The sequence below is a fragment of the Vibrio clamense genome (genome assembly GCF_050337905.1).
GTDB classification, from domain to species: Bacteria; Pseudomonadota; Gammaproteobacteria; order Enterobacterales; family Vibrionaceae; genus Vibrio; species Vibrio cortegadensis.
On the sequence record NZ_JAKJTJ010000022.1, the window covers coordinates 1 to 57,671 of the forward strand.

A 57,671-nucleotide genomic window follows, 5' to 3' on the forward strand; every position below is an offset into this window, starting at 1 on the left:
TCTCTTCACTGATCACCTCTGAAGAAACCTCATCAGAAATGATGAGGTTTTTTTTCGTCTAGCGATCAGTGGAATTAATGATTTTTAGTTATCGGCTATAGAAGAGAAACAGAAGGGGTTCGCCTGATGTTCAAAGAATGTCTCTTCACTGATCACCTCTGAAGAAACCTCATCAGAAAGCTGAGTTTTTTTTCGKCTAGCGATCAGTGGAAYTAATGATTTTTAGTTGTCGGCTATAGAAGAGAAACAGAAGGGGTTCGCCTGATGTTCAAAGAATGTCTCTTCACTGATCACCTCTGAAGAAACCTCATCAGAAATGATGAGGTTTTTTTTCGTCTAGCGATCAGTGGAATTAATGATTTTTAGTTRTCGGCTATAGAAGAGAAACAGAAGRGGTTCGCCTGATGTTCAAAGAATGTCTCTTCACTGATCACTTTTGAAGAAACCTCATCAGAAATGATGAGGTTTTTTTTCGTCTAGCGAGCAGTGGAATTAATGATTTTTAGTTGTCGGTTATAGAAGAGAAACAGAAGGGGTTCGCCTGATGTTCATGAATATTTTCTCGGCTCTACATTCGTGTAGAAGCTGGTTTCATTGAGAACAATCCCGTTATGTATTTTCTCGATTGAAACTATTTGTATTAAATCGCCATGTGAATATGGTTTTTATGACTATATTTATACTTATGGGTAGTCCTATTGGTTGTATTTAGTTTTTTATATGGTTTATGTATTTGAAATGTTAAAACTTAATGGTGAATAAAACTGTTTGGTTTTTTCTCTGAGAATAGGCGCTTGTTCTTAGGAAATAGGGCTATTAAGTACGAAAATAGATAAATGTAAAGTATGAAAGCCCAGCATTTAATAATAAAGAGTGATAATTTATTCACAAATTCGGCATAACTATATTTATTAAGTGCTTTAAAACTGCGCAATCTCGATTTTTTATCCTATGTTTGTTGCTTTTCTGTGAAATATTTGCCAAATTGATGGACTTGTAAATTGGCAGAACATTGTTCTGGCAGTGAATGGATTCCAATTTTGCAGACAGGGCAGAGAGCTGCCATAGCAGTAGAGGTCTGGTAATGTCACTTTTAGAAGTTAAAAATCTTCGTATTGAATACCCTTCTCGTCACGGTGTTCATGCGGCAGTTAAATCGCTGTCGTTTAATATTGAACGTGGTGAAATCGTCGGTGTTGTGGGGGAATCTGGCGCTGGTAAGTCCACCGTCGGTAACGCGGTTATTGATCTATTAAGTCCTCCAGGGGTTATTGCTGATGGCGAGGTTTTCTTAGATGGTGAAAAAGTTTCGGGGTTAACTCCGGAGCAGATGCGTAAAGTTCGTGGCTCTAAGATTGGTTTTATTTTTCAAGACCCGATGACCTCGTTAAACCCATTATTCACCGTTGAACATCAGTTAAAAGAGACGATTCACGCGAACTTGGATATGACAGATGAAGAAGCATCTGAGCGTGCATTGTCACTAATGAACCAAGTGGGTATTCCTCAACCAGAAAACCGATTAAAGCAGTATCCGCACCAATTTTCAGGCGGTATGCGACAGCGTGTTGTTATTGCCATTGCTCTTGCTGGTGAACCCGATCTTATTATTGCTGATGAGCCAACGACCGCATTAGATGTTTCAATTCAAGATCAGATTTTAAGCCTTATCCGTGAGTTATGCGTGACTAATAACGTTGGCTGTATGTTAGTGACCCATGATATGGGTGTTGTTTCGAACGTGACGGATCGTGTGGCGGTCATGTACCGTGGTGATTTGGTTGAGTTTGGCCCAACCGCGAAAGTTTTAGGAACACCAGAACATCCTTACACGCACAGCCTTATTTCCGCAGTCCCTCGTTCAGATGTAAAACTCGACCGATTCCCGCTTGTTAGCTATATCGAAGAAGCGCATGAAATGGAGCAACTGGACGTCAAAAATCATTGGTTAGGTCAAAGTCAAGATCACCGTGAGTACACTGGCCCACTGCTAAATGTTGAGAATGTTAGCTTACGCTTCATCACTAAAGATTCGATGTTTGAGAGTCGCCGTCAGTACGTTCAAGCTTCGAATAACGTTAGCTTTGAGGTGTTTGAAGGTGAAACGTTTGGTTTAGTTGGTGAATCAGGGTCGGGTAAATCAACCATTGCACGGGTTATTGCTGGATTGTACAAGCCTAACGAAGGGCACGTTACCTTTGAAGGTATCGACCTCACTGGCCTCAAATCAGAAAAAGAACGTCGCCCAATGCGTCGTCAAATGCAGATGGTATTCCAAAACCCATATACATCAATGAACCCTCGAATGAAGATCTTTGACATTATTGCCGAGCCGATTCGTTTTCATAAATTGACTCGCAATGAAAATGAAACACGTCAAATTGTGCATGATTTATTGGATCATGTTGGGTTAGGAAAAATGGCGGGGCTTAAATATCCTCATGAATTTTCTGGTGGTCAACGTCAGCGTATTTCTATCGCCCGAGCTCTGGCAACACGTCCACGCCTATTAATTTGTGATGAACCGACTTCGGCACTGGATGTGTCGGTACAGGCTCAAATCCTCAACCTGTTAAAAGACCTTCAAGCTGAACTTAACCTCACAATGCTCTTCATCAGTCATGATTTACCTGTTATTCGTCAAATGTGTGATCGTGTAGGTGTGATGCAAATGGGTAAATTACTAGAAGTAGCACCAACAGAGCAGCTATTTACTGACCCTCAACATGAGTACAGCCAACACCTAATTTCCTTGATGCCTGAGTTTTTGGGATTGAGAGAAGATGTAAAATCGGCATAAAAGTCGAAATAAAAAAGTAAGAAAAGGCAGTGGTTCCAAGTTCGCTTGGATATAAAACAAAGCAAATACATAAAATAGGGATTTAAGTCCCCGCATGAAGGAGTTATGCAATGAAAACCATGAAAAGCAAGTTAGCAGTCGCTTTGATGGCAGCTGGCCTAAGTTTTGGCGCAGCGGCAGCAGATATTACCGTTGGCTATGCAGCTGACCCTGTATCACTTGATCCGCATGAGCAGCTATCTGGCGGCACACTGCAAATGTCTCACATGGTATTTGACCCTCTAGTTCGCTTCTCTCAGTCAATGGACTTTGAAGCACGCCTAGCTGAAAGCTGGGAGCGTGTGAACGATACAACTTTCCGTTTCAACTTACGTAAAGGTGTAAAATTCCATTCTGGTAACGAGCTAACCGCAGACGACGTAGTATGGACATTCGAGCGTCTTCAAAATTCACCTGATTTTAAATCAATTTTCACGCCGTATGAAAAATTGGTAAAAGTTGACGATTACACTGTAGAACTCATTTCAAAAGCGCCATACCCATTGGTTCTTCAAACAGCAACGTACATCTTCCCTATGGATAGCAAGTTCTATTCAGGTAAGACGTCAGATGGCAAAGAAAAATCTGAAGTGGTTAAGCATGGTAACTCTTTTGCATCGACTAACGTTTCAGGTACGGGCCCGTTCATCGTAACGTCTCGTGAGCAGGGCGTTAAAGTGGTATTTGAACGCTTTAATGATTACTGGGATTCAAAGTCTGACGGTAACGTAGATAAGCTAACGTTAGTGCCAATTAAAGAAGATGCGACGCGTGTTGCAGCACTTCTTTCTGGTGACGTGGACATGATTCACCCTGTTGCGCCAAATGATCACAAGCGTGTTAAGAATGCGAAAGGGGTCGATTTGGTTACCCTTCCTGGTACACGTATCATCACTTTCCAAATGAACCAAAACAGCAACGAAGCGCTAAAAGATGTGCGCGTTCGTCAAGCTATCGTTCATGCGATCAATAACGAAGGTATCGTTAAGAAGATCATGAAAGGATTTGCAACATCAGCTGGCCAGCAAAGCCCGACAGGTTACGCAGGACACGATGAATCTCTTGTTCCTCGCTACGACCTGAAAAAAGCTAAGCAGCTAATGAAAGAGGCGGGCTACGAGAAAGGCTTTACTCTAACAATGATGGCTCCAAATAACCGTTATGTGAATGATGCGAAAGTGGCACAAGCATCAGCGGCAATGCTATCTAAGATTGGTATTAAAGTTGATCTTAAAACCATGCCTAAAGCGCAATACTGGCCTGAATTCGATGTCTGTGCTGCAGATATGATGATGATTGGTTGGCACTCAGATACAGAAGATTCGGCGAACTTTAATGAGTTCCTAACGATGACTCGTAACGAAGAGACTGGCCGTGGTCAATATAACTGTGGTCACTACTCAAACCCTGAGATGGATGCGATTGTTGAAGCGTCTAACTCTGAAACTGATGCAGCGAAACGTGCAATGATGCTGAAAGGTGTCGAAGCAACACTTTATAAAGACGCAGCATTTGTACCACTACATTGGCAGAGTGAAGCTTGGGGTGCGAAATCTAACGTAGGTGCAGCTGCGGTAGTTAACCCAATGGTTATGCCTTACTTTGGCGACCTTGTAGTTAAGTAATCTTTATTACTTGCTAAATAAGAGCCGTCGACTTGGCGGCTCTTTGTTTACTCTTTGTATACCCTCTTATTTCAGTCGGGCGGTGTATCATTTTAAAGGCTGAATTATATTTTCTAGCAATAGAAATACATGGATAGTTAAGGGGCAAGGAATGTTTACGTTTCTGGTCAAGCGCCTGTTTCAGGCACTGATAGTGATGTTTGTGATCAGTTTGGTGGCGTTTTCCATTCAGGATAATCTGGGTGATCCGTTACGTGAGTTAGTTGGGCAATCTGTTTCTGAGTCGGAGCGTCAAGCTTTGCGCGATGAGTTAGGTCTCAACGATCCCTTCATTACTAAATATACTCGTTTCATTGGCGCCGCTGTTCAGGGCGATCTTGGCACATCTTATTTCTTCAAGCGTCCAGCCGTTGACGTGATTTTAGATAAATTAGTCGCGACGCTAGAGTTGGTATTCGGCGCAGCGTTGATTATTGTTTTTTTATCGATACCTCTTGGTGTATATACCGCCATCCACCCAAAGAGTTTTTTTACCAAAGTCGTTATGGCGGGCAGTAGTATCGGGATCTCCGTGCCGGTATTTTTGACCGCGATTATGCTGATGTATGTCTTCTCTATTGAGTTAGGCTGGCTTCCCTCTTTTGGACGCGGAGAAACGTACAATTTATTGGGTTGGGAGTCTGGCTTCTTTAGTCTCGACGGTCTTGCACACTTAGTGTTGCCGTGCATTGCGTTGGCATCGATTATGCTGCCGCTGTTTATTCGTTTAGTTCGTTCTGAAATGTTAGAAGTGTTGAGCTCTGAGTATATAAAATTTGCTAAAGCGAAAGGCTTGGCTCTGAATAAAATTTACTATCAACATGCTCTGAAAAATACTCTGCTTCCAGTGTTAACGGTTGGTGGTGTGCAAATTGGTACCATGGTGGCTTATACCATTCTGACCGAAACCGTGTTTCAGTGGCCGGGTACTGGCTTCCTATTTTTAGAAGCGATCAATCGAGTGGACACCCCTCTGATCACTGCTTACGTTATTTTTGTTGGGCTTATTTTTGTGGTGACAAATACGATTGTCGATTTGTTGTACGGAATTATTAACCCGACCGTTAATCTTACAGGTAAAGGAGCATAGTCATGAGCAATACTCAAACTGCCGTTGCCCCGTCTACTTGGGAACGTTTTAAACAGTCAGATTTTTTATATTATTTTTTACGCGATAAAGTGGCGATGTTCAGTTTTGCCATTTTCTCTATCTTTTTGATTATGGCTCTCGCGGCACCACTCGTGGCACCGATGGACCCATATGATGTGACTTCTATTGATATCATGGACTCCGAACTTCCTCCTTCGTGGATGGAAGAGGGGGATGAGCGTTTCTTGCTCGGAACCGATGAACAAGGCCGTGATATTCTTTCAACTATGCTCTACGGCTCTCGCTTGTCGTTAACGATTGGCTTCTTAGCAGTTGGTTTACAGCTGTTCTTGGGCATTATTATTGGACTATCATCAGGTTACTTTGGTGGTCGAATTGATAGTTTCCTAATGCGGTTTGCCGATGTTCAGCTGTCATTTTCGACAATGATGGTCGCGATAATTGTCTCTGCGATTTTCAAGGCAAGTTTTGGTAGTGACTTTTATAGTCAATACGCAGTGCTAATGCTGGTGGTGATCATCGGTATTGCCGAGTGGCCTCAGTATGCTCGTACGATTCGTGCGTCGGTATTGGCTGAAAAAGAGAAAGAGTATGTAGAAGCGGCACGAGTGATGGGCTTTAAAGCGCCACGCATCATGTTCCGTCATATCTTGCCGAACTGTTTATCGCCAATTTTGGTTATTTCTACCGTACAAATAGCGAATGCCATCATGTCTGAGGCGGCATTGTCGTTCCTTGGTTTAGGCCTACCGGTTGATCAGCCTTCGCTTGGTGCCTTGATTAGCACAGGGTTTAACTACATCTTCTCAGGCGCGTGGTGGATCACCGCATTCCCAGGTGTACTTTTAGTTACCCTTGTGTTGGTAATAAACTTACTCGGTGACTGGTTGCGAGATGTATTCAACCCTAAGATCTATAAAGGGTAACTGAATAATTGGATTGTTAGCTAATTAATAATGAAAAGTAAGAGCCGTAAGATATTACGGCTCTTTTTTTGCATGTAATCTAGGGTATCGCATTATCGTCAAATCCTTGAATGTGATTGGTATGGAAAAAACAACGGTTTCTCTATCAATCAGCTAGAGTATGTATGGAGTTTAGAATGGCAAAAAAGCCACGTATTAAAAATAAAACCTACAGCCTAGGCTTAATAGTGGCCGCTTCTTTGAGTTTCACCACTATTTCTCACGCAGAGTCATTCTTATGTGATGGTACACAAGCTGCCGCAAATCAGTTGCCACAGTTGAGCCAAAGTTGCCCTATTGGTAAAGGCTTATGGGGCAAGGCGTTGCCGAATGAAAACATTGAGGATCCAACGTTTTGGATTCAATGTGGGATGTTAGCCAAGACGTTATCTCTCGCTACTGCGAAACCGCTTTACCAGAAAATATCTACGGACGTGTGGATGAAGCCCGAAGGGAATGGATATCGATGCCTGATTGGGCCTTACGATAACTTCCCGGATGCGAAGAAAGAGCTTTCGCAAGTCAGAAGCCTTAAAGCCTATAAAGAAGCCTTTATTCGAGTGGTTGATAAGTCAGCACCTCAAGCTAAACCGTCAGTAAAACCCGATCCAGCCGCGAAAAATAAAGCGCTTAAAGCTAAAGGTGCTAAAACAAAAGAGCCTAAAGCAAAAGCGTCACCGTCTGTGCGGAACACAATGAAACCTAAATCAACGCAGGTATTAGCGACATCTGAGCTAACCACAAATACCGATATTTCCGTCCGAGTTCAAACGCAAGTAGACGGGCGAACTTATGTTGTGCCATATGTTTTGGATGATAATAACCAGTTCTATATGGAGCACAGCAAAGCATGGAACCGTTTAAGTTATGACAACGCAGGGGAAGTTTGTAGCGAACTTAAAATGCGTTTAGTAACAGAAGATGAGTGGAAAAAATTACTGGCGACAAATGTGATGGAAAAAGACAGTTGGCCAATGCATCTGCCATATTGGGGCCATCAGAAGAAAGGATTATTCACCAACGGAAGAGTCACCCAGCTAAAGGGGTCATCATTGCTGAACGTATTGTGTGTGAAGTAGTGTAGAGACAAGACAAAGTGATAAAAAAGCCCCGCAATGCGGGGCTTCGTTTATCTGCAATTATTAGCTTTTGCTTACTCGTACGAGCTATCACCAATGTATTTAATATTCATATTGAATGATGGTAGCTGATCTGTCAGTCCCATTAAATGGATGCGGTGGGAGCTTGGGTTTGCAAAGTTAGTTTTGTAGTCAAAATCTAAGGTTACGTATTTATATTTTTCTGTATTAGTCCAACAATTATCACCCTCAGTGAAGCTTGCCCATTGCTCACCAAAGAACCCCGTATCAAATGAGTTTTGTAGATCAGCACACGTGATATCTCCATTTGGATTATCAATAAACAAATCAGCGTCTGCTATACCATCATTACCGCCATCACCTTTGTTTTGCATCTGTGGAGTGATGTATAGCTCAACATACTCACCATTGATAAACAATGTTGTTAATTGAGCTACGTTATCCCAACTTCCGGTCGATACTGAATTGAGGCGACTTTCAGTTTCTGCTTTAGAAGTCATTGCTTCAAATGTTCCGAAGTCATCATCCTCATCTTCTTTCTCCACACTCGTTACGGTAAATCGTGAAGAAGTACCAAGTTTAGATGTGTGTTTAACCTCTAGAGTCATTGGGGCATAGTCATCTTCTAGGATGGTGATAACGTCGCCTTCAATACTGTAAGTTGCGCTTGCTGTATCTGATACAGGTGCGCAGCTTGTATTGACATCACCACTGTAAGACTCGCTACCAAAATATACTTTACCGTCATTTAAGTAGAATGTTTCACAGCGGTTCAACTTAACTTTATCATCAGACTCTGGGGTTTCGACGAAATATAATGGTTTACCTACTAGAGGGTGAAGATCGGGATCGACAGGTGGTGTCACCTCATCACTTGGTGCAACTGTTGGTAGCGAGAAGCTAACTGGTTCTGAAATAATTTCACCATCGTTATCTACATTTACACCTGCCATCATAATAAAGTGGCCATTTGTGACAGCTTTGGTTGGTGTACCTGAGAGTTTAAGGTATACATCATTTTCGATCGCTACTTTAACGCCGGGAATGCTTGTCGCGCCTTCTTGATCGTTTTCTAGGCCAACATAGTATTCTACTGAACCTGAGACATAGTCATCTTCAAATAACTCGTCAATCGCAATGCTATGAACATCGATCTCTTCACCAACTTTCATATTAGAGAGAAGTTGAGTGATGTACTTTTGTAATTCTGCAACTTCTTCTGGATCGGCTTTAATATTTTGCTCTTGGATTTCAGGAAGTGTGAATGTAACGTAAGTTGTATTCACGCCATCGTAAGCCGTAATGGTTACACTCTCACCAGCGGGATAAGCGTAAGTTGGAGCCTTTAATAGTTGAAGAGTTGCGTCTGCACCAACTTGGCTTTGATCGTCGATAAATATTTCTAGTCCATTCACAGATGTGTAAGCATCATATGCTAGTACGTCTTTATCATTAAATAGATCACTGATAATCACATAATCAAGTGAAGGAGCGACACCTTGAGCGAGTTCAAGTTCATCAAACCAAGATTGGATTTCTATTTTTTTATCAGCAATAACGCTTGGAGCTTCATTTTCTAGATCAACTTCTAACTCAAGTGTTGTTGTTGCAGAGCCAACAACTTTGTTTGTAGAATTTTTATCTTCCGCCGCTAGTGTAACGATGTAAGTATCACGGATAAGTGATGGCGTACCTGTAACGACTAGGTCACCGCCATTCACGGCAGTCAAAGTTACGCCCGTAATGATTTCTTGCATCTTAGTTGTGATTGATGCGTTGATTACGATGTCGTTGTTATCTGCGTCGCTAAATAGCGCTGTTTCTTCAAAAGAAAGCGGTAAAGAAATATCCAGATCTTCGTGAGTCGTTAGCTCTAATTTATCAGCTTGCGCGTTTAGATGATCTTTAGCATCTTTGCTTACGACAAGCTTAGTGTTAATTACTGGCTCTGTTGTTGGGTTACCATCAACAATCGGTTTGAAGTTTTCGTCGTCGATCTTATCTAAGTTATCTTCTACAACTTCAGTCGCTTCTTCTGCAACACCTGTTGGGTTAGCCTCATAACCAGCAGGGTCGTTAGCTTTAGATTCTGTTAGGATTTGAGCGGTTTTATGAAGCTCTGCACTATCATTGGCAATGACGTCTCCGAAGGCATCTTCGCTGTTTTCGGGTAAACCTAATGATACGTTGACGGTTTTCTTAGCTTCGGTAATGTCAGCGTCAGTTGGGTTAGCTCCTGCTTCAAGTACCACTAGATCCGTTAAAGGAGATATGACATCTTCACCAGGCAAAGTTCTGAATACGACTTCATGTTCCATTGCTTGAGTTGGGTGATCCATGTCTATGGTGTATTTACCAGCAAACAGTTGTGGGTTACTTGCGATAAGCGCTGCTTGTTTTGCGCCACCAGGCGTTAATGTTTGCAAAGCTAAGCTAGTCACAGAGCGGAATTCGTCGTCAGATAGGCTTAGCTTACCTTCAGAGTCTGTTAGCCCTAAGATGATGTCTGAATTGATGTCCAAAACGCCATTTTTGTTTTTATCATCAAACACAACCGCTTGGTTAAAGTAACCATCAAAACCTGTAATCGTTACACCATTAGGCGCTGCGCCATCTGAACCGCTCGAACCGCCACCACAACCTGTTAGTGCCACTGCTACTGACGCTGCTAGCAAAGTAATCTTCTTCATTATTTATCCTTTGTTATTTAAGGTGTGGATGACCCACAGTTCCTTGTTTACCACTGATTATTTTTTTAAGCCGATATTAGAATCTTTAAGGCATGTTTTTTACGAGTTTTCATAAGCAATAACAAGACACGGAAAGCATGAAAAAAACCGTAAACTTTTTTACGTTTTTCTTTTATTTAAGACAATCGATCTATTTATTTCTGGTTGGAGAGTGGTAGACAAAATTCATTTTTAGTTCCTCATACAAATGTGCGTACTCAGGTTTTGGTCTAAAAATATAGCTGTATACGTTGCCATCAATGAACTCATCATAGGGACTGTATGTGAGATCAGTGAAAAGTGAAAAACGCTGATTTGAAGGGAACTCACCACAATGAAAAGAGTACGTATTCTCGGGATGAGTGCTTGAGGATACGATATCAATGTCGTAATTACCTTTTCCTGCCATCACTGAAGATTGGAAAAATGGGCCGACATATTGGCAATTGAGGCTGATATCGTAACCGTGAATATTAAGGTCGGAATCCATAAACTCACCATTGCTACCAATATTCTCTCGCTGGTAAATGTAGTTACCTGCATAAACAAGGAGATACTCTTGTTTTGGTGTCAGAATAAGATAATCAAAAGTGGCTGATTGGTATTCATATTGGCCTGTATGAATGTTTATTTTTGCTTCCATTGCCGCTTTACTTTTCTGTAAGGTGTAGCTTTCGTATTTTTCACTATCATAAATTGTGGTGAAATAGTTCGTCACACCTTTTTGTTGTACCGATGAGTACTCTTTCTTTAAATCCCATATCTGCTGAGCATGAAAGCTAGACTCATTACTGCTTATAATGAGTTGGTTGCCGTTTATTTGATAATGCCCAATGTCACGCAGTTGATTTTCATTGGGGCAGGAAGTTTTGGCCGTTGATTTGGCGTAATAAACAACATCATTAATGAATTTGAATGCCTCACAGAAGACCACCTCATAGTTGTAACTGACTCCTGCGTGCTGTTTGGCTGACTCTAAGCGATAAACAATGTCACCAATGAGCGGATGTTCTTGTTCTTCAGTTGATGCTTCTACTTCTGGTAGTGAGAAATGTGCCGAAACCCACGCTTGCTGATCATCACCATGGTAACTGTCTCTTACTGATACCGTTAATCTAGAAGGTTCGGCTTGTAATTCGGGTGTGCCCTGAATGAGTAAAGTACCGTTATTGGATATAGAGAGCCCTGACGCACTGAGGTCGATGCGAGTCGTTAAAAAATCATCATCAGGATCTGAAAACAGCTGATTTAGGTTCAACTCATAGCTGATAGGACTACCTTGAGTGAGTTGCCATGAATAAATGACCGTTTGTAGCTGTTGATGAATTTGTTGGTTGAGTTCCGGCTTTCGGTTTTGTCCTGTTCCGTCATTGTTATCATCGGTACTGACTATCACCGTCGTACTGTTTGGTTCAAAGGCGTCTAACAACGCTTGTTCAGAGTTTTTTTGTTCTTGGTTTAACGGTGAAGCATGAACATTCGCATCATCGGACTTTTCGGTAAGTGGAATGTTTTTTGGATTCTTTTTCACCATATTCAAGGTAGCGTTTGAAACCTCGGGGTGAGGTTGTTCAAGGCTTGAATCCGCACTCTGAGGCTGTTTTGATCGTTCACTCAGAGTTGCTGTTAACTCTTCACTATAGGTCGATGAGATCCATAACCAAGCGGCACTCCCGAATAAAGTGACACATAATAGAAGCCGACGTTTGTTCATTGTTATTAACGCTCTAAATTGAATAATGATTAAGCCATGCGTGACTGTAGCCAACAGCGCGAAAATTTTAGATCTTTTTCGATTAAGCTATCGCTGCATTCGAGTAGTTGGCTGATCTCTTGATTTCTCATACCCATCAAATATTTCAGCTTTAACGCATTGGACTGTCTAGGGTACTGAACACTAAACCGATCCAGCGCTTTATCGACAATAATCAGTTGTTCGAATTTATCGTCATGCAAATTCGGAATGGACGTCAGTTGTTGGCGTTTTTTCGCTTGGAGCGAACGTGCGTTATCTATCAATATTTGGCGCATAACTTTCGCGGCCATCAGAAAAAATTCACGCTTGTTTGATACATCGCTGAGATCTGAGTGGCTCATTTTTAAATACGCATCATGTATGAGGGCGGTTGTGCTATTCACGCTGTCGGCAAGCACTTCGTTATCAATGCCATGTTTTACTGCGCTTCTGTCACGCTCTTGTTGGGCGATGTTTCTGAGTTGCAAATAGGCAAATTGATAGAGTTCACTTTCAGCTTGTTTGTTGCCAGATTGCCACTGTTGGATAATTTGGGTCAGTGAGTTTGCCATTATGCTGCTCCTGCAATTTTTTTGAACTCGGAGATTTTGAACGTCTCTAATTGCTCTGAGCCGTCTTGTTGTATTCTTTTTTCTTGTCTATAGCGATAAAGCACACCTTGATCCCAACTTTCCCCAGCAGGTAAATATTCCCAAGTGGTGTATTGAGGTTGGGAGTCTTTGTTGTACCAACGAACTAATATATTCATTTGAGCGAGAGTCGCTGAACCCTGTGAGCTTTCTAGCCACCACATATCTGGATATTGGTCAGTGACGTCGATGCTGTACTGGCTAATATCTGTTGGGCAATCTGTATTTTCTTTTTCGGTTAGGAATATTTTACGCTGTTTTATAAGTAAACATTGCTGAGTCGTGTTATCGCTAAGGTATTGCGTTTTTTGCCAAATACCTTGGTAAGAGATGTTGTTACCTTTGATTTCTGGGTAGGTAAACCAAAGCATTTCAGTTTGATTATTATGCTGTATCTTTTCAGTCGGACCTAGCCCTTGGACTTTCTCCATTAATAGTTGGGTGCTTGGGTCAAAACTTAAGGCAACTGTCCGATATTTCCACTTTCCTTCATCGCTATAGTTTTCGATCGAAAAGCCGTTGAGATCATTACGAGTACAACCATCTTGAGCGCATCCGACTAAGCCCTGTTGTTGAGCGAAGTTGCCGATAGGCTCGATTACGATCTCTTTGTATTGTTTATTGAGATCTAAATAACAGCCATTAAAGTAGTCACCCACGCTAGGGTATTGGATCATACTGTCATTCGTAATTTGATAAGACATGCTGCCGAAAGGCGGGGTGTATTTTGGATGTTTTCGATAACGTAAATCATAAGCACATAACTTACCTGACCAATCTTTTTTCTTGATGATGATATTACTTAGGCGAGTATTGAGTGGCTGATAGATAACATCATCAGAAGTGAAGTTCTTCTGAATGTACTCTTGGCTTTGATTAAGGTGCTCAACGGCGGTTTTTACGCTAACCAGTGGAATACCGAGATCTTGGCTTGAACTGTTTAAGAAGCTTAAATCAATATTTTTAAGCTTCTGCTGAAAGTTTGGATCGGATAATAAGCGACTAGCAAGCACAATCTCTTCTTGATTCAATGGCGTGCTATCCAGTGAGAGAAGCAAGCGTGTGATATTGATACTACGGCTTGGTTGAGTCGTCGCAAGACTAGGGGTGATGATTTTCTGGCTAGATAACGTAGTCAGCAAATAACTTGATTCATCACTCCCTAAAAAGAAGCTCACCACATCACTTGGGTTATATTGGTATTTCCCTTTGTTGGTGACTCCAGATAGCCCTGAGCTGGTTTGGTAGTACAAACCACTAACCGGAGCATCGATAAAATACCCCGTACTAGGGATTGATTGAGCGTGGGTAATACCACTAAAAAGTGTGATACACGCGCCGAGCAAAGCCATACTCTTCATGTTTATTCTCTTCTACGTTGTTTTATTTTTTTGTGCAATTTGGCGCGCAATTGAGGCTGCTCTTTTTAGGGACCGGCGTCATCATGGCTAATAGCATCTTTTGTTTTATGTGTTGAGGTAAGTTGGGGTTTGCAAGGATCCTTCGTCTCGTGAGTTCAAGCATTGTCTGTACGGACATCTGTGCATTCACATCCCCTTTGCTATGAAACATTAAACTGGCCACTTCAAACATCATCTCTTCAGCGACCTGTTTTTCTTGCTCTAACTGGTGGTTTTTTTGAATGAGAGTGATCGAAAAAGCCGCGGCAGATATTATTAATAACCCCCCAAGCATCATTTGAATTGGCTTACGCTGAAATAGTCTTAGAGTGCTATAAAACGGCATATTTTGTTTTATGGAAATAGGCTGATGCGTGAGAATGTTTTTTATATCATAACGCAGCTTTTCAACAGATTTATACCTCTGCTCTGGCTGCTCTTGAGTCGCTTTTTGAATGATACAGAAAACATCAGATCGCGGATGTTCATCTGGAAACATTAGCGACAGTATTTTCCCCAGCGAATAGACATCGCTTTGGTTCGTCAAATAATCGCCAGCCATCTGCTCTGGACTGGCATAGTGCTCACTGTACGCAAGTAGAAGATCACTGTGACTGTCATTGGTGGCCACTTTTTGGGTAATGTTGAAATCTAAAAGCTTTGGGTTTCCATCGCTATCAACAAGGATGTTCTCTGGCTTTAAATCAGCATGGAGTATATGTTGCTGGTGGGCGTGCTCAATGGCTTGGCAAATTTGAGTAAAAAGTAGCAACTTTCTTTTTTTAGACAGTTTATTTCTTTCCAAGTGCGCATTCAGTGTGTCACCAATAACCCGTTCCATGATGATATAGAGATAGCCTTGGTGTTCACCGCCATCAAATACTTTTGCCACGTAAGGATGATTGAGCCTTGCGAGTAGTTGTGCTTCATCAAACAGTGCTCTTCTGCCTAAGATGTCAGTCAACCCTGCTTGAATAAACTTAATGGCTAACTGCTGCTCAAAAGTATGATCTGCTCTCTCTGCTGCATAGACAATCCCCATCCCCCCTCGACCTATCTCTTGACGAAGTTGGTATTTACCGATGATTTGATCGGAGAAATTTAACTCTTGTTTGATTGCTTGTTGCGCGTGGAAGCCGAGCAACTGAGTGAGTGGCTCTGAAGGGACCGTTTTAAGTAAAGGTTGTAACTGCCTATATAGATTGGGTTGATGAATCTTAAGAGTAAATAACTGCTTTTCTCTTTCGACTTCATCAAGATCTAACAGATTGTAGAAAACTTGAGTTGAACTGGAACCTAGCTGCACGACGACTATTATTTTTTTATTTTGTTTGGCTAAGTTTATAATATATTTTAGAAAAATATATTAATTTCGAATGGCAAAGCGGCTCTCAATAAGCGTTAGGTAACAAAATAAAAAAAAAGGTCAGTAATTACTGACCTTTTTCTCAATATTAGCGCCTAACGCATGGTAACGAATTCCTCACTACCCGTAGGGTGAATTGCGACAACTGAATCGAAATCAGCTTTAGTTGCGCCCATTTTCATTGCGACAGCAAAGCCTTGAATCATCTCATCAACTGTAAAACCGATACCATGTAGGCCGACAACTTTCTCGTCGTCACCTGCACAAATTAGCTTCATCTTACAAGGTTGACGATGCTTAGTTACCGCTGTGTACATAGCCGTGAAGCCAGAGGTGTATACCTTGATGTTGTCTTTGCCGTACTTCTCTTCTGCTTCTTGAGTCGTTAGGCCGATCGTACCGATTGGTGGGTGGCTGAATACCACCGTAGGCACCAATTTGTAGTCCATCTTAGCGTTTGTTTGTCCGTTAAATAGGCGCTCAGAAAGTTGGCGACCTGCTTTCACTGCCACTGGTGTTAGCTCTATACCACCTTCCATGATGTCACCGACACAGTAGATGCCTTTCACGTTAGTTTCTTGGTATTCGTCTACTTTGATGTAACCACGATCGTTCGTTTCAACACCTGTTACGCCTAGGTTGATTGCATCTGTTGTAGGGTGGCGACCGATCGCCCAAATGAGCGTATCCACGTTTTGGCTTTCACCGTTTTCTAGGTGAAGCGTTAGGCTACCATCTTCTTCTTTAACCACTTCTTTTGGTACTGAGTGAGTATGAAGCGTTGGACCTTCAGTATTCATCACTTCAACCAGCGTTTCGACGATCATAGGGTCGAAGCTACGTAGTGGTGACTCTTTACGGCAGAACAGGTGAGTCTCTGTACCTAATGCGTGTAATACACCTGCGATTTCAACGGCAATATAACCCGCACCAATAACCGCAACACGTTTAGGCTGTTCCATCAGATCGAAGAAGCCGTTTGAGTCGATGCCGTGTTCCGCTCCTGGAATATTTGGAATCGTTGGGCGACCACCAACAGCAATCGTGATGTGATCAGCAGTATAAAGCTCACCGTTGACTTCAATCGTTTTTACATTTGCGCCTTCGGTGTCAACAAAGCGAGCAAACCCTTTGATTACGGTGACGTTGTTGTTGCCCAGAACGCGGTCGTAAGATTGGTGGATACGGCCAATGTACGCTTGGCGGTTTTCAATCATCTTGTTCCATTTGAACTCTTTAAGCTCAACGTCGAAACCGTAGTCCTCTGCGTATAAGTTGATTGCTTCAGCGACTTGAGCGCCGTGCCACATCACTTTTTTCGGAACACAACCTACGTTTACACAAGTACCACCAAGATCTTGAGCTTCGATGATTGCGACTTTTGCACCGTACATAGAGGCGCGATTTGCCGATGCAATACCACCAGAACCGCCACCGATACAGATATAATCAAAATGTGTTGCCATTACTTTCTCCGTTTTATAGTTTTTATTTCAATTCAGTATTAATGAATAGATTGGGACGTATTTCTTAGGAACAACCCAGAGTTATTCATTATTCAGGAGCTATTACTCAGGAACAATCCACTCAACCTTGAAATGCCCAGTTGCTGGTGCAATGGCCTCTTTCAAGTAAGGTAGAATTTCATTCATTTGGGCTTCTAACTTCCAAGGAGGATTAATCACAATCATACCTGATGCTGTCATTCCGCGTTCATTGGTATCTGGCGACACGCCTAACTCGATTTGTAAGATTTTGCGAATCCCTAAACCTTGCAAACCTTCGATCATATCTTCAATGTCGCAGCGATTAACCACAGGGTACCAAATGGCGTAAATGCCCGTTGCCCAGCGTTTATGGCTTTGTGCTATAGCCGTGACGACATCTCGATACTCTTTTGCTAATTCGTAAGGAGGGTCAATCAGAACCAAACCACGTCGCTCTTTCGGTGGCAAGCTACCCTTTAAACGTTGAAAACCATCCTCTTTGTAGATACTGACTTGGCGATCTCGATGAAATTCTTGCTCAAGCAGTGGGTGGTCACTCGGGTGAAGTTCAGTCAGCACCATACGATCTCCCTGACGCAAATGTGCGCGGGCAACTCGCGGTGAACCTGGGTAATAACGCAGCTCATCGCCATCATTCAATGCTCGGATGGCATCTAGGTAGCTTTGAATATCTTCAGGAATGTCCACCTTTGGATCCTGCTCCATTGGGTGCAAGCGTGCGATACCTTGTTTGTATTCACCTGTTTTTTCTGACCATTCGTGAGTCAGATCGTAGCGACCAACGCCTGAGTGAGTATCGTGGTAGACAAAAGGCTTATCTTTTTGTTTAAGAGAATTAAGGATAAGGCTTTGTACAATGTGTTTTACTACATCTGCGTGGTTGCCAGCATGAAAGCTGTGACGATAACTGAGCAAAATAATTTCTCGCTTAACTGAATGAACCGTGAAGTCTCAAAATTTGATACTCCAAACAAACTAATGTGAATGATTATACGCCACTATTGAAAATTGCATAAGCTGCCTACATTTATTAGACGTATATAATGATAAAAAGACGAATTTAAAAGGATGCCTCATGTCTAATCCACTACTGACGTTTACCGATTTACCCCCGTTTTCTCAGATCCAACCTGAGCATATCAAGCCAGCTGTTGAAGCGGTCATAGCTGAATGCCGAGCAAAAATTGACGATGTATTAGAAAGTAACACCACGCCAACATGGGATAATGTAATCGCACCTATCGAAGATGTGGATGATAAATTAAGCCAAGTTTGGTCGCCGGTGAGTCATATGAACTCTGTCGTCAATAGTGATGAGTTGCGTGATGCTTATGAGAGTTGCTTACCATTGCTGTCTGAATATGGCACTTGGGTTGGGCAACATAAAGGGCTATTTGAAGCCTATAAAGCCATCAAGGCGAGTGATGCTTTTGATTCACTAGAGCAAGCGAAGAAAAAGACCATCACCGATTCACTGCGTGATTTTGAGCTTTCGGGCATTGGCTTACCTGCCGATGAGCAGCATCGCTATGGTGAGATCAGCAAACGCATGTCGGAGCTAGGATCGCAGTTTTCCAATAATGTGCTTGATGCCACTATGGGCTGGAACAAACACATTACCGATGTGGCTGAACTGGCGGGTATGCCAGAATCAGCAATTGCAGCGGCGAAAGAAACCGCAGAGTCTAAAGAGCTTGATGGCTACCTGCTGACACTTGAAATGCCATCATACCTACCTGTGATGGTGTATTGTGATAACCAAGCACTACGTGCTGAGATGTATGAAGCGTATGTCACGCGCGCCTCTGATCGCGGTCCCAAAGCGGGCGAGTGGGATAATACTGAGCTGATTGCGGAACAATTGAAACTGCGCCATGAAATTTCCCGGATGCTAGGTTTTAACACTTATAGTGAAAAGTCGTTGGCGACCAAAATGGCAGAAAACACGTCTCAAGTGATTGGCTTCTTAAATGATCTTGCGGTAAAAGCGAAACCACAAGGTGAAAGAGAAGTTGAAGAGTTACGTCAATTTGCAGAAAAAGAGTTTGGCGTAACAGAGCTGAACTTGTGGGATATCCCTTACTACAGCGAAAAACAGAAGCAGCACTTATTCCAGATTTCAGATGAAGAGTTGCGTCCTTATTTCCCTGAAGAAAAAGTCGTTAGCGGATTGTTCGAAGTGTTGAATCGTGTATTTGGCATGCAAGTAAAAGAGCGAAAGGACGTGGATACTTGGCATCACTCTGTTCGCTTCTTTGATATCTTTGATTCGAACGACACACTACGCGGCAGTTTCTACTTAGACCTATATGCTCGCGAACACAAACGTGGTGGCGCATGGATGGATGAGTGTCGCGTACGTCGTTTGACTGAATCTGGTGATCTGCAAACTCCCGTCGCCTACCTGACGTGTAACTTCAATAAACCTGTCGGTGATAAACCAGCCTTATTCACGCACGATGAAGTGGTGACCCTATTCCACGAAACCGGTCATGGTATTCACCATATGCTAACAAAAGTGGATATCGGCTCTGTTTCTGGGATTAATGGCGTACCTTGGGACGCGGTTGAGCTACCAAGCCAGTTCTTAGAGAATTGGTGTTGGGAAGAAGAGGCATTGGCGTTTATTTCAGGACATTTTGAGACGGACGAACCACTGCCGAAAGCGATGCTAGAAAAGATGTTAGCGGCGAAAAACTTCCAGTCAGCGATGTTTATTTTGCGTCAACTAGAGCTTGGGTTATTCGATTTCACACTTCATACCGAGTTTGATCCTGAGTTGGGTGCTCGCGTGTTGGAAACGCTCCAAGAGGTAAAAGCGAAAGTTGCTGTATTGCCAAGTTTGGAATGGAACCGCTTCTCTCATAGCTTCAGCCATATTTTTGCTGGTGGTTATAGCGCAGGTTACTACAGCTATTTATGGGCAGAAGTACTTTCAGCGGATGCTTTTTCTCGATTTGAAGAGGAAGGGATTTTTAATCAAGAGACGGGTCAAAGCTTCCTTAATAACATCCTAGAAATGGGCGGAAGCGAAGAGCCGATGGAACTCTTTAAACGTTTCCGTGGCCGCGAGCCTCAAATTGATGCCATGTTGCGTCATGCTGGGATTAACGCGTAATTCAGGCGGTGTCGTTAGTTAAAAAAGAGTCACTTTGGTGGCTCTTTTTTGCATTTAAGTCTATGTTTATATTCTGGTTTGGTTGAATTATGGATTTACATTTCTATTTATAGGGTTTTGCAAAGAGATCAGTGTTTCAGTGGATTGCACTTCATCAATGGCTTGTAATTTATCAATCAAAACAAATTGCAGCTCTTCAATGGATTTACACATCAGTTTCACAAAAATATTGTAAGCACCAGTGGTGTAATAAGCCTCAACAACTTCATCAAGGGCATTGAGTTTCGCTATCGCAGAATGATAATCACGAGCGGCATTAAGGTTGATGCCGATAAAGCAGCATACGTCGTAACCGAGTTTTTTGGTATTAACGACAACTTCTGTGCCTTGAATGATCTCAGCGGTTTTCATCTTCTCGATACGAACATGAATGGTCGCGGGGCTAACATTAAATTGTTTCGCCATTTCAGCATAAGGGGTCCGAGCATCTTCCATCAGTGTTTTGAGTATCGCTCGATCTAAATCATCAAGGCGACTATTAGATGCATGCATATTAACTCCTTATTTTACGTAATTAGACTATGTTAACAGGTAAAAGTATATTTTATCATCAGGGGTGATAGTATTAACAAATATAACTTTATTGGGATAACATTAGTGCGTGCCATCTTTTTTATTTTCGTCGCATTCTGTAGTTTTTTTGCTTCTGCACAAAGTAAAGATGTACTAATCATCCACTCCTACCATCAAGGCTTTTTTTGGACTGATGCCTTTCAGTCTGGGCTTCAATCTCGACTCGACACAAGAAACATCCCTTACCGAGTGGTTTATTTAGACACGAAGCGTTTCCAAAGTGCTGAATATTTAGAACAACTTTATCAACTCTATAAAACCAAATTTCAAAATGAAGAATTTCAAGCGATTGTCGTGAGTGATAATAACGCGCTTAATTTAATGCAGCGTTTAAGTTCTGAATTAAAAAACACCCCCGTTATTTTTGGTGGAATCAATAATTATCGTCCAGAGATGCACGCTAGCCTGAACGCGACGGGTGTGACGGAAGATATTAATTTGATGGGCAATATCTTGATGATTCAAGACTTGATGCCTGATGCAGAGAAGATCACGGTTATATCTGATCATTCAGTCACCGGACATGAAATTCGATCGCAAGTTGATAAATTCATAGAACAAAACCCAATCTATAAGAAAAAAATTGAACATTATGTTCCAGATACCTATGAAGAGCTTCTCGCTAGAACAGCGTCGTTTGATCGAAAAAATAGCATTCTCTTTTGGGTTTACTATCGCGATATTAATGGTTGGGTAAGTGACAATCAGCAATGGAAAAAATTAAACCAAGTGGCTTCTGCCCCTTTGTTTGTTATTCATGATCTTGGGTTAGGTTATGGAGCGGTTGGGGGGATCATGCAAAGTGGCTTAATCCAAGGGAAAGCTACGGGTGATTTACTACTTAAGGTTCTTGGTAACCTAAACCAACCTTTGCCAGCTGTGACCTCTGCTTCCCCTGAAATTAAGTTGGATTATGAAGCACTCGTTCGTTGGGAATTAATGGCTGATGACGTGGAACATTCTGCACTGTTGAATAAGCCTGAAACTTTTTTTAGTCGAAATCAAGAAGCGCTACAGACGTTCGGTGTTGTGTTTATCGTGATGTCTATAGTGATCATATTTCTCGTCTATTACCTCCGACGAATCAAAAATAGTGAAGTCGCCGCGCGTAAGAGTCAACTCTTATTAGAGTCCGTATTTGATCAAAGCTTCCAGTATATCGGCATGCTTGATCGTCATGGGCGACTCATTTCAAGCAATAGCAAACTTCAAGGGCTGTTTTTCCATCAAGGCATTAAACTGGATAAACCATTCTGGCTATATAAACATTGGCAAAATATGACGGCTGAAAAACTCGAAGCGCTGTTTGTCCAAGGTCAGAAAAGTATCGTCTCTTTTGAAGCGGATGTGTGGTCGCAAAACAAAGGTCTGATTATTTTAGAGTTGTCGCTGAAACCTATGCTTTCTGATGACCAGACGGATGCGAATGTTTTGCTAGAGGCGAGGGATATTACGTCTCGCAAGTTGACAGAAGATAAACTTCATCAGCGTGAAATGAACTTGCGGACTTATTACGAGTTACAGCCCGTGATGATGGTGACGCTTGATAGCAACAACCGAATCCAACAAGTAAATCAATTTACGGAGAAGTTGCTTGGCTACCCGCAAGGGAAGTTACTCGGTCAACGCTTACGTGTTTTTTATAATGATGAGAATGCCATTATTCCAAGGCATGTATTACTTCAGCCTAAGCAAGCGATGGAAGGCGTGTGGCGACGTGAAATTCAATATCGTCATGCTGATGGGCATACTATATGGGTGCGTGAAAATATTAGACCACTGCATGATTCTGGTGAATTACTGATTGTCGGTGAGGATATTAGTGAAACTTATGCGCTGTCAGAAAAATTGGAGTATCAAGCTCAATACGATTTACTTACCAATACTTACAACCGAAACCATTTTGATATCGAGTTGAAGAAAGCGCTTCTTGAAGTTGAAAATCATATGAGAACGCATGCGATGCTGTTCCTCGACCTTGATCAACTCAAAGTGATTAATGACACGGCAGGGCATGATGCAGGTGATGCTGCGATTAAATTCTGTGCCAAAGTGTTGGAAGAAGTTCTGCCATATAACTCGATCTTGTCGCGTATGGGCGGGGATGAATTTGCCGTTCTTCTCAAAGACTGTACGGAATTTGATGCGATTAAAGTGGCGCGAAACATTATTTCAACCTTGGGTGATCAAGTGTTTACTTGGGAAGAGATTAAACTGAATTTAACCTGCTCAATTGGCGTTCGACTCATTGATCATACTGTTACCTCTTCGCAAATGGTTCATGCTCAAGCAGATACAGCTTGCCATGCTGCAAAAGAAGAAGGGCGTAACCGCTTTAGTTTGTACCACCAAGACGATGAAGATATTCGCCGTAGGCAGTTAGAGATGGAGTGCGTGAATTTAGTTCATAATGCACTGGCTCATGATCGCCTAGAACTTTTTGGTCAGCGAATTTTAGGTTTAAATCTTTACGATAATCAGAAGATGCACTTCGAGATCTTGGTAAGAATGAAAAATCATCAAGGAGACTATATTTCTCCTGGGATTTTTATACCAGCTTCGGAGCGTTACAACATTGCGCACTTGATTGATAAACAGGTTGTGACTAAAACCTTGAGTTGGTTAGAAGCGCACCCAGAAGCAGTGGCGGACTTAGGGATCTGTTCGATTAACCTATCGGGTCACTCGATGGGTAACCAAGAGTTCATTGATTTTCTTTTGCATACCTTATCGGCAAGTTCAGTACCGTGTGACAAGATTTGTTTAGAGATCACTGAAACCGCAGCCATGAGTAACATGAATCAAGCGATAGAGTTCTTTACTCGCTTGAAATCCTTGGGTTGCCTCATTGCTTTAGATGACTTTGGATCCGGTTTATCATCGTTTGGTTATTTAAAAAAATTACCAGTGGATATCGTGAAAATTGATGGTCTGTTCGTTCGGGATATGGACGTTAATGAAACCGATTATGTCATGGTAAGAGCGATCAATGATTTAGCCAAGCAGATGGGCAAACATACGGTGGCAGAGTTTGTCGAAAATACGAAAATTATCGATAAACTTCTGGAAATAGATGTCGATTTTGCCCAAGGGTATGTCATTGGTCGACCTAAACCGCTCGCTGAATTAGTCAGTGAGTTGAGCCTAGAAAAGGCCGTGTGATGGCGGTACACTTGCGAACTCTTTTTAATACTATAACTTCATGCGGAGCCTAACTTTGCAGCTACAACTGATTTGCGAAGATCCAACTCAATCCTCACGACTTCAAACCTTGGCACAACGCTGGCAATTAACTCATGATGAGCAGAGTATTTTTGCTTTAGTGCTGACGCAAGAGCGCCTTGAATTACGAAAATTGGATGAGCCCAAATTAGGTGCGATTTTTGTCGACCTGATTGGCGGTGCGGTGGGGCACAGACGTAAATTTGGTGGTGGCAAAGGACAGTCAATAGCCAAAGCGGCAGGCTTAAATAAAGGCGCTACCCCAACGGTTTTAGATGGAACCGCAGGGCTTGGAAGAGATGCTTTTGTTCTCGCTTCGCTTGGTTGTAAGGTTCAGATGGTTGAGCGCCATCCTGTGGTTGCGGCTTTGCTCGATGATGGTTTAGAGCGCGCTCAGCAAGATCCCGAAATAGGAACATGGGTTGGCGACCGAATGACCCTGATCCACGCTTCAAGTCATGATGCACTAGACAAACTCGCCGCATCGGATGATTTCGAACAACCGGATGTGGTCTATTTAGACCCTATGTACCCACATCCTGAAAATAAGAAAAAGTCAGCCCTAGTCAAAAAAGAGATGCGTGTTTTCCAATCATTAGTGGGTGCTGATCTTGATGCGGATAGCTTGTTAACGCCAGCCCTTGCATTGGCCAGTAAACGTGTTGTGGTGAAAAGACCTGATTATGCTGATTGGTTGGATGAAAAAAAGCCGACGATGGCTATTGAAACGAAGAAAAATCGGTTTGATGTTTATGTGAAAGCATCGATGGTTTAATGAAACTTACGCTCTCTATCTGTTCGTGATGAGGCGCAAATTGCCAAGAGCCTAATTTAAGACTTGTTAATTGGTATGATTGAAGGTATATCTAAGTAAGAATCATTATTATTCTTGCTAAGGTAAAGTATGACTAAGCGGATGTGCCAACTCACCCGTCAGGAAATTCGTGGCGAACTTGAGGGTATTTTAACATCAGCCTCTTCGCCTCAATATGTTTGCCGCTCTTGCGCTCGAACTTGTGCTTCTCAAGCGATGCTGTGTAATCCTGAATCGATTCAACTCAGTGTTGAGTCAATGAGTACGGAGCAGTTTGAACTCGCTACTGAGCTTCCTCGTGAATCCTCTGAAAGTTTAAAAGAGAAGGCATTACCAGAAAGTGAAGCACAATTAAAAGCATTGAAGAAAGAGCTTAAGAAACAAAAGGAGTACTACAAAGAGATGAAAAAAGTACTCAAAAAGCAGCAAAAGCTTTTAAAGAAACAGCAAGAATTAGAGCTAGAGTTCGCCAAGACGAATCAATTGTTTCAGGTGCCGAACATTCATGCTCCTGCGCCATCGCAATTGCATTGATGCTGAGTTCAGCCAATAAATAAAAATGCCCGAGACTGACATCTCGGGCATTTTGCGTTTTAAGTGGCTCAAGTTGGGTTTACTTTAATTTGGATTTCCAAACATACTTACTCAAACCAAAGTTACGGGGATGTAGGACTCGTTCATCCCACCAACAGCAAGAGCTCTACTCTTGCGAATGCAATTTTTTATATTGGCGCTCAACTTTAGGTTTTACCCATTTCTCATTAACCCATAGAGACAGCAATATAATGCCGCCACCAATCGATAATCGAACTAAATCGACATCTCTATTCCAAATCAGAATATTGACCACCAACCCAGCAGGAACCAATGCATTGTTCATGACCGCAAGAGCACCCGCATTCACCATGCATGCCCCTTTGTTCCACACAAAGTAACCTAACCCTGAAGCGATTAACCCTAAGTAGATTAATATTCCCCACTGTAATGATGTGGTTGGCAGTTTGTCTAGGTTGCCCATTAACGCAAAGGCTATTGTCGCCACGCACAGCGCTCCAAGATAGAAGTACCCAAACACGGTGTGCTGAGGAAGATCTATCTCTTCTTGTTCCATGACATATTTATAGCCCACTTGGCCAATCGCAAAGCAGAGGTTGGCGCCTTGAACCACTAAAAAGCCCATTAAGAAGTGGTCGTTCACTCCTGCAAATTTAATGGTTACGGCACCAGCGACAGCAACAAGCGCGGTGATGAGATACCAAGGTGAAAACCGCCCTTTAAGAAAATCATAAAAAAGGGTGACGTAAATAGGGGTGAAAACCGTAAATAGAAGCACTTCAGGCACTGATAACAACAAGAAAGATTGATAGTAAAAACAGTACATCAAACCTAATTGAATGCCGCCAATAGTCATTAGCTTGGCGATCAGAGCTTTCGGAATATTGCGAAATTTTAAGAAAGGTAGAAACACAAGGCTTGCCAATGCAACACGCATTAACACCGAAAACCAAGAGTCGACCTGACCGGCAAGATAAACGCCAATCAGGCTAAATGAGAATGCCCATAAAAGGGTCACTGCTGCTAGATAATTCATAATCAATTCGTTCCATCAATAGATGGCAGCAGTCTACCTAAGTTTACGAGTTCAGTCTTGCTCCTCTTTAAGAGGTACAACCAACATATCAACAGGAGAATCGTTGATTAACTGGCGAGTTGAAGAGAGTAATTTACTCCAAAAGTCCTGATGATGACCGCATACTACGAGATCAACATGATACTCATTGATCGAATCACACAGCTCATTACTCAGATCGCCGCTGCCCACTAATGTATGTTTAATTGGGTATTGAGCATAGTCCGCAAAGCTTTGAAGTTGTTTCTGTGATGCCTCCATTGCTTGGTGTTGAGTTTCAGCTAAGTTGATATCAATTAACCCGGTATAAAGTTCGGCATAATTCACATCAATATGAATGAATGAAACGGTGGCTTCTAAAGGTTTCGCAAGTGCTACTGCCTTATCAATCAAAAGTTTACTGTCTTCAGACAGATCAACCGCTACTAAAATATGTTGATAACTCATATTACAATCTCCTTATTGTTGACTCCTTAAAGATTAGCACCGCGTGTGGTTTTTTTTTGTTGCTGTGATCTCATATCTCTACAGACTGCGTCAGGTGTTAGTCGTTAAATCATGTTATATTTAAATTAATAAAAAGAAGCGTAATTAGGAGAGAGACATGCTATCTGCAAATATGGTTGAGAAATTGAATGAGCAAATTAATCTAGAATTTTTCTCATCCAATCTATACTTACAAATGAGTGCTTGGTGTGAAGACAAAGGTTTCGAAGGTGCAGCCGAATTTTTACGAGCTCACGCAGTCGAAGAAATGGAACACATGCAACGCCTTTTTACTTATGTAAGTGAAACAGGTTCAATGCCAATTTTAGGTGCAATTGAAGCTCCACAGCATGAATTTGAGAGCCTAGGTGACGTGTTCCGTGAAACGTATCAACATGAGCAGATGATTACGACACAAATCAATAAGCTTGCTCATGAAGCGTTTACTAACCAAGACTACTCAACGTTTAACTTCTTACAGTGGTATGTGTCTGAACAGCACGAAGAAGAGAAGTTATTTAAAGGGATTTTAGATAAGCTAGAGTTGGTTGGTGAAGATGGTAAAGCATTATTCTTTATCGACAAAGACCTAGCGATGATGGCAAAAGAAGGTTCATCTTCTATTATGGATACCCCTGCTGCGTAACATCACAGCAAAAAAGATATGATTTGATTATCTTTTTCTCAGGGCATCGTAGAAGATGTAGGGAGGAAAAGATGATCAATGGAGATACCATCCTATTCGCACTTATGGTTGTAACTATGGTGAATGGTGCGCGCTATTTAACCGCTTTACGAGCATTGATTTATATTATGCGTGAAGCTCACCCATTACTTTATCAGCAAGTTGACGGCGGTGGTTTCTTTACCACTCACGGCAATGTCACCAAGCAAGTTCGTCTATTTCATTATCTGAAAAGTAAAGAGTATCACCATCATCACGATCCTGTTTTTACAGGTAAGTGCGACCGTGTTCGTTCACTGTTTATTTTATCCATGTCGTTACTGGGTGTAACACTGCTCGCCGCATTTATGGTGTAAAGTAGACGAGAAACAGTGGCTTTCCTCTGTTTGCCTTGAGCGTAAGCGGACGATGATTATTATCAATATCACGTTAAATCGTGAGATCGACTCTGCGCCTTGAGGTGAGAGCCTGAACTGGTTAAACTAGCGACGAATTCAGCAAGGATGTGCACTCAGCACATCCTTTTTTATTGGTGAAAATTCATATTGTGAAATATGAAAATGGTGTAAGTGAAATGAGCGAAAAATTTGATGTCGTGATTATTGGTGCTGGAGCGGCGGGTTTAATGTGTGCCGCAGAAGCAGGGAAACGTGGTCGACGTGTCCTTGTGGTCGATAATGCCAAAAAACCGGGACGTAAAATACTGATCTCGGGCGGCGGTCGTTGTAATTTCACCAACTATGACGTTACTGCTCATCATTACTTATGCCAGAACCGACACTTTGTTAAATCGGCACTGTCTCAGTATTCTCACTGGGATTTTATTTCGATGATCTGCAAGCACGGCATTGAGTTTGAAGAACGAGATCATGGGCAGTTATTCTGCTTAGACTCAGCAAAAGAGATCGTTACCATGCTGCTCGAAGAGTGCAAACTTCCGAACGTTGAACAGCGTTACCGTTGTGATGTGCATATGATTGAGAAAAAAGAGAGCGGTTACCTGCTGCAAGTTAATGATGAAACCATTGAGTGTGAGTCTCTTGTGGTAGCGACTGGTGGCCTATCGATGCCGAAGCTAGGCGCAACGCCGTTCGGTTATAAAATTGCTGAACAGTTTGGTTTACCTATCATTCCAACCACCGCAGGTTTAGTTCCTTTTACTTTGCACAAGCAAGATAAAGAAGATTTTGCTGAGCTGTCTGGGATTGCGATTCCAGCGGAGATCACCGCAGAAGATGGTACGTTATTTAAAGAAGCACTTCTGTTTACTCACCGTGGTTTATCTGGTCCGGCCGTGTTACAAATTTCATCGTTCTGGCGCGCAGGCCAAAAGGTGACGATTAACCTTGTACCAGAATCTGATGTCAGTGAACTGCTAGCCAATGCACGTGAGAAGCACCCTAATCAAAGCCTAAAAAATACCTTAGCGCGAGTGTTACCAAAGCGTCTTGTGGAAGTATTGATTGAGCGTAAAGAACTAACGGATAAGCCTCTTAAGCAGTTTAATGCCAAAGAGTTGCAAGCGATTACCGATCACCTAGAAAATTGGCAGATCGCTCCGAATGGAACGGAAGGGTATAGAACGGCAGAAGTGACACTCGGTGGCGTGGATACTGACTATTTATCATCGAAGACAATGGAATGTAAAAATCATAAAGGCTTGTTCTTCATCGGCGAAGTGATGGACGTAACAGGTTGGCTTGGTGGGTACAACTTCCAATGGTGCTGGTCGAGCGGTTTTGTCGCAGGTCAGTGGGCGTAAGTGTATAAGTAGCTAGTTGAGCAGATTCGTTTGAATTTGATCAAACATATATAATTAACTTTAAACACAATAAGCTCCCTCCTAATCGCCAAATCTATCCTATATTAAAGGGTGATAATGAGCCAAAGGAGTGAGCTTTATGAGACAAGACGCTTTAATTAGCCGCATTAACGAACTGCCTCGTATTGAAAGCGTGCTGCAAGAACTTTTGGAGATGGTGAATCAAGAGAACGTAGATTTTGGTGAGCTGTCTAAGAAAATGTCGATGGAGCAAGTGCTCAGCGCTCGCTTGCTACGCATGGCAAATTCCGCTCATTTTGGTGGTAGTAAATCCGTTGCAACCATCAATGATGCCATTATTAGAGTGGGCAGTGGGGCCGTTCGGACGTTAGTATCATCATCCATTTTATCCAGTGCTTTTCCAAAAATAGAGACCTTAAATGTAAAAGATTATTGGTCGAATACATTTGAAATTTCGATGATTGCCAGCAAACTCGCCCCCAAGGTTGGGTTGGATCCCAATGAGGCCTTCACAACGGGAGTGCTACACAATATCGGTGAATTAATGATCCACTCACTGGTGCCAGAGCAAGCGGTTGAAATCACGAAGCGCGTTGATGAAGGTGAAAACCCCTTACAAGTTCAGCGTGATGTCCTCTCTACCGATGCCCCCGAATTAGGTGCCAAATTGGCGAATGCATGGAAATTCCCTCCAGAAATGGCGGATGCCATTGCCAATGTTAACCAGCCCGGAAAAGCGGAAGTCTCTAAAAAATTAGCCTGCTTATTGTACTTAGCACGAGATATTCATAAGCGTTGGGATTCCTTGCCAAGTGAAAAAAATAAAGTCCATTTTTTGACAACCCATCCAGCAGCGAAAGCGTTATCTATCGCTCCTGCGACCGTAGCCGTCATTGATGAAGTGAGAGGGAAGGGCAGCGAGTTAGCATTTGAGCTCTTTAGCTAGTTGTAGCTCCTTGCCTTCATTAAGCGCGTGAGTTAGGCGCATTTCAGCTGTGTAATAGGCTCGGCTCTATTGTCTTTGATTGAATGAAAAAAACCGACATCAATATCTCTGTTGATGTCGGTTTTTATGATCGGTGCGCAAGGTATGTGGTGGTGCGTTACTTATCTTTTTCAGCTATTGATTTGAACTTCAGTTGTTGTATGACCAAGCCCGTCACAATTAACAATAAACCAATCATCGTCGAAGGGTGGATCTCTTCACCAATGATATAAGCCAATAGCATGAGGGAGATAAACGGTGACGCGAATATGAGATTACTGATACGCGCGGTGTTTTCGGTCAGTTTTAAGGCCGTTAGCCATAAAACGAAGGTGATGCCCATTTCAAATAGCCCGACATAAGTGACAGATAACCAACCCTTAGTGCTGATCAAACTCCATGTTGCACCTTCATAAATACTCAAGCCGACAGCAAACGGTAGCGCGACTAAAAAGCCGAGCAGCACACCAATAACGGGATCGGCTTTATTCTTCGCATTTAAGATCCAATATCCCGCCCATAACAAGGTAGAGAGTAGCGCCAACCCAACCCCTAGTGGGCTATCAAACTCTAAGCCTAAAATATCGCCTTTCGTCGCAATCACGACAACGCCAGCATAACCAAAAACACAGGCGGCCCAATCTTGCTTACGAATCTTCTGACCTAAAAATACGGCGGCCATGAGGGTGAGGGTGATCGCCCAACTGTAATTTAAAGGCTGGGCTTGAGAGGCGGGCAATAAGTCATAAGCTTTAAATAAGATTAGGTAGTAAGCCAAAGGGTTAATGAGCCCAAGCAGTAAGTAGTACCAAGGGTTAGCCAAGAAGGTGTTCGCAATTTGAGACGATTTACCCTGAGCGATGCAGATGATAGAGAGCGCAATCGCAGAGACAAAGCTCGCCACCGTTAACATTTGAATAGGCGTAAATTCAGCCAAAGTCAGCTTAAATGCAGTTGCAACGGTTGACCAAAGCAGTACCGCAGCAAGTCCGAAACCAATGGCTCGACGTTCGTTCATGATTTCTCGTGGATGGTGTTAAAGGAAGAGTGTGGCTAGTTTATAGACTAAATAAACCACAACAAACTGGACATTTATCCAGTATCAAAATACCATTTAATGAGCATCTCATTTATAGGCTAAATCTTTATCATGCAATGGATTCTTGAGTACCAATCTCTTCTTATTAGCGGCATTGTAAGCGCGATCATCAGTGGTGGCACATTCGGCTGGTGGGCCAAGCAGAAAGCGCAATTTCAAATACAATTACTGATGCAGCAGCTTGAATCCGATAAGCAGCTATATCAGTCTCAAGTTCAGCCGTTGCAAGAGGCACTGAACCAAGCGCAAGCCGAGTTAGATGAGTTGGACAATGAACGAGACAAATCCGCCTTTGAATTAAAACAAGCCCACGGCAAGTTGATGGCAGCCATTGAAAAGCTGCGTTATTTTGAGGCCGTCAAGCAAGAGCGCCAGCAGTATGTGGATGAATTGAATCAAGTGAAGGAGCTTAAATCTCAGCTTGAAGCTCAACTGCGAGAGCAAGACGCCCGACATGCACAAGAAAATGTATCGAATCGTGAAAAACTTCAGCTGCTAGAAAATGCAGAAGCTCGTTTAAAGACCGAGTTTGAACACTTAGCCAGCCAGATGTTCGATGCGAAAACCGCCAAAGTGGATCAGCAGAATAAGCAAAGTTTAGAAGGGCTGCTGTCACCGTTGAAAGATCAGTTAGAAGGCTTCAAAAAACAAGTTAACGACAGTTTTGGTCAAGAAGCCAAAGAGCGCCATACCTTAGTGCATGAGCTAAAAAATCTACAACGTTTGAATGAGAGCATGACGCGTGAAGCCGTGAACCTCACTCAAGCGCTAAAAGGGGATAACAAGCAGCAAGGTAACTGGGGAGAAGTGGTGCTTGCGCGCGTGCTTGCGGAGTCTGGTTTGCGAGAAGGTCATGAATACCACACACAAGTGAACTTACAAAACGAAGCAGGAAAACGTTATCAGCCTGATGTGATCGTTCATCTTCCACAAGAAAAGCAGGTGGTGGTGGATTCAAAAATGGCATTAGTCGCTTTTGAGCGTTACTTCAATGCGGAAAATGATACTCAGCGTGATCAAGCATTGAGTGATCACTTGGTCGCTTTGCGTGCTCATATCAAAGGTTTAAGTCAGAAGGATTATCATCAATTAAAGGGCATTCAAAGCTTGGATTATGTGTTGATGTTCATTCCGGTTGAACCTGCATTCCAAGTCGCCATTCAAGCGGATCCTAGCTTGGTGAAAGACGCCATGGAGCAGAACATTATCTTAGTTAGCCCAACCACTCTGCTGGTGGCACTCCGAACGATTGACAATTTGTGGCGTAATGACAGACAGAACCAAAATGCACAGGTTATCGCAGACAGAGCAAGCAAGTTGTACGACAAATTACGTCTTTTTGTCGATGATATGGAAGGATTAGGAGGCGCGTTGGATAAAGCGAATCAAAGCTATCAAGGGGCGATGAATAAATTAGCGACAGGGCGAGGTAATGCCATTCGTCAGGCGGAAAGCTTTAAGCAACTGGGAGTCGAAGTCAAAAGGCCAATCTCCCCGAGCTTAACTGAATTAGCACAAACCGATGCACTTCTTGAGACAAATGAATCATAACTGGCGTCACCCTTCTTGTGCTTGATGCATTATTGGAATTGGTATTAAGCAGAGGATAAAGTACACTAATCGCCCGCAGTGCCCTTGTTGAAATGACGCACTGCTGAAGAGAACTTATCATGGCAGACAACAACATGACGGATACGAGTGTGCAATCAAATTCAGCTTTAGAAACACAAGAAACCACTCACTTTGGTTTTGAAACGGTCGCGAAAGAAGAAAAAGTCGCGAAAGTAGCAGAGGTCTTTCACTCTGTAGCCGCAAAATACGACATCATGAACGATCTTATGTCGGGTGGTGTTCACCGTTTATGGAAGCGTTTCACCATTGATTGTAGTGGTGTTCGCCCTGGTCAGCGCATTCTAGATTTAGGCGGCGGCACAGGCGATTTAACCGCTAAGTTTTCACGCATTGTCGGTGAAAAAGGCCACGTAATTCTTGCTGATATCAACAACTCAATGCTGAACGTTGGTCGTGACAAACTGCGCGATAACGGCATTGTGGGTAACGTTCATTACGTACAAGCGAATGCGGAAGAGCTACCTTTCCCTGATAACTACTTTGATTGCATTACCATCAGTTTCTGTTTACGTAATGTGACAGACAAAGACAAAGCACTGCAATCGATGTTCCGAGTGTTAAAGCCCGGTGGTCGCTTGCTGGTACTTGAGTTTTCAAAACCAGTTCTTGAGCCCCTTTCTAAGATTTATGACGCTTACTCATTCCACCTATTACCTAAAATGGGTGAGTTGATTGCGAACGATGCTGATAGCTACCGTTACTTAGCTGAGTCTATTCGCATGCATCCAAATCAAGAGACGCTGAAAGGGATGATGGAAAACGCAGGTTTTGAAAATGCGAGCTACTACAACCTAACGGGTGGCATTGTTGCGCTACACCGTGGTTATAAATTTTAATCCTGTGTAGTTAAGACTTATATTTTAAGGATAGTCATGCCATTTGATCCGCTTGTCACCGCAGTGATTGAAACTTCGCTTAATACCCTTGTAAATGACGACCCCAACTTGGTGCGTCGTTTATCGCGCTTAAAAGGGCAAGTGATTCAGGTTCATCTGAAAGAACTCAATAAGAGTTTAACGTTCGTTTTTAGCCAACAAATAGACGTGTTGGCCGATTATGAAGCCAAACCAGACTGTTACCTTAGTTTGAATTTGTCCGTACTTCCGGAGTTGCGTGAGCAGGCCAACATCACCAAGCTGATTAAACAAGATAAGCTGATTTTAGAAGGTGATATTCAATTGGCGCAGAAGTTTGCTCAACTCATGACAGATTGCAAACCTGATCTCGAAGAGTGGTTGTCTCGTGTGACAGGAGATGTGGTCGCACATACTGTCGTTCAAGGCGCGAAAAATGTGGGAAGCTTTTTGTATCAACAAGCAGAAAAACAACAATCGAATTTCGCACAAGTCTTAACGGAAGAGTGGAAAATTGCTCCGGCGCCGTTAGAAATTGCCTATTTTTGCGATCAAGTGGATGAACTTAAGAGTTCGGTTTCTCGATTAGAATCGAAACTTAACGCCTTGTTGGAGAAAGTATGACCCCAACAGAATTGCGCCGTCTGTACCATATTGTCAAAGTACAACTTGAATATGGTTTAGATGAGTTACTCCCAGAGCACCAGTTGACGAAAGCACCATTGATGATGCGTAAGTCACTGTTCTGGATTAAGCGTAAGCATCAAGATAAGACCATGGGTGAAAGGTTACGTCTCGCCTTGCAAGAACTCGGTCCGGTCTGGATTAAGTTCGGACAGATGATGTCAACGAGACGAGATCTGTTCCCTCCTCATTTGGCAGATCAATTAGCCCTCCTTCAAGACCAAGTCTCTCCTTTTGATGGCCAATTAGCCAAAGATCAGATGGAAGCGTCTTTAGGCGGTAGCTTAGATAACTGGTTTACGGATTTCGATATCGAGCCACTTGCTTCAGCGTCGATTGCTCAAGTACATACCGCGAAGCTAAAAGAATCAGGTCGAGATATTGTACTTAAAGTGATTCGTCCTGATATTCGTCCTGTGATTGATGCCGATATTAAGCTGATGTATCGCATGGCTAGAATCGTCGCAAAAGCCTTGCCAGAAGCGAGACGATTAAAGCCCGTAGAAGTGGTTCGTGAGTATGAAAAAACCTTAATTGATGAATTGGATCTGCGTCGAGAAGCGGCGAATGCCATTCAATTAAGACGCAACTTTGAAGGCAGTGAAGAGCTTTACGTACCTGAAGTGATCTCTGATTTTAGCAGTGAACACTTGATGGTCTCTGAGCGAATTTATGGCATTCAAGTCTCTGATATAGCGTCATTAGAAGCCAATGGCACCAACATGAAATTGTTGGCTGAACGTGGCGTGAGTGTCTTCTTTACTCAAGTGTTTCGTGACAGTTTTTTCCATGCAGATATGCATCCGGGAAATGTATTTGTTAACCCAGAGCATCCAGAAAATCCACAATGGATTGGTTTAGATTGCGGCATTGTTGGCACACTCAATAGCGAAGATAAGCGTTATTTGGCAGAGAACTTCTTAGCCTTTTTTAATCGTGATTATCGCCGAGTTGCTGAGCTGCATGTGGACTCTGGTTGGGTGCCTGCTGATACCAATATTGATGAGTTTGAATTTGCAATCCGTATTGTATGTGAACCGATTTTTGCTAAACCTTTATGTGAAATTTCATTTGGTCACGTGCTATTGAACCTATTCAATACCGCTCGTCGCTTTAATATGGAAGTTCAACCTCAATTGGTGTTGCTGCAAAAGACACTATTGTACGTTGAAGGTTTAGGGCGTCAGCTTTATCCTCAGCTAGACTTATGGGAGACAGCAAAACCGTTTCTTGAAAAATGGATGGCGAACCAAGTCGGGCCACAAGCTTTACTGAATGCAGTAAAAGATAGAGCACCGTTTTGGATAGAGAAGCTGCCAGAATTACCAGAGTTGCTTTATGATAGCTTACGACAAGGAAAATCCATGAATCAAAGAATGGATCAGCTTTATCAAGGTTATCGAGATAGCAAGCGACAACAAGGGACAGGTAAGTTTTTGTTTGGTGTTGGAGCCACTTTAGTCGTATGCTCTGCGATCTTAATCTCTAGCCCGTATCAGCAGCTAACATTGGGCTGTGGCATAGCAGGTGTCACATTTTGGCTGCTTAGTTGGCGAGCTTACCGTCGTTAAGCGGTAGACTCGTGAAAATATAATTTTTTGTGTAGAAAAGACCCGAGGTAAAAATAATGGGCGGTATCAGTATTTGGCAACTCCTAATCATCGCAGTAATCGTTGTATTACTATTCGGAACTAAAAAGCTACGCGGCATGGGTGGTGATTTAGGTTCAGCTGTAAAGGGCTTTAAAAAAGCCATGAGTGATGAAGATCCTGCAGCGTTAAAGAAAGATGCGGACTTTGAACCAAAGAATCTTGAAGGGCAGAAGACGGACACCACTGCTGAAATCAAGAAAGAAAAAGACAAAGAGCAGGCATAATACGTGTTTGATATCGGTTTTTGGGAACTGGTATTGATATCTGTCGTGGGGTTAGTTGTGCTTGGTCCTGAGCGTTTACCTGTCGCGATTCGTAGTGTATCCAAATTTATTGGTTCTGCGAAAAGTATGGCGAACAGTGTAAAAGATGAGTTATCTCATGAGCTCAAGGTTCAAGAACTGCAAGATAACTTGCGTAAAGCTGAGCAAATGGGAATGGAAGACCTTGCGCCAGAGCTGAAAGCTTCAGTTGATGAACTTAAGAAAGCAGCGCAAGAAGTGACTCGACCTTATGCAAAGCAAAACACTGATGGTGATGCGGTAGACAATACTGCTCAGGGGAATGAGTCTGTTCCAACCAATAGTGAAGCGCAAACAAATAGTGAAGCGCAGCCAAGCTCGTCAGATAAAAAAGCCGAATAGTCTCACCCAATTGGAGCTGCTACCGTTGCGGCTCCTGTTCGATCGCCCTATATAAGAGGTTTGATATGTCTTCTGCTGAGCAGACACAACCTTTAATTAGCCACTTGTTAGAACTGCGTAATCGTTTATTACGCGCAATCATTGCGGTGATTGTTGTTTTTCTTGGGCTGATTTATTTTTCCAATGAGATCTATGAATTTGTCTCTGCACCATTAGTGGATCGCCTGCCTGAAGGGGCAACGATGATTGCCACGGATGTTGCATCGCCATTTTTCACGCCATTGAAGTTAACCTTGATGACGTCGGTGTTCATTGCCGTGCCTTTTATTTTGTATCAGGTATGGGCCTTTGTTGCTCCTGGCTTATATAAGCACGAACGTCGTTTGATTATGCCATTAATGTTCTCTAGTTCACTGCTGTTTTACTGCGGTGTGGCTTTTGCTTATTTTGTGGTGTTCCCGTTGGTATTTGGCTTCTTTACGGCCATTTCACTCGGTGGGGTGGAGTTTGCGACCGATATTTCAAGCTATCTCGATTTTGTTCTAGCTCTGTTCCTTGCGTTTGGTATTGCGTTTGAAGTGCCTGTTGCCATCATTTTATTATGCTGGACTGGGGCGACGAATCCAAAAGCATTAAGTGAAAAGCGTCCTTACATAGTCGTTGCCGCTTTTGTTATTGGGATGATGTTAACGCCTCCAGATATGGTTTCTCAAACCCTGTTAGCGATACCTATGTGTATTCTGTTCGAAGTGGGTTTGTTCTTTGCGAGATTCTACGTGCGTAAAGATCCTGATGAAGAGCAGGTTGAAGATTAAATAAAAAAACGACTCATATAGAGTCGTTTTTTTATTGTAGTCATAACTACTTAACTTTGACCATATGGCCGCAGTTCTTACAGATATAGACTTCTTTGATACCTATGATTTTATGCCAAAAGTTTCTATGTCGACGTTGTAAGTGAAGAGTGTGATCACACATATACCGCTCACTTTTTATGATTATTTTGTGGAAAGGTATCTTAACGCTCCAATATGCTAAATACCATATTAAATTGCGGCATGGATCTCATTTCTGGGTATATAAATAAAATTATTAGTGATAATAATCACAATAAAAACAAGGATTTAACATTTTTGGTTGTAATTTCGTTAATTTCACTAACTGATAGAAGCCTCAGTTGAGCTATCCGGTCAGCAACCAATTTTGTGTACGCAGGCTCATTTCGTTTACCACGATGCGGAACGGGCGCAAGGTATGGACAGTCGGTTTCAAGGATCACCTTACTGAGATCTAAATGGGGAATCACTTTATCCATGCCACCATTCTTAAATGTTGATACGCCGCCTAAACCTAAATGAAAACCGAGATCATTAATGGCTTTCGCTTCTTCAACGGTCCCACCAAAGCAGTGAAATACTCCTCTTAAAGAGCCATTTTGTTCTTTACGCAGTAGGGTTAACGTCTCTTCAATCGAATCACGAGTATGGATCACCACAGGAAGATCCATCTCTTTTGCCCAATTTAATTGAGTAATGAAAGCCATCTCCTGTTCAGCTTTAAAGGTCTTATCCCAATAGAGATCAATGCCTATCTCGCCAACTGCAATGAAATTATGCTTTTCAAACCAAGAGTGGATCGTTGCAAGAGTCTGTTTTACATCGCCATCTACATAACAAGGATGCAGCCCCATCATAGAGCGACATATATCAGGGTAAGTCGCTTCAGTTTTTAGCATGGGTTCGATAGAGCCCAAATCGATATTGGGCAGTAAGATGGTGTCGATACCCTGAGCAAGTGCGCGCTGCACAACCTCATCACGATCATTATCAAATTCAGTGGCGTAAATGTGGGCGTGTGAGTCAATCATGTTTGGTCTCAGTCGGTTTCGTTAGTAGGGAGAGTATAAAGCAGTGTGAGAAGAAGGTCATTTTTCGTCATTTTTTACAGGTTTTAAATAATAGCACTAGCGTCTGAGATCGAGAGTGATATTCTCTGATTAAGCTACTAATCCAGACAAGGAGAATCGAGTGTCTGTTTCAATTCAAGGTCAATTCCCAGGGCGACGTATGCGCCGCATGCGTAAACATGATTTTAGTCGCCGTCTTATGGCCGAAAATCAACTTACAGTTAGCGATCTTATTTACCCGATGTTTATTCTTATGGGTAAAGATCGTCGTGAATCGGTTGAGTCGATGCCTGGTGTTGAGCGTCTTTCTATCGACCTGATGCTCGAAGAGGCAGAATACCTAGCCAAACTGGGTGTGCCTGCGATCGCTTTATTCCCGGTAGTGAATCAAGATGCAAAAAGCTTATGTGCTATTGAAGCATACAGCCCTGAAGGCTTAGTGCAACGAGCGGTTCGTGCATTGAAAGAACACGTGCCGCAAATGGGCGTGATTACTGATGTAGCATTAGACCCATTCACCACTCATGGCCAAGACGGCATTATTGATGAAGATGGCTACGTACAAAACGATGAAACGACAGAAGTCTTGATCAAGCAGGCGTTGTCTCATGCAGAAGCTGGCGCAGATGTTGTTGCTCCATCGGACATGATGGATGGCCGTATTGGTAAAATTCGTGAAGCATTAGAAGAAGCTGGGCATATTCATACTCAGATTATGGCTTACTCAGCAAAATACGCCTCTTGTTACTATGGCCCGTTCCGTGATGCCGTCGGTTCATCATCTAATTTGAAGGGTGGTAATAAGAAAAACTACCAGATGGATCCAGCGAATAGTGATGAAGCGATTCATGAAGTAGCGATGGATATTAATGAAGGTGCGGATATGGTCATGGTGAAACCGGGCATGCCGTATTTAGATATTGTTCGTCGGGTGAAGTCAGAGCTTCAAGTTCCAACGTTTGCTTACCAAGTTTCTGGTGAATACGCGATGCATAAAGCGGCAATCCAAAATGGCTGGTTAAAAGAGCAAGAGACGGTTTTAGAGTCACTACTTTGCTTTAAACGTGCGGGTGCTGATGGCATCTTAACGTACTTCGCGAAAGACGTAGCGGAATGGTTGGCGCAAGAAAATGCACAAGCTGCTGAGCACCTAAATACTGAAAAGTAGGGTAAACGAAATGCAGTAGTGAATAGGGTTGGTCTTGTGCCAGCCCTTTTTTATTGGAGGGACAGTTTATGTCGGTTGATGTGAGAGTGGGTGACCTGCAAGAAGTCATCGCGGTGGTTGAATCTATTGATGAATTTGTTCGAGGAGAGACCATCGAATCTTTACAACTTCGTTTGCAAGGTAAAAAGCACTTAATCCTTGTTGCAGAAGAAGGAAGCACGTTACTTGGGTTTAAAATTGGCTACCAGCTTGATGATGACACTTTCTATAGTTGGTTTGGTGGCGTTTCTCCGATTGCGAGAAATAAAGGAGTAGCCCAAGCGTTATTGAATGAGCAAGAGCGCTGGGTCGAAAGTCAGCAGTATCCGTTTCTTAAAGTAAAATCTCGTAATCAGTTTCCTGCGATGCTGCGGCTATTGTTGAGAAACGGCTACGCCATTGAGCATTTTGAAAAAAAGGAGCCATTATCCGCTTCGAGCATCCATTTTGTTAAGCAATTAACACGCTAAGATCTAAATGATATTTTTTCTCATTTAATGGTTGACTATTAAATGAGAATCATTATTATTAACTGCGTCTTAAGGAATAAAGAAACGGTTCACAAGGATGTTGAAAAGCTTCCAATTTAGCTTTAACCAAGAATTCTTAACGAACTTGCACTAAGTTCTTTTTTGACACGACATTGCTCACATTGCTTCCAGTGTAATTTATAGCTTTTGGTAAGGCTGAATAACAACAAATGATTTGGCTTTCCACTTTTATGCTAGGCGACATCTTCGGGTGTCGCTTTTTTTATGCTTGTCGCTTAGAGGTGTCAGGTGGAGTGGAATAATCGATGAGGAACATTCTTTTCCACAGTTAGGGATCGTGAAAGGATCGATTTAAATCTGTTCGATCTATATATTAATTCATTTATTTCATGGGTTTAAGTTGGTGTTTGGTGCAAATTAATTACCTTGTATAACCAGTGGATAAAATATATAAACAGAGTTATCCACAATTTTAAGGTCTTGTGAACAACGATTCTCGCTTGATCTATGCGAGTAAAAGCGAATGGTGGGCATAGATTCAGATCGTGAGTCGTGGCATCCTAAGCAGATCATTTTTCGTATTTCTTTGGATACAAAATACTATGGCTCGCATTCCTGATAACCCATTAATTCTCATTGATGGATCTTCGTACCTTTACCGTGCTTTTCATGCTTATCCTGGCACCATGAGTAATGGTGATATTCCGACCAATGCCATTTACGGTGTTGTGAATATGCTTCGCAGTATGATGAGGCAGTTTGCTTCGGATAGGATTGCCGTCATCTTTGATGCCAAAGGAAAAACCTTTCGTGACGACATGTACTCAGAGTACAAAGCCAATCGTCCACCAATGCCAGATGACCTACGTTGTCAGATCGAGCCGCTGCATAATGTGATTCGAGCAATGGGCTTGCCATTAATTTCGATTTCTGGAGTTGAAGCTGATGACGTTATTGGTACATTAGCGTCACAAGCCTCTAAAGCGGGTATGCCTGTTCTGATCAGTACTGGCGATAAAGATATGGCGCAGCTTGTAGATGAGAACGTTACGCTTATCAATACGATGACAAACGTGGTCATGGATCGTGAAGGGGTGATCGAAAAATTCGGAATTCCCCCTGAGTTAATCATCGATTACTTAGCCTTAATGGGCGATAAAGTCGATAACATTCCAGGCGTTCCTGGGGTTGGTGATAAAACGGCAACCGCTCTACTGCAAGGTATTGGTAGTATTGAAAAGCTGTATGAAAACCTTGATGACATCGCAGCCCTAGGTTTCCGTGGTTCTAAAACCATGGCGAAGAAGTTAGTCGACAATAAAGATAATGCTTTGATGTCTTACGAGCTTGCGACGATCAAATTAGATGTTGAACTAGAAGAGACACCAGAATCTTTAGTTAAGGCTGAACCAAATACCGATGAGCTCATTAAGCTTTACGGCCAAATGGTCTTTAAGTCTTGGCTGAATGAATTACTTGAAGGTGGCACAGGCGTTGTTGAGGCGGATGAAAAGTCCGGTGCGATGCGCAGTAGCACAAGCGCTTCAAGTTCTGCATCAGTAATCGACAATTCAGCGGTGACTATTGACCGCAGTCAGTACGAAACCATTCTTGATGAAGAAACCTTCAAATTGTGGTTAGAAAAATTGCAAGCGTCTGAGCTGTTTGCGTTTGATACTGAAACCGACAGCTTAGATTACATGGTAGCGAATCTAGTCGGCCTATCATTTGCGACAGAAGAAGGTGTAGCCGCTTATGTTCCGGTGGCTCATGATTATCTTGATGCGCCACAGCAACTAGATCGTGATTGGGTATTAGCACAGTTAAAACCTATTTTAGAAGATGATGCACAAGCGAAGGTTGGGCAGAATCTGAAATACGATGCCAGTGTTCTTGCGCGTTACGGTATCGATATGAAAGGCATCAAACACGACACCATGTTAGCGTCTTACGTGTATAACAGTGTCGGTGGCAAGCATGATATGGATAGCTTAGCGCTTCGATTCTTGCAACATAGCTGTATTTCATTTGAGCAGATCGCAGGTAAAGGCAAAAAGCAGCTGACATTTAATCAGATCGATCTTGAGCAAGCGTCACCATATGCAGCAGAAGATGCGGATGTGACTCTACGTTTGCACAATCGTTTGATGAAACACATTGAAGCGGATGAAAAGCTGAAATCCGTTTATGAAGATATCGAAATGCCATTAGTGCCAGTGATGTCACGCATTGAACGTACGGGCGTTTTCATTGATGACATGCTGTTAGGGGCTCAATCGCAAGAGATCGCGGCTCGTTTAGATGAACTCGAACAAAAAGCGTATGAAGTTGCGGAACAAGAATTTAACCTAAGCTCTCCAAAACAGCTTCAAGCGATCCTATTTGAAAAAATGGGACTGCCAGTCGTGAAGAAAACACCATCTGGCGCACCATCGACTAACGAAGAAGTATTACAAGAGCTTGCGTTAGATTACCCATTGCCAAAGCTTATCCTAGAATATCGTGGTCTAGCTAAGCTGAAATCAACGTATACCGATAAACTTCCGAAGATGATCAACGGCGAAACTGGGCGCGTGCATACCTCGTATCACCAAGCCGTAACGGCGACAGGTCGTTTATCTTCAACCGATCCAAACTTACAGAATATTCCTATTCGTAACGAAGAAGGTCGTCGAATTCGTCAGGCATTCGTTGCACCTCACGGTTGGAAAATCTTAGCGGTCGATTATTCTCAAATTGAGCTGCGTATTATGGCGCACTTATCAGGGGATAAGGCCTTATTAGAAGCGTTCCAACAGGGCAAAGATATTCATGCTGCAACCGCGGCTGAAATTATCGGTGTTAGCATCGATGAAGTGACGACAGAGCAACGTCGTCGAGCAAAGGCGGTGAACTTCGGTCTTATCTATGGAATGAGTGCATTTGGTTTAGCAAAACAGCTTGGTATTCCAAGAGGCGAAGCTCAACACTACATGGACATGTATTTCGAACGTTACCCAAGCGTGATGCAATACATGGAAGATACGCGCTCAAAAGCATCTGAACAGGGTTTTGTTGAAACCTTATTTGGTCGCCAGTTGCATTTACCAGAAATCAAATCACGTAATGGAATGCGTCGTAAAGCAGCAGAGCGTGCAGCGATTAATGCCCCAATGCAAGGAACAGCGGCAGACATCATTAAGAAAGCGATGTTATTGGTAGACGAATGGATCCAAGCGGAAGGCGATGGTCGAGTGAAGTTGTTGATGCAAGTACACGATGAACTGGTATTTGAAGTTCAAGAGTCTGCTTTAGGCGAAATTGAAAGTAAAGTACAACAATTGATGGAGGCGGCGGCTAATCTGGATGTTCCGTTAGTGGCTGAATCTGGTCACGGTGACAACTGGGACCAAGCGCACTAGTTACTTTTTAACCATATTGAGTCATAAATTATGAGCCAGCGCACAAACGCTGGCTTTTTTTTGATTAAAAAAAAGAATTGAAAAATTGGGATTGTCTGTTTTTTAGTAATATTTTGGTGAAAATAAATTACAAAAAAAGTTTTCATTTCTGACCAATTGTTGTACATTATCTCTTGTAGGGTACAGAGGTAAGATGTTCTATCTTTCAGACCTTTTGTTTCACGTTATTGGATTAGGCTGATTCAGCCGCCCCAGTCAGTATTTGACTGGGGCGTTTTTTATGGGGCAAAGAAAACTTTTTTCCGTTATATCACCTACAGTTACAGCTCTATATGAAACTCTTCCTCTTAACTTTCCAGCTACTTTCTGAACTCAGTATTGCCGCATACACCTTTATTATTAAAACTCATTACCGTGTTACTCAATGAGTGGAATGTAATTTTATACCGATCACATGAATAATATTTTCCAGCTAAAATTAAGAAGCCAGTGTTGAAGGGTTCTTATTGTTTTTGATTACTTAAAACAACTGGTTAGCGTTTTTTTGATCTCATGTTCATGTGGGAGGCGGTGAAAAGTGAAGTGATAAGGTATTGATATTTTAGCCAAGCTAAGGAATCCTAGTCAGCATAATAACTACTACTATTTCTCTCCCATTGCCCCACCAGGATGGTGGGGATTTTTATGCCTGAAAGAAAATATAGGCTTGGAAAAAATCTCCGAATAGAAAAAGCCCCACCAAATTTGGCAGGGCTCTTAATCGTTCAATCAAATACTACAATTTACTCATCGATGTCGTCGTTTTCGACTAAATCAACAAGTGCCGGCGCAAACCATGTGTCCAGCTTGTTACGCAGTTGATCAACACCCAGCCCTTTGAGTGATGAGAATACATCGACAGAAACATCCCCACCAAAGCCTGCTGAATCTTTACGAATCTTCAACAGCTGCGCATTACGTGCGCCACTTTTTAGTTTATCCGCTTTCGTTAGCAATACCTGAACTGGAATATGGCTATCTACAGCCCAGTAAATCATCTGCTGATCAAGGTCTTTCATTGGGTGACGAATATCCATTAATACGACAAGTCCTTTTAAAGACTCACGTTTTTGAAGGTATTCACCCAGTGATTTCTGCCATTTTTTCTTCAGTTCAACAGGAACTTGAGCAAAACCGTACCCAGGTAGATCGACAATATGACAATCTTCACGCACTTTAAATAAGTTAATTAATTGCGTGCGACCTGGTGTTTTACTTGTTTTTGCTAAACCACGTTGGTTGGTTAGGCGATTTAATGCACTAGATTTACCAGCATTGGAGCGTCCTGCAAACGCAATTTCGATCCCTTCGTCTTCTGGTAAATGACGAATATCAGGTGCACTGGTAATGAAATGCGTGTTTTGATAATGAATTTTTACGCTCACTGTTAACTCCATCTCGACTTTGTGTAGTCGATTGATTACTTTTTTGTGAAATTGTGTAAAATAACCGTGCTCGGCATAAGGTCGCCTATTGTACCATGAGAACATAGAGTGGTACTGGAAGCTTGATAATTATAATGGAATGTCATGAAGAAATTAGCGCTAATTTTGAGTCTTTTAGCCAGCTGCTCAGTATGGGCTCAAGGTAGTATTGAAGCTGGTAAAGCAAAATCACAAACATGTGTTGCCTGCCATGGTGCTGACGGCAACAGTCTAATCACTAATTACCCTAAAATAGCGGGTCAACATGCTAAGTATCTTGAGAAGCAGTTAAAAGAACTTAAGCTTGGAATGACCAGCGGTGGTAAGCAAGGTCGTTACGATCCTGTCATGGGTGGCATGGCTATGCCACTTTCAGAGCAAGATATGGCGGATTTGTCTGCTTATTACTCTTCTCTACCGATTTCTGGAAATACAACGCCAGAAAATGTTGTCGCAGCAGGTAAGGTTCTTTACTTTGCTGGTGATGCAGAACGTGGAATTACAGCATGTACGGCGTGTCACGGCCCCCGTGGTAACGGTACAGAATTGTCTGGATTCCCTAAAATTTCGGGTCAGCATGCTGATTACGTAAAAGCTCAACTGGAAAAATTCCGTGATGGGTCACGTAATAACGATATGAACGCCATGATGCGTGATATCGCGAAGAAATTGAACGATGAAGATATTGATACCTTATCTAAATACGTTGGTGGCCTACACTAATAACAATATCGCTCGAGCATAGTATTACAGATACGCCTTTATTGGTGGTAGCTAACAGCTGCTAACTGGTAGAGGCGTTTTCTTTTTTTAAAGCCAGAAGCAAAACCAGATCTAGCACCATAGCCTCATCTCGGAGCTGTTCGTGTGTGGCATCTGTCATTTTTTATCATGTGAATTCTCCTCTTGATTGTCGAGGCGTCCTATTTTTCCTACCTCTCCTGATTGAAATCGGCAGCGATGGTCGAGATGTGGATTTTTTTTCTTTATCTGATGAAAAAATGTTCAATACCTCTCCACTATAAAGCCAGTTTCTGGTATGTTTCGCATCCTTGTTTGAGGATGTGTTAATGAATTTTTGTCCTTTATGCTCCAGTAGTCATATTTCTCACTATTTTGAAGATAAACATCGAGAGTACTTGCAGTGCTCACGTTGTCATTTGGTTTTTGTTCCACCTGAACAAAGATTGGATGCTAAAGTTGAAAAAGCTCACTACGATCTACATAACAATGATCCCCAAGATATGGGATATCGACGCTTCTTATCACGCGTCTCCACTCCTTTATTAGAAAGGTTGGAAAAACCATCTTGTGGATTAGATTTTGGTTGTGGCCCAGGACCGACATTATCTTTAATGTTGCAAGAAGCGGGGCACAATATGGAGTTATACGATATTTACTATCACCCTGAGACTCAGGTGTTAGATAAAGTGTATGACTTTATGACAGCCACAGAAGTGATTGAGCACTTATATGAGCCCAATCAAGTGTGGCAGAAATGGTTGAATTTAGTTAAGCCTGGTGGCTGGATTGGTTTAATGACTAAGCTAGTAATAGACGTAGATGCGTTTGCTAGCTGGCACTATAAAAATGACCTTACGCATGTAGTCTTTTTTAGCCGTCAAACTTTCCAGTTTTTGGCCGAGCGGGATAAGCTCGAACTCGAATTTATTGGTAATGATGTAATTTTACTGAGGAAAGCCCAGTAATGAGCCGTAATAAAAAATCTAGAAAAGTAGGACCATCAAGCGGTGGTGAAGTCGTTGTAACTCGTAACCGTACAGAGTCAAATGTACAAGGTCGTGAGCAAAAACGCATTAAAAAGCGTAAAGGTCTAAAAACGGGTAACCGTAACTCTGAAGTGAGCGATGCAAAAGCACAAAGTGCAGCAAAAGCACGTGACCCTCGTTTAGGCAGCAAGAAAAAGATCCCATTAATCATCGAGCCTAAGAAGAAACTGACTAAGCAAGAGCGTAAGATCTCTGCTGCTCAAGAACTTGAAATGCTTGAGAATGATGCTCAACTGAATGTACTTATCGATCGCATTGAAATGGGTGAAAACCTAGGTGCTGGTTTGCAGAAGTATGTTGATGAGAAGCTGGATCGCATTGAAGTATTAATGAATCAACTTGGTTTAATGGAACCAGAAGCGGATGATTCAGACGATATGTACTTCGCTGAAGATTTCTCTGACGAAGATCTTTCGGAAGAAGAACTTGCTGAGCTTGATGCTATTGAGCCGAAGTCACAGCCTAAGAAATCAAGTTCAGACGACGATCTACTGTCTCAGTTTGAAGATATCGATTTAAACGACTTTAAAGGATAAGAAGCCTAATGAATGTAACCTTATTAGCGATTGTTGGTGGAGTCATTATTGTGGCTTTGGCTGCTTATGCGGGTTACCTTCTGCTTCAAATCAAAAAGCAAAAGGTGCTGCAACAGCAGCATCAAGCTTTAGCGATCAATAAACGTAATGCTAATATTTATGAAAATGTGAATACCTTATGTTTAGCGGGTATTCAGGGTGAGTGTGACTTATCGGAAATTAGTATTCGCGTTTATTGCATTATGGATTACGTTCAAGGTGAGCAGCGTGTTGATTTTGAACAGCGCTATCCTGCTATTTCAGAGTTGTACCACGTTGTAAAAGATATGGCTCGCGGTGAAAGTCGCCAAGAGATACAAAAATCTGAGCGCATGAAGCAAAACCTTGAACGACATAAAGCAGAAACGCGCTTGAATGACGCTGTTGTTGATGAGTTAAAGCAGCTGCAAGAACAAGTCAAACCGCTCAATAATCAGATCAATATTCAGATGGTCTAACTATTGGTTACTTTAGATACTCATTTAGGGGTATCTTATGAAGTGATCACGCTAGCATTTCTGAATATTTATATCTAAAAACTTTTTTGCCAGGCAACGTCTGCCATGGTCGTGTGGCAAAATAACCCGTCCTAGTTTTAAGTGGAAAATCCCATGTCCAGTCAGCAAATTGAATCCGGTCAACAAATAGTTTGGGATCAAGCTATTTTAGATAAGTACAACTACTCCGGCCCTCGTTATACCTCATACCCGACCGCTCTTGAGTTTCATGAAGCGTTCACCATTGCTGATTACGATATGGCATGCACGCAGTATCCTGAGCGCCCGCTCTCGCTATATGTGCATATCCCTTTCTGCCATAAACTTTGTTACTACTGCGGTTGTAACAAAGTGATTACTCGTCATTCTCACAAAGCGGATGAGTATCTGGACGTTATTGAACATGAGATCCGCTTGCGTGCGTCACTGTTAAATGAACGTCGTATTACTCAGTTGCATTTTGGTGGCGGTACTCCGACATTCCTCACTAAAGCTCAAATTACTCGTTTAATGACGATTCTACGTGCAGAGTTCAACTTTGATGCAGATGCTGAAATTAGTATTGAAGTTGACCCTCGTGAAATTGAGCTGGATGTATTGGATCACTTACGCAGTGAAGGCTTTAACCGCCTAAGTATCGGCGTTCAAGATTTTAATAAAGAAGTTCAGCAACTCGTAAACCGTGAACAAGATGAAGAGTTCATCATTGCGATGGTTGAACGCGCGAAGCAGTTAGGTTTCCGTTCAACTAACCTAGATCTGATTTATGGTTTGCCAAAACAGACGAAAGAGTCATTTGCGGAAACCTTGTCTCAAGTTCTGGATATGAAGCCGGGTCGTTTGTCGGTGTTTAATTACGCTCATATGCCGCAGTTATTTGCAGCGCAGCGTAAAATCAAAGATGAAGATTTACCCGCAGCTGAAGAGAAAATGGCGATCTTGCAAGACACCATCGGCACACTAACAGGCGCTGGGTATCAATTTATTGGTATGGACCACTTTGCTCTGCCTGATGATGAACTGGCTGTTGCTCAACGCCAAGGTATTTTGCACCGTAATTTCCAAGGTTACACCACTCAAGGTGAAGCGGATCTGGTTGGGTTTGGTGTTTCAGCGATTTCAATGATTGGTGATGCATACGCACAAAACCAGAAAGAGCTGAAAAAGTACTATGCTCAAGTGAATGAATTGCGTCATGCGCTATGGAAAGGTGTCGCTCTTGATAGCGATGATCTACTGCGTCGTGAAGTGATTAAACAGCTGATTTGTAACTTTAAACTTGATAAGAGTATGATCGAGTCTGAATATAAAGTAACGTTTAATCAGTACTTTGCTGAAGATTTGCAACTGCTACAAACATTCATCGATGATGAATTGGTTGAAGTGGATAACACTGAAATTAGAGTGACGCTTCGTGGGCGTTTGTTGATCCGTAATATTTGCATGTGCTTTGATAAATACTTACGTAGTCGAGCAAGACAGCAGCAGTTCTCACGAGTGATTTAATCGATTATTACTGAGTTCAGTTTATACCAATAAAAATGCCAGCAACGATGCTGGCATTTTTGTTTCCGTCGATAAAGTATTTAACCCTTATCGACGATGACCGTGAAAATTAAGCGCGGTCAGCCACTTTAGCTCGTAGCTCTGCTTTTTCTGCATCAGAGATGAAGGCTAGATCCAAACCATTGATTTGCGCTTGGCGAATTTGAGCAGGAGTCAACCCAGCTTGAGGTGCTGCCACTTCGTATTCGTATGGAAGTTCAATACCTTCAACCGCAGGATCGTCCGTATTTAGACAAGCCATAACACCGTGGTCAAGGAACTGTTTCACAGGGTGGTTAGCCAAAGATTCAACGGTGCTTGTTTGGAAGTTAGACGTTAGGCAAGATTCGATACCAATACGGTTTTCAACTAAGAAATCCATCAGTTTTGGATCGTGAATCGCTTTTACACCGTGACCAATACGCGTTGCACCAAGTTCTTGAATCGCTTGCCACATGCTTTCTGCACCTGCCGCTTCACCAGCGTGAACCGTTACGTTTAGGCCTGCATCTTTCACTTGTTTAAAGTGAGACACGAAACGATCACCCGGTTGACCTAGCTCATCACCAGCAAGATCGACAGCAACAATCTTGTCTTTCTGAGTCAAAATAGCATCGAGTTCTTGTTGGCAAGCATCGGTACCAAAAGTGCGGCTCATAATACCAATCAGGTTCGCTTTGATGCCGAAATCGCGCATGCCTGCCTCAACACCATCAACCACTGCTTCAACCACACCAGCAACTGGAAGTTTATGCTTCATCGCCATGTAGTAAGGCGAAAAGCGAAGTTCAGCATAATCGATTTGAGCATTAAGAGCGTCTTCAACGTTTTCGTAAGCGACGCGGCGGCAAGCATCAAGATCACCTAAAACAGCCACACCCCAATCTAACTTAGAAAGGAAGGCAACAAGAGATGGCTCAGCTTCAACAATCTGAACGTGAGGTGTTAAGGCTGCAACATCGTAAGCAGGCAGGGCAACACCAAATTTTTGGCCCAAATCTAAAATAGTTTGAGTACGGATATTACCGTCAAGGTGGCGGTGCAAGTCAGTTAGGGGCAGATTTTTAGTTATCATTATTGTGATTCCAGATCGCTGTAGTTAGCGTAAGTATAAAAATGATTGACCTAAGTGTCAGTACTCAATGTCTAGAAAATCAGCCCAAAGTGCTGTTTTCTAATTCATGTTAACTAAATCTGTTGGCCATTCATTAAGTGGCACTGGCTTACTGTACAGAAAACCTTGTACTTGAGGGCAATGAAGTTGCGCGAGTAATTCAGCTTGTTGTACAGTTTCAACGCCTTCCGCGACTAAATTGACTTTAAATCCCTTCGTGATATTCACGATGGCGGCGACAATTGAACTGTCTAAATTCTTACTATCCAATTTTTTGATGAAAGCGCGATCTATTTTAAGACAGCTGAAAGGTAACTTATGCAGATAAGCGAGAGAAGAGTACCCAGTTCCGAAGTCGTCAATGGCGATGCCTATCCCCATCTCTTTGAGAGTACGCATATTTTGCATCACCATCGGGTCACTATCAGCAATGCGAGACTCCGTTATCTCTAAGGTTAGGTTTGATTCTGAAAGCCCTGTTTCATGAAGGATTCGCTTTACATCATCAATATACGTCGGTTTAGAGAGTTGATTCACTGAAACATTGACGTGAATCTGGAAGTTAATTGGCCATTTTCCGGTGCGGATGGCGTGTGCAGTGTCATGGCACGTTTTTTCAAGTATTTGCTGCCCAATCCCTTCAATCAACCCGGTATCTTCGGCTAATGGAATAAAGTCGATTGGAGAAATGATTTCATTGTCAGAGGTTATCCACCGAGCCAGTGCTTCAGCTCCAATGACGTTTCCTGTGGCGAGATCGATAATCGGTTGGTAGAAGGGAACAAACTCATCATTTGCTAAGCCGGACTGAATTTTTGCCATCATTTTGGTTCGGTTACGAGAGACATCGGCCATTTCAGGGCTATATATCGTAATGTGTGTGATGTCTTTCTTGGCAAGGCTTAATGCAATGCTGCCATTGCGTAACCAAAGCATCATGTTTTGGTTTGATGAAGTTTCAACAATTCCAATGGAAGCATTAATGACGACATTCTCGCTTTGTAATACAAAAGCTGAGTTGAAGATTTGCAGTATGGTATGGGCAAACAGTGTGACCTCTTCTTGCTGGGTTGCGTTTGGAAGGTAGATCGCAAACTCATCACCACCTGGACGAGCAATAATATAATCATATTCAGAGACGGCGTTTAAGCGCTCAGCAATCATCACCAATAGCTGATCGCCTTTGTGGTGCCCAAGGCTCTCGTTGATATCTCTAAAGCGATCAATACCGATGAGTAGCAGAAACCCTGAGGTTGCCTCAAATGCTGAACTGGTTTCAATTAACCCATCTCGGCTATATAACTTCGTGAGCGGGTCGATGAGAATCTGATCCCTCAACGCTTTAAACGAGGCTCTAAGATTATTCGACATCTCATTAAATGCAGACACCAACATACTGGTTTCGTATATATACCCAGGTTGAGGCATGGTGCTGTCCCAATCTCCTTTCGCCAGTTGTTTCGCTGAATCTGCAGTTGATGTGATGGGTTTTGTGATTCTATTGAGAGCTAGAATCGTAATCCCAATACCAAATAAGCCCACAATCACCCCCATTAACCAACTGTTTTTCTGATCCTGTGGCAGGTCACCTAACAGAGCGGACTCAGAGATGGAGGTGCTAATAAACCAAGTAAGACCATATTCGTCCTTAAAAGGGGTGGTTTGGCTAAAGTAACGCTCGCCATCGACATTAAACTGGAACCGCTGGGTGCCACTATTGAGGTCGAGTTTGTTCTCATTAATGTAGCTAGAGCTGATTTTGATAATCGGGTTGCTACTTTCTGTCGCCAGCAGTCGGTGACCTTTATCTGTCGTAGGCGTCCCCCATGAGACAACGCTGCCATTGCTGGAGTGTGCGACTAAACGTTGGTCCTGATCAAAAATATAAAAAGAGGCGCTGTGTTTTTCTTTGAGATTCTGCAAAAACTTATTGAACGTATTGATTTTGATATCGGCTACAAATACGCCTTGAAATGCATCATCAGTAAAAACGGGGGTGAGCGCAGAGAGCGTTATTTCTTGCCTTTCATCGGCATTAGCATAAATCGAAGACCATATTGGTTTTTTAGATTTAGCTACCGGTGTATACCAAGGGCGGGTTCGAGAATCATAGTTAGAAATAATGGAACGAATATCTTGGCTGATTTTACTTCCACGATAAACGACGAGGTTTCTGTCTGTGCGCTCATCTTGAAGAATAAGCGTGTAGCCATTGTTGGCTTCTTTCCGGTAGGTGATATGTTCTAAACGTGTTGAGCCAAAACCGAGAGCATCTAATTGAGGGATATTTCGGTAGAGATTGGAAAAAGCCGCATGCATGTAGCTCTGTAGTGGTTCGATGTTATTTGGCTGGTAAAGCTGATTGAATCCGATGTTATGACTGAGAGCTAAGCTGGCATTAAATGGTTCATGGAGGAAGGTGAATAGGCTTTTGTTGACGTTGGCGGTGAGTGACGTAAGTTGCTTGGTACTTATATCATTGACCATTTTTTCATAGCTATTTTGTTGGACAAACACAATTACGCCAAATGTAATTATTAAAATCATTACAGTGGGGAGAACGAGAGCAGTTCTAAGCGTAATTTTTTTTATCATGGACATGCACTATTCATCTGTAGGAATATCATTCTGTAAGTTTATCATTCCAAAAAAAACAATCGACTGTTTTGACTGAGCAATCAGTAGAAGCGAGAGCTCAGTCTATAAAACGAATAGCCTATAAAGCTAATGATCTAAAATGCTAATGACCTAATATGCTCATAGCCTAAAAGCTAACGGTCTATTAAAGCTAACGGTCTATAAAGCTAATACAGTTCCTTAAGTTTTCGAGTAAGTGTATTGCGCCCCCAGCCTAAAACTTTAGCGGCATCTTGTTTATGACCATTGGTGTGCTCCAATGCGGCTTCTAACAGTATACGTTCAAACTCAGGAAGTGCATAAGAAAGTAGTTCTGTTTCTCCAGAAGCTAATGAATTTTTGGCCCAGGTAGTGAGTTGATGCTGCCAACTCGTATCTGAGTCAGGAGCGGTCATTTTCTTGTCATCGACTAATTCAGTCGGTAGATCGCTGGGTAGAATTTCACTGCCACTTGCCATTACGGTTAACCAACGACAAATATTCTCTAATTGTCTGACGTTTCCCGGCCAAGCGAGCGTATTGAGTACCTCGACTGTCTCTTTGTGCAGCGATTTTATTTCGACACCTAACTCTTCTGCGGCCATGCTAAGAAAGTGCTGTGTTAGCTTTTCGATATCTTGCTTACGCTCTCTTAACGCTGGAATATGGATCCTAATAACATTCAAACGGTGGAATAAATCTTCGCGAAAATCTCCGGCTTTAACGAGTTGCTCTAGGTGTTGGTGGGTGGCGGCAACGATTCTGACGTCTACTTGTACAGGTGATCGCCCACCGACTCGATAGAATTGGCCATCGGATAACACGCGCAACAAGCGAGTTTGGATATCAAGAGGCATGTCACCAATCTCATCCAGAAATAGTGTGCCGCCATTTGCCTGTTCAAAGCGGCCTTGGCGAACGCTATTGGCTCCCGTAAATGCCCCTTTTTCGTGACCAAATAATTCTGATTCAATAAGATCTTTTGGAATAGCGGCCATATTTAATGCAATAAAGGGTTTGTCAGCTCTAGGGCTGTGACGATGCAGTGCGTGAGCCACGAGTTCTTTGCCGGTTCCTGATTCGCCATTGATCAATACGGAGATAGAAGAGCGGGACAGTCGACCTATCGCTCTGAATACTTCTTGCATGGCAGGGGCTTCACCTATGATTTCAGGTGTATTGGTATTCAAGGCTTCTGCGTTTGAGTGAGAACGTTTTTGTTCTTGGCTATGTGCGATGGCGCGTTCGACTAAGGTGAGTGTTTCATCGATATCGAATGGTTTTGGTAGATACTCAAAAGCCCCTTTTTGATAAGCGTTCACCGCCGCATCAAGATCAGAGTGCGCGGTCATAATAATCACGGGCAGATCAGGGCAGCGCTGTGACACTTGGTTGAGTAGGTCAATACCATCCATTCCAGGCATGCGAATATCGGACACTAAGACATCGGGTATTTCGCGTTCTAATGCCATTAATACACTTTCAGCGTCGGCAAATGTTTCGCATTTTATATTGGCGGAAGAGAGGGTTTTCTCAATTACCCAGCGAATCGATCTGTCATCATCAACAACCCATACGTAGCCTTTACTCATCTTTTGTTCCTTGCAGCAAATTTGGTGAACTCAGTGATTTATTAAGTGATATTGGATTTTTGTATCCTGAGTGAAATTAAATCGGTAAATAGATCGTAAATATCGTATGACCGGGCCAGCTTTCGACGTCAATTTTCCCATGATGCTGATCGATCAAATTCTGTGAGATAGATAAACCCAACCCGGTTCCGCCTTCTCTGCCACTGACCATTGGATAGAAAAGTGTGTCCTGTAGCTCACTAGGAATACCTGGGCCGTTGTCGATAATTTCAATCCGTGCCGCAAGCTTGTGCCTTTGTCCGTGAATGTTGGCCTGATGCACCGTTCTGGTGCGGATGGTGATAATGCCTTGCGGCTGGTTCGACAGTATTTGAGCCGCGTTACTCACAATGTTGAGCATCGCTTGCTCAACTTGGTCGGTGTCCATCAAAATATCGGGCAGGCTAGGGTCGTAATCTCGCTCAATACGTACATCCGCATTAATGTCTAACTCTACAAGCTGGCGGACTTTCTCTAAAATTAAATGCAGATTTTCGCTCTTCTTCTGCCCCGGTTTTTGAGGGCCAAGTAAGCGGTCAACAAGCACTCGAAGCCTGTCTGCTTGTTCAATAATGATCTGGGTGTATTCGGTCAACTCAGGCTCAGGTAGCATTTTCTCCAATAATTGGGCTGCGCCTCGTAACCCACCAAGAGGATTTTTGATTTCATGAGCCAGCCCTCGAACCAGTAATTTGGCGGCTTGTTGTTGAGCGTGTTGGTTTAACTCTTGGCTTAAACGTCGCTGTTGATCAATCTTTCTCATTTCAACCAACAGCATTAATGCCTTTTTGTTGGAATGAGGAGCTTGGCAGGAAAGTGGACTCACCGTCACTTCGAGCATGAGTGGTTTACCATCGACCACGAAGGTGACATCGCTATCAGTGACACTTTGGCCGCTCTGTAATGGTTGAGTGAGCAGAGCAAGATCCAGAGAGGCGTGTTGAATTAATTGAGACAGCGGGTGATCGACAATGCGTTTTGAACTTTGAGAAAAAAGTTGCTCCGCGGCTGGGTTGGCGTAGCGAATGATCAGGCCGTCGTCGAGCATTAAGGTAGCCGTGACCATGTTATTAATAATCGAACTGGTTAATTCAGAATTCAAAACAGCATCCTTGTCTATTGATCCACTTGAGGGCGATGCACCAAAGTTGTGCAACACGATCTCAGTATGGCTTATAAAGACAAGAAGAAAAAGTAAATACAGAGGCGATTAAACCGATATTTAGCTTAGTTATCTTGCAATTACACTACTTAGCCGTGGCACGATGTAAATACACCGTGATAGGAGTAGTCAATGCAATAAGCTTGCCGCTTCTAACTGCTTGAATTGAAATAGTATGAGCTCCACGGTCGATATTTTTTAAGACCCAAGTTGACTGGATTTGCGGCGCTCCATAACGTTTGCCGTTAAGCATGAGTTGCAGTTGTTCTCCGATGCCCAGTTTTCGGTTTAGCTGTGCGCTTATTGGAATAATACCTCGGGTACTGCGAACGGTCTCTTCATGCTGAGGTGCGCTGAGAGTGATAGTTAACCGCTCTGGTTTAGCCGGCTGCGGTTTCACATATTTTACTATGTTGTCGTTGGCCTTAACCTTGTGTTCATTTGGTGTTTCACTCGGAATCGCGTTGGTGGCGATGTTCTCTATTTCGGGCGCTGGTGGCTCGGCTTGGTAATCTGGAAGGGTAATTGTCAGGCTTTTAGCATTCAACGCGTTGTCATTAAAGTGGATAACGTTATTCTCATCCTCCCAAGTATAAACCTCTTGAGCATGGCTCGTTATTGGCCTGATGAACAGTATTGACCAAGCAAGTATTAGGCTGATGATGGCGACTATAGACTTCATATTCTCTTTTCCTGACGAAAGTGAATTCATTTCAAGCGTGCCATTATTGAGTTGAAGGCAATAAATGCTTGGCTTTGGCTGTTTAAGAAATAAAACAGAACCCATGCTAATGGGGATATGAGATCAGGAAAATACAAAAAAGGCCCGCCTGCGAGGCGAGCCTGAAATTTTAATCGGCTTAGTTACATGTTACATGAGCGACGGTATACTGACGCTCATTTGTATTTTAAGCTAGGTACTAAGCAACTAAGCAACTAAGCAACTAAGCAACTAAGCCAAGCGCGATACTCGCTAGAGTTATACTGAGTAGTACAGGTCAAACTCAAGTGGGTGTACCGCCATGTTCAGTTTTTCAACATCTTGCGCTTTAAGGTCGATGTAAGAGCTGATGAAGTCATCAGAGAATACGCCGCCAGCCGTCAGGAATTCACGGTCAGCATCTAGTGCTTTCAGCGCGATATCTAGAGATTCCGCTACTGTTGGGATCTCTGCTGCTTCTTCTGCTGGTAAATCGTATAGATCTTTATCCATCGCTTCACCTGGGTGGATCTTGTTCTTAATTCCGTCAAGACCAGCCATTAGCATTGCAGAATATGCAAGGTA

General features: G+C 42.6%; 47 protein-coding genes and 1 pseudogene (1 of these 48 running past the window's edge). 29 read left to right on the forward strand and 19 right to left on the reverse strand.

The genetic code is table 11. From position 1 onward, the window contains the following. Window positions 1-1,084 precede the first annotated feature (1,084 nt). The 5 genes from L4C39_RS09370 (at window position 1,085) to L4C39_RS09390 (ending at window position 7,658) form a co-directional block, all read left to right on the forward strand. Window positions 1,085-2,800, forward strand: coding sequence for a dipeptide ABC transporter ATP-binding protein (locus L4C39_RS09370; RefSeq protein WP_113796118.1), 1,716 nt, complete (start codon window positions 1,085-1,087; stop codon window positions 2,798-2,800). Between the two features lie 110 nt (window positions 2,801-2,910). Then, window positions 2,911-4,464 (forward strand): ABC transporter substrate-binding protein, encoded by a 1,554-nt coding sequence (locus L4C39_RS09375; RefSeq protein ID WP_017052085.1) that lies wholly within the window; start codon window positions 2,911-2,913, stop codon window positions 4,462-4,464. Between the two features lie 151 nt (window positions 4,465-4,615). Continuing rightward, window positions 4,616-5,593, forward strand: coding sequence for an ABC transporter permease (locus L4C39_RS09380; protein WP_113796120.1), 978 nt, complete (start codon window positions 4,616-4,618; stop codon window positions 5,591-5,593). 2 nt (window positions 5,594-5,595) lie between these two features. Next, window positions 5,596-6,540 carry an ABC transporter permease gene (locus L4C39_RS09385; protein WP_017052087.1) on the forward strand — a complete coding sequence of 315 codons (945 nt, stop codon included), beginning with the start codon at window positions 5,596-5,598 and terminating at the stop codon, window positions 6,538-6,540. 164 nt (window positions 6,541-6,704) lie between these two features. Then, window positions 6,705-7,658 carry an SPOR domain-containing protein gene (locus L4C39_RS09390; protein WP_429745539.1) on the forward strand — a complete coding sequence of 318 codons (954 nt, stop codon included), beginning with the start codon at window positions 6,705-6,707 and terminating at the stop codon, window positions 7,656-7,658. A gap of 74 nt (window positions 7,659-7,732) precedes the next feature. Here the strand turns inward: L4C39_RS09390 and L4C39_RS09395 are convergent, their stop codons facing one another. From L4C39_RS09395 to L4C39_RS09425, 7 genes are all read right to left on the reverse strand, one after another. Beyond that, window positions 7,733-10,369, reverse strand: a complete 2,637-nt coding sequence (locus L4C39_RS09395) for a hypothetical protein (protein WP_429745541.1) — start codon at window positions 10,367-10,369, stop codon at window positions 7,733-7,735. Between the two features lie 190 nt (window positions 10,370-10,559). Beyond that, entirely contained in the window at window positions 10,560-12,122 is a 1,563-nt protein-coding gene (locus L4C39_RS09400; RefSeq protein ID WP_429745543.1) for a hypothetical protein, read from the reverse strand. Window positions 12,123-12,151: 29 nt separating this feature from the next. Then, window positions 12,152-12,715 (reverse strand): sigma-70 family RNA polymerase sigma factor, encoded by a 564-nt coding sequence (locus tag L4C39_RS09405; RefSeq protein WP_113796128.1) that lies wholly within the window; start codon window positions 12,713-12,715, stop codon window positions 12,152-12,154. Next, on the reverse strand, window positions 12,715-14,154 hold the full coding sequence (locus tag L4C39_RS09410) for a chromosome partitioning protein ParA (protein WP_429745546.1): 1,440 nt from the start codon (window positions 14,152-14,154) through the stop codon (window positions 12,715-12,717). Before L4C39_RS09410 ends, L4C39_RS09405 begins: the two co-directional genes overlap by 1 nt. Before the next feature lie 22 nt (window positions 14,155-14,176). After that, on the reverse strand, window positions 14,177-15,499 hold the full coding sequence (locus L4C39_RS09415) for a serine/threonine protein kinase (RefSeq protein ID WP_113796132.1): 1,323 nt from the start codon (window positions 15,497-15,499) through the stop codon (window positions 14,177-14,179). Between the two features lie 155 nt (window positions 15,500-15,654). After that, window positions 15,655-17,025, reverse strand: a complete 1,371-nt coding sequence (gene gorA, locus L4C39_RS09420; protein ID WP_429745548.1) for a glutathione-disulfide reductase — start codon at window positions 17,023-17,025, stop codon at window positions 15,655-15,657. 102 nt (window positions 17,026-17,127) lie between these two features. Then, window positions 17,128-17,982 carry a 23S rRNA (adenine(2030)-N(6))-methyltransferase RlmJ gene (locus L4C39_RS09425; RefSeq protein ID WP_429745550.1) on the reverse strand — a complete coding sequence of 285 codons (855 nt, stop codon included), beginning with the start codon at window positions 17,980-17,982 and terminating at the stop codon, window positions 17,128-17,130. 160 nt (window positions 17,983-18,142) lie between these two features. Here L4C39_RS09425 and prlC point away from each other — a divergent pair, with 160 nt between their 5' ends. Beyond that, window positions 18,143-20,185, forward strand: a complete 2,043-nt coding sequence (gene prlC, locus L4C39_RS09430; RefSeq protein ID WP_429745552.1) for an oligopeptidase A — start codon at window positions 18,143-18,145, stop codon at window positions 20,183-20,185. 87 nt (window positions 20,186-20,272) lie between these two features. Here prlC and asnC read toward each other — a convergent pair whose 3' ends face one another. Then, window positions 20,273-20,737 carry a transcriptional regulator AsnC gene (gene asnC, locus L4C39_RS09435; protein ID WP_113796138.1) on the reverse strand — a complete coding sequence of 155 codons (465 nt, stop codon included), beginning with the start codon at window positions 20,735-20,737 and terminating at the stop codon, window positions 20,273-20,275. Between the two features lie 105 nt (window positions 20,738-20,842). Here asnC and L4C39_RS09440 point away from each other — a divergent pair, with 105 nt between their 5' ends. From L4C39_RS09440 to L4C39_RS09450, 3 genes are all read left to right on the forward strand, one after another. Next, the gene (locus L4C39_RS09440) at window positions 20,843-23,980 is read left to right on the forward strand and encodes an EAL domain-containing protein (RefSeq protein WP_429745554.1); all 3,138 of its coding nucleotides are present in this window, start codon (window positions 20,843-20,845) and stop codon (window positions 23,978-23,980) included. Window positions 23,981-24,035: 55 nt separating this feature from the next. Next, window positions 24,036-24,815: a class I SAM-dependent methyltransferase gene (locus L4C39_RS09445; RefSeq protein ID WP_371711801.1), complete on the forward strand. Its 780-nt coding sequence runs from the start codon at window positions 24,036-24,038 to the stop codon at window positions 24,813-24,815. A gap of 129 nt (window positions 24,816-24,944) precedes the next feature. Continuing rightward, on the forward strand, window positions 24,945-25,388 hold the full coding sequence (locus L4C39_RS09450; RefSeq protein WP_429745556.1) for a hypothetical protein: 444 nt from the start codon (window positions 24,945-24,947) through the stop codon (window positions 25,386-25,388). 166 nt (window positions 25,389-25,554) lie between these two features. Here the strand turns inward: L4C39_RS09450 and L4C39_RS09455 are convergent, their stop codons facing one another. Together L4C39_RS09455 and uspA are read right to left on the reverse strand one after the other, a co-directional pair. After that, complete coding sequence (locus L4C39_RS09455) at window positions 25,555-26,445, reverse strand: carboxylate/amino acid/amine transporter (protein WP_017052101.1); 891 nt, start codon at window positions 26,443-26,445, stop codon at window positions 25,555-25,557. A gap of 51 nt (window positions 26,446-26,496) precedes the next feature. Further along, window positions 26,497-26,931, reverse strand: coding sequence for a universal stress protein UspA (gene uspA / locus L4C39_RS09460; protein WP_017052102.1), 435 nt, complete (start codon window positions 26,929-26,931; stop codon window positions 26,497-26,499). Window positions 26,932-27,088: 157 nt separating this feature from the next. Between uspA and ftnA the strand changes: the two genes are divergently transcribed. The 4 genes from ftnA to L4C39_RS09480 all read left to right on the forward strand — a co-directional run bounded on the left by ftnA (window position 27,089) and on the right by L4C39_RS09480 (window position 30,384). Beyond that, a complete protein-coding gene (gene ftnA, locus L4C39_RS09465) occupies window positions 27,089-27,616 on the forward strand; it encodes a non-heme ferritin (RefSeq protein WP_017052103.1) in 528 nt (175 codons plus the stop codon). Window positions 27,617-27,687: 71 nt separating this feature from the next. Beyond that, window positions 27,688-28,011, forward strand: coding sequence for a universal stress protein UspB (uspB, locus tag L4C39_RS09470; protein ID WP_017052104.1), 324 nt, complete (start codon window positions 27,688-27,690; stop codon window positions 28,009-28,011). Between the two features lie 218 nt (window positions 28,012-28,229). Beyond that, a complete protein-coding gene (locus L4C39_RS09475) occupies window positions 28,230-29,417 on the forward strand; it encodes a BaiN/RdsA family NAD(P)/FAD-dependent oxidoreductase (protein ID WP_029203314.1) in 1,188 nt (395 codons plus the stop codon). Between the two features lie 139 nt (window positions 29,418-29,556). Further along, entirely contained in the window at window positions 29,557-30,384 is an 828-nt protein-coding gene (locus tag L4C39_RS09480; RefSeq protein ID WP_113796144.1) for an HDOD domain-containing protein, read from the forward strand. Window positions 30,385-30,541: 157 nt separating this feature from the next. Here L4C39_RS09480 and L4C39_RS09485 read toward each other — a convergent pair whose 3' ends face one another. Further along, window positions 30,542-31,441, reverse strand: coding sequence for a DMT family transporter (locus L4C39_RS09485; protein ID WP_136994083.1), 900 nt, complete (start codon window positions 31,439-31,441; stop codon window positions 30,542-30,544). 132 nt (window positions 31,442-31,573) lie between these two features. Here L4C39_RS09485 and rmuC point away from each other — a divergent pair, with 132 nt between their 5' ends. The 7 genes and pseudogenes from rmuC (at window position 31,574) to tatC (ending at window position 37,803) form a co-directional block, all read left to right on the forward strand. After that, on the forward strand, window positions 31,574-33,073 hold the full coding sequence (gene rmuC / locus L4C39_RS09490) for a DNA recombination protein RmuC (RefSeq protein WP_371730449.1): 1,500 nt from the start codon (window positions 31,574-31,576) through the stop codon (window positions 33,071-33,073). A 134-nt stretch (window positions 33,074-33,207) separates the two neighbouring features. Further along, the gene (gene ubiE, locus L4C39_RS09495) at window positions 33,208-33,990 is read left to right on the forward strand and encodes a bifunctional demethylmenaquinone methyltransferase/2-methoxy-6-polyprenyl-1,4-benzoquinol methylase UbiE (RefSeq protein ID WP_029203315.1); all 783 of its coding nucleotides are present in this window, start codon (window positions 33,208-33,210) and stop codon (window positions 33,988-33,990) included. A 36-nt stretch (window positions 33,991-34,026) separates the two neighbouring features. After that, window positions 34,027-34,632, forward strand: coding sequence for a ubiquinone biosynthesis accessory factor UbiJ (locus tag L4C39_RS09500; protein WP_017052110.1), 606 nt, complete (start codon window positions 34,027-34,029; stop codon window positions 34,630-34,632). Next, window positions 34,629-36,263 (forward strand): ubiquinone biosynthesis regulatory protein kinase UbiB, encoded by a 1,635-nt coding sequence (ubiB, locus tag L4C39_RS09505; protein WP_429745562.1) that lies wholly within the window; start codon window positions 34,629-34,631, stop codon window positions 36,261-36,263. Before L4C39_RS09500 ends, ubiB begins: the two co-directional genes overlap by 4 nt. Before the next feature lie 56 nt (window positions 36,264-36,319). Next, window positions 36,320-36,568: a Sec-independent protein translocase subunit TatA gene (gene tatA, locus L4C39_RS09510; RefSeq protein WP_017052112.1), complete on the forward strand. Its 249-nt coding sequence runs from the start codon at window positions 36,320-36,322 to the stop codon at window positions 36,566-36,568. 3 nt (window positions 36,569-36,571) lie between these two features. Beyond that, window positions 36,572-36,872: pseudogene (gene tatB / locus L4C39_RS09515) on the forward strand (Sec-independent protein translocase protein TatB); the annotation flags it as partial. A gap of 181 nt (window positions 36,873-37,053) precedes the next feature. Beyond that, window positions 37,054-37,803 (forward strand): twin-arginine translocase subunit TatC, encoded by a 750-nt coding sequence (tatC, locus tag L4C39_RS09520; protein WP_017052114.1) that lies wholly within the window; start codon window positions 37,054-37,056, stop codon window positions 37,801-37,803. A gap of 290 nt (window positions 37,804-38,093) precedes the next feature. Here the strand turns inward: tatC and L4C39_RS09525 are convergent, their stop codons facing one another. Beyond that, a complete protein-coding gene (locus L4C39_RS09525; protein ID WP_429745565.1) occupies window positions 38,094-38,855 on the reverse strand; it encodes a TatD family hydrolase in 762 nt (253 codons plus the stop codon). A gap of 160 nt (window positions 38,856-39,015) precedes the next feature. On the opposite strand from L4C39_RS09525, the gene hemB reads away from it, so the two are divergent. The 4 genes from hemB (at window position 39,016) to spfP (ending at window position 44,234) form a co-directional block, all read left to right on the forward strand. Beyond that, entirely contained in the window at window positions 39,016-40,062 is a 1,047-nt protein-coding gene (hemB, locus tag L4C39_RS09530; RefSeq protein WP_113796156.1) for a porphobilinogen synthase, read from the forward strand. 68 nt (window positions 40,063-40,130) lie between these two features. Next, window positions 40,131-40,571, forward strand: coding sequence for a GNAT family N-acetyltransferase (locus tag L4C39_RS09535; RefSeq protein ID WP_371711810.1), 441 nt, complete (start codon window positions 40,131-40,133; stop codon window positions 40,569-40,571). Between the two features lie 623 nt (window positions 40,572-41,194). After that, window positions 41,195-43,993 carry a DNA polymerase I gene (gene polA, locus L4C39_RS09540; protein WP_371711811.1) on the forward strand — a complete coding sequence of 933 codons (2,799 nt, stop codon included), beginning with the start codon at window positions 41,195-41,197 and terminating at the stop codon, window positions 43,991-43,993. A 193-nt stretch (window positions 43,994-44,186) separates the two neighbouring features. After that, window positions 44,187-44,234 carry a small protein SpfP gene (gene spfP / locus L4C39_RS20195; protein WP_438356636.1) on the forward strand — a complete coding sequence of 16 codons (48 nt, stop codon included), beginning with the start codon at window positions 44,187-44,189 and terminating at the stop codon, window positions 44,232-44,234. A gap of 541 nt (window positions 44,235-44,775) precedes the next feature. Here spfP and yihA read toward each other — a convergent pair. Continuing rightward, entirely contained in the window at window positions 44,776-45,429 is a 654-nt protein-coding gene (gene yihA / locus L4C39_RS09545; protein ID WP_084654905.1) for a ribosome biogenesis GTP-binding protein YihA/YsxC, read from the reverse strand. Window positions 45,430-45,561: 132 nt separating this feature from the next. Between yihA and L4C39_RS09550 the strand changes: the two genes are divergently transcribed. From L4C39_RS09550 to hemN, 5 genes are all read left to right on the forward strand, one after another. Further along, a complete protein-coding gene (locus L4C39_RS09550; RefSeq protein WP_017052121.1) occupies window positions 45,562-46,179 on the forward strand; it encodes a c-type cytochrome in 618 nt (205 codons plus the stop codon). A gap of 347 nt (window positions 46,180-46,526) precedes the next feature. Next, on the forward strand, window positions 46,527-47,165 hold the full coding sequence (locus tag L4C39_RS09555; RefSeq protein WP_017052123.1) for a class I SAM-dependent methyltransferase: 639 nt from the start codon (window positions 46,527-46,529) through the stop codon (window positions 47,163-47,165). Next, window positions 47,165-47,782, forward strand: a complete 618-nt coding sequence (gene yihI / locus L4C39_RS09560) for a Der GTPase-activating protein YihI (protein ID WP_017052124.1) — start codon at window positions 47,165-47,167, stop codon at window positions 47,780-47,782. Before L4C39_RS09555 ends, yihI begins: the two co-directional genes overlap by 1 nt. Window positions 47,783-47,790: 8 nt before the next feature. Beyond that, window positions 47,791-48,279, forward strand: a complete 489-nt coding sequence (locus tag L4C39_RS09565) for a DUF2489 domain-containing protein (RefSeq protein ID WP_171756986.1) — start codon at window positions 47,791-47,793, stop codon at window positions 48,277-48,279. Between the two features lie 153 nt (window positions 48,280-48,432). Beyond that, the gene (gene hemN, locus L4C39_RS09570) at window positions 48,433-49,824 is read left to right on the forward strand and encodes an oxygen-independent coproporphyrinogen III oxidase (RefSeq protein ID WP_017052126.1); all 1,392 of its coding nucleotides are present in this window, start codon (window positions 48,433-48,435) and stop codon (window positions 49,822-49,824) included. Window positions 49,825-49,933: 109 nt separating this feature from the next. On the opposite strand, the gene add is transcribed toward hemN, so the two are convergent. From add to glnA, 6 genes are all read right to left on the reverse strand, one after another. Continuing rightward, window positions 49,934-50,938 carry an adenosine deaminase gene (add, locus tag L4C39_RS09575; RefSeq protein ID WP_017052127.1) on the reverse strand — a complete coding sequence of 335 codons (1,005 nt, stop codon included), beginning with the start codon at window positions 50,936-50,938 and terminating at the stop codon, window positions 49,934-49,936. 99 nt (window positions 50,939-51,037) lie between these two features. Continuing rightward, window positions 51,038-53,578 carry a phosphodiesterase GepA gene (gene gepA, locus L4C39_RS09580; protein ID WP_429745570.1) on the reverse strand — a complete coding sequence of 847 codons (2,541 nt, stop codon included), beginning with the start codon at window positions 53,576-53,578 and terminating at the stop codon, window positions 51,038-51,040. A gap of 203 nt (window positions 53,579-53,781) precedes the next feature. Next, window positions 53,782-55,185 carry a nitrogen regulation protein NR(I) gene (gene glnG / locus L4C39_RS09585; RefSeq protein WP_429745572.1) on the reverse strand — a complete coding sequence of 468 codons (1,404 nt, stop codon included), beginning with the start codon at window positions 55,183-55,185 and terminating at the stop codon, window positions 53,782-53,784. A gap of 76 nt (window positions 55,186-55,261) precedes the next feature. Next, window positions 55,262-56,326 carry a nitrogen regulation protein NR(II) gene (glnL, locus tag L4C39_RS09590; protein WP_113796166.1) on the reverse strand — a complete coding sequence of 355 codons (1,065 nt, stop codon included), beginning with the start codon at window positions 56,324-56,326 and terminating at the stop codon, window positions 55,262-55,264. 145 nt (window positions 56,327-56,471) lie between these two features. Next, window positions 56,472-57,068, reverse strand: a complete 597-nt coding sequence (locus L4C39_RS09595; protein ID WP_429745870.1) for a DUF4124 domain-containing protein — start codon at window positions 57,066-57,068, stop codon at window positions 56,472-56,474. A 297-nt stretch (window positions 57,069-57,365) separates the two neighbouring features. Then, window positions 57,366-57,671, reverse strand: partial view of a glutamate--ammonia ligase gene (gene glnA, locus L4C39_RS09600; RefSeq protein WP_017053836.1) — the final stretch only. 1,104 nt of this gene lie beyond the right edge of the window; the window shows 306 of its 1,410 coding nt (coding positions 1,105-1,410); its start codon lies off the right edge, out of view; its stop codon occupies window positions 57,366-57,368.

What these genes read in the sequence shown, in the direction of transcription:
- L4C39_RS09370 (WP_113796118.1), top strand. Translation starts at nt 1,085, where the DNA reads ATGTCACTTTTAGAAGTTAAAAATCTTCGTATTGAATACCCTTCTCGT.
- L4C39_RS09375 (WP_017052085.1), top strand. Translation starts at nt 2,911, where the DNA reads ATGAAAACCATGAAAAGCAAGTTAGCAGTCGCTTTGATGGCAGCTGGC.
- L4C39_RS09380 (WP_113796120.1), top strand. Translation starts at nt 4,616, where the DNA reads ATGTTTACGTTTCTGGTCAAGCGCCTGTTTCAGGCACTGATAGTGATG.
- L4C39_RS09385 (WP_017052087.1), top strand. Translation starts at nt 5,596, where the DNA reads ATGAGCAATACTCAAACTGCCGTTGCCCCGTCTACTTGGGAACGTTTT.
- L4C39_RS09390 (WP_429745539.1), top strand. Translation starts at nt 6,705, where the DNA reads ATGGAGTTTAGAATGGCAAAAAAGCCACGTATTAAAAATAAAACCTAC.
- L4C39_RS09395 (WP_429745541.1), bottom strand. Translation starts at nt 10,369, where the DNA reads ATGAAGAAGATTACTTTGCTAGCAGCGTCAGTAGCAGTGGCACTAACA.
- L4C39_RS09400 (WP_429745543.1), bottom strand. Translation starts at nt 12,122, where the DNA reads ATGAACAAACGTCGGCTTCTATTATGTGTCACTTTATTCGGGAGTGCC.
- L4C39_RS09405 (WP_113796128.1), bottom strand. Translation starts at nt 12,715, where the DNA reads ATGGCAAACTCACTGACCCAAATTATCCAACAGTGGCAATCTGGCAAC.
- L4C39_RS09410 (WP_429745546.1), bottom strand. Translation starts at nt 14,154, where the DNA reads ATGAAGAGTATGGCTTTGCTCGGCGCGTGTATCACACTTTTTAGTGGT.
- gorA (WP_429745548.1), bottom strand. Translation starts at nt 17,025, where the DNA reads ATGGCAACACATTTTGATTATATCTGTATCGGTGGCGGTTCTGGTGGT.
- prlC (WP_429745552.1), top strand. Translation starts at nt 18,143, where the DNA reads ATGTCTAATCCACTACTGACGTTTACCGATTTACCCCCGTTTTCTCAG.
- asnC (WP_113796138.1), bottom strand. Translation starts at nt 20,737, where the DNA reads ATGCATGCATCTAATAGTCGCCTTGATGATTTAGATCGAGCGATACTC.
- L4C39_RS09450 (WP_429745556.1), top strand. Translation starts at nt 24,945, where the DNA reads ATGACTAAGCGGATGTGCCAACTCACCCGTCAGGAAATTCGTGGCGAA.
- L4C39_RS09455 (WP_017052101.1), bottom strand. Translation starts at nt 26,445, where the DNA reads ATGAATTATCTAGCAGCAGTGACCCTTTTATGGGCATTCTCATTTAGC.
- uspA (WP_017052102.1), bottom strand. Translation starts at nt 26,931, where the DNA reads ATGAGTTATCAACATATTTTAGTAGCGGTTGATCTGTCTGAAGACAGT.
- ftnA (WP_017052103.1), top strand. Translation starts at nt 27,089, where the DNA reads ATGCTATCTGCAAATATGGTTGAGAAATTGAATGAGCAAATTAATCTA.
- uspB (WP_017052104.1), top strand. Translation starts at nt 27,688, where the DNA reads ATGATCAATGGAGATACCATCCTATTCGCACTTATGGTTGTAACTATG.
- L4C39_RS09475 (WP_029203314.1), top strand. Translation starts at nt 28,230, where the DNA reads ATGAGCGAAAAATTTGATGTCGTGATTATTGGTGCTGGAGCGGCGGGT.
- L4C39_RS09480 (WP_113796144.1), top strand. Translation starts at nt 29,557, where the DNA reads ATGAGACAAGACGCTTTAATTAGCCGCATTAACGAACTGCCTCGTATT.
- L4C39_RS09485 (WP_136994083.1), bottom strand. Translation starts at nt 31,441, where the DNA reads ATGAACGAACGTCGAGCCATTGGTTTCGGACTTGCTGCGGTACTGCTT.
- rmuC (WP_371730449.1), top strand. Translation starts at nt 31,574, where the DNA reads ATGCAATGGATTCTTGAGTACCAATCTCTTCTTATTAGCGGCATTGTA.
- ubiE (WP_029203315.1), top strand. Translation starts at nt 33,208, where the DNA reads ATGACGGATACGAGTGTGCAATCAAATTCAGCTTTAGAAACACAAGAA.
- L4C39_RS09500 (WP_017052110.1), top strand. Translation starts at nt 34,027, where the DNA reads ATGCCATTTGATCCGCTTGTCACCGCAGTGATTGAAACTTCGCTTAAT.
- ubiB (WP_429745562.1), top strand. Translation starts at nt 34,629, where the DNA reads ATGACCCCAACAGAATTGCGCCGTCTGTACCATATTGTCAAAGTACAA.
- tatA (WP_017052112.1), top strand. Translation starts at nt 36,320, where the DNA reads ATGGGCGGTATCAGTATTTGGCAACTCCTAATCATCGCAGTAATCGTT.
- tatC (WP_017052114.1), top strand. Translation starts at nt 37,054, where the DNA reads ATGTCTTCTGCTGAGCAGACACAACCTTTAATTAGCCACTTGTTAGAA.
- L4C39_RS09525 (WP_429745565.1), bottom strand. Translation starts at nt 38,855, where the DNA reads ATGATTGACTCACACGCCCACATTTACGCCACTGAATTTGATAATGAT.
- L4C39_RS09535 (WP_371711810.1), top strand. Translation starts at nt 40,131, where the DNA reads ATGTCGGTTGATGTGAGAGTGGGTGACCTGCAAGAAGTCATCGCGGTG.
- polA (WP_371711811.1), top strand. Translation starts at nt 41,195, where the DNA reads ATGGCTCGCATTCCTGATAACCCATTAATTCTCATTGATGGATCTTCG.
- yihA (WP_084654905.1), bottom strand. Translation starts at nt 45,429, where the DNA reads ATGGAGTTAACAGTGAGCGTAAAAATTCATTATCAAAACACGCATTTC.
- L4C39_RS09550 (WP_017052121.1), top strand. Translation starts at nt 45,562, where the DNA reads ATGAAGAAATTAGCGCTAATTTTGAGTCTTTTAGCCAGCTGCTCAGTA.
- L4C39_RS09555 (WP_017052123.1), top strand. Translation starts at nt 46,527, where the DNA reads ATGAATTTTTGTCCTTTATGCTCCAGTAGTCATATTTCTCACTATTTT.
- yihI (WP_017052124.1), top strand. Translation starts at nt 47,165, where the DNA reads ATGAGCCGTAATAAAAAATCTAGAAAAGTAGGACCATCAAGCGGTGGT.
- L4C39_RS09565 (WP_171756986.1), top strand. Translation starts at nt 47,791, where the DNA reads ATGAATGTAACCTTATTAGCGATTGTTGGTGGAGTCATTATTGTGGCT.
- hemN (WP_017052126.1), top strand. Translation starts at nt 48,433, where the DNA reads ATGTCCAGTCAGCAAATTGAATCCGGTCAACAAATAGTTTGGGATCAA.
- add (WP_017052127.1), bottom strand. Translation starts at nt 50,938, where the DNA reads ATGATAACTAAAAATCTGCCCCTAACTGACTTGCACCGCCACCTTGAC.
- gepA (WP_429745570.1), bottom strand. Translation starts at nt 53,578, where the DNA reads ATGTCCATGATAAAAAAAATTACGCTTAGAACTGCTCTCGTTCTCCCC.
- glnG (WP_429745572.1), bottom strand. Translation starts at nt 55,185, where the DNA reads ATGAGTAAAGGCTACGTATGGGTTGTTGATGATGACAGATCGATTCGC.
- L4C39_RS09595 (WP_429745870.1), bottom strand. Translation starts at nt 57,068, where the DNA reads ATGAAGTCTATAGTCGCCATCATCAGCCTAATACTTGCTTGGTCAATA.